Annotated in this window: 51 protein-coding genes (1 of these 51 running past the window's edge); 22 read left to right on the top strand and 29 right to left on the bottom strand. The window is 41.2% G+C overall.

The window, feature by feature from the left end:
* On the bottom strand, window positions 1–1,625 hold a 1,625-nt coding region (locus WC743_RS02950), incomplete at its 3' end, for a TonB-dependent receptor domain-containing protein (RefSeq protein ID WP_373010278.1).
* 66 nt (window positions 1,626–1,691) lie between these two features.
* The gene (locus tag WC743_RS02955) at window positions 1,692–2,018 is read right to left on the bottom strand and encodes a hypothetical protein (RefSeq protein ID WP_373010279.1); all 327 of its coding nucleotides are present in this window, start codon (window positions 2,016–2,018) and stop codon (window positions 1,692–1,694) included.
* A gap of 137 nt (window positions 2,019–2,155) precedes the next feature.
* On the opposite strand from WC743_RS02955, the gene WC743_RS02960 reads away from it, so the two are divergent.
* The 3 genes from WC743_RS02960 to WC743_RS02970 all read left to right on the top strand — a co-directional run bounded on the left by WC743_RS02960 (window position 2,156) and on the right by WC743_RS02970 (window position 4,173).
* Window positions 2,156–2,509 carry a hypothetical protein gene (locus tag WC743_RS02960; RefSeq protein WP_373010280.1) on the top strand — a complete coding sequence of 118 codons (354 nt, stop codon included), beginning with the start codon at window positions 2,156–2,158 and terminating at the stop codon, window positions 2,507–2,509.
* 111 nt (window positions 2,510–2,620) lie between these two features.
* Complete coding sequence (locus WC743_RS02965; protein ID WP_373010281.1) at window positions 2,621–3,334, top strand: peptidylprolyl isomerase; 714 nt, start codon at window positions 2,621–2,623, stop codon at window positions 3,332–3,334.
* Window positions 3,335–3,405: 71 nt separating this feature from the next.
* Window positions 3,406–4,173 (top strand): exodeoxyribonuclease III, encoded by a 768-nt coding sequence (locus WC743_RS02970; protein WP_373010282.1) that lies wholly within the window; start codon window positions 3,406–3,408, stop codon window positions 4,171–4,173.
* Between the two features lie 180 nt (window positions 4,174–4,353).
* Here WC743_RS02970 and efp read toward each other — a convergent pair whose 3' ends face one another.
* The 6 genes from efp to WC743_RS03000 form a co-directional block, all read right to left on the bottom strand.
* The gene (efp, locus tag WC743_RS02975) at window positions 4,354–4,917 is read right to left on the bottom strand and encodes an elongation factor P (protein ID WP_373010283.1); all 564 of its coding nucleotides are present in this window, start codon (window positions 4,915–4,917) and stop codon (window positions 4,354–4,356) included.
* Window positions 4,918–5,030: 113 nt separating this feature from the next.
* The gene (locus WC743_RS02980; RefSeq protein WP_373010284.1) at window positions 5,031–5,651 is read right to left on the bottom strand and encodes an ATP-binding cassette domain-containing protein; all 621 of its coding nucleotides are present in this window, start codon (window positions 5,649–5,651) and stop codon (window positions 5,031–5,033) included.
* Window positions 5,652–5,762: 111 nt separating this feature from the next.
* Window positions 5,763–6,548 carry an acyl-ACP--UDP-N-acetylglucosamine O-acyltransferase gene (gene lpxA, locus WC743_RS02985; RefSeq protein ID WP_373010285.1) on the bottom strand — a complete coding sequence of 262 codons (786 nt, stop codon included), beginning with the start codon at window positions 6,546–6,548 and terminating at the stop codon, window positions 5,763–5,765.
* Window positions 6,549–6,550: 2 nt separating this feature from the next.
* On the bottom strand, window positions 6,551–7,948 hold the full coding sequence (locus WC743_RS02990; protein WP_373010286.1) for a bifunctional UDP-3-O-[3-hydroxymyristoyl] N-acetylglucosamine deacetylase/3-hydroxyacyl-ACP dehydratase: 1,398 nt from the start codon (window positions 7,946–7,948) through the stop codon (window positions 6,551–6,553).
* Between the two features lie 90 nt (window positions 7,949–8,038).
* A complete protein-coding gene (gene lpxD / locus WC743_RS02995; protein WP_373010287.1) occupies window positions 8,039–9,082 on the bottom strand; it encodes a UDP-3-O-(3-hydroxymyristoyl)glucosamine N-acyltransferase in 1,044 nt (347 codons plus the stop codon).
* Between the two features lie 81 nt (window positions 9,083–9,163).
* The gene (locus WC743_RS03000; RefSeq protein WP_373010288.1) at window positions 9,164–10,390 is read right to left on the bottom strand and encodes an HD domain-containing protein; all 1,227 of its coding nucleotides are present in this window, start codon (window positions 10,388–10,390) and stop codon (window positions 9,164–9,166) included.
* Window positions 10,391–10,529: 139 nt separating this feature from the next.
* Between WC743_RS03000 and WC743_RS03005 the strand changes: the two genes are divergently transcribed.
* Genes WC743_RS03005 through WC743_RS03025 form a run of 5 tightly spaced genes read left to right on the top strand, consistent with a single transcriptional unit; the run spans window position 10,530 to window position 14,331 of the window.
* Window positions 10,530–12,083 carry a PglZ domain-containing protein gene (locus WC743_RS03005; RefSeq protein ID WP_373010289.1) on the top strand — a complete coding sequence of 518 codons (1,554 nt, stop codon included), beginning with the start codon at window positions 10,530–10,532 and terminating at the stop codon, window positions 12,081–12,083.
* Window positions 12,084–12,109: 26 nt separating this feature from the next.
* Window positions 12,110–12,271: a hypothetical protein gene (locus tag WC743_RS03010; RefSeq protein ID WP_373010290.1), complete on the top strand. Its 162-nt coding sequence runs from the start codon at window positions 12,110–12,112 to the stop codon at window positions 12,269–12,271.
* Entirely contained in the window at window positions 12,258–12,632 is a 375-nt protein-coding gene (locus WC743_RS03015) for a type II toxin-antitoxin system VapC family toxin (RefSeq protein ID WP_373010291.1), read from the top strand. Before WC743_RS03010 ends, WC743_RS03015 begins: the two co-directional genes overlap by 14 nt.
* Before the next feature lie 6 nt (window positions 12,633–12,638).
* A complete protein-coding gene (tsaE, locus tag WC743_RS03020) occupies window positions 12,639–13,055 on the top strand; it encodes a tRNA (adenosine(37)-N6)-threonylcarbamoyltransferase complex ATPase subunit type 1 TsaE (RefSeq protein ID WP_373010293.1) in 417 nt (138 codons plus the stop codon).
* A 49-nt stretch (window positions 13,056–13,104) separates the two neighbouring features.
* A complete protein-coding gene (locus tag WC743_RS03025; RefSeq protein WP_373010294.1) occupies window positions 13,105–14,331 on the top strand; it encodes an alanine dehydrogenase in 1,227 nt (408 codons plus the stop codon).
* A gap of 3 nt (window positions 14,332–14,334) precedes the next feature.
* Here the strand turns inward: WC743_RS03025 and WC743_RS03030 are convergent, their stop codons facing one another.
* On the bottom strand, window positions 14,335–14,949 hold the full coding sequence (locus tag WC743_RS03030; RefSeq protein ID WP_373010295.1) for a phosphoglycerate mutase family protein: 615 nt from the start codon (window positions 14,947–14,949) through the stop codon (window positions 14,335–14,337).
* A gap of 49 nt (window positions 14,950–14,998) precedes the next feature.
* Between WC743_RS03030 and WC743_RS03035 the strand changes: the two genes are divergently transcribed.
* From WC743_RS03035 to WC743_RS03045, 3 genes are all read left to right on the top strand, one after another.
* Window positions 14,999–16,012 carry a YihY/virulence factor BrkB family protein gene (locus WC743_RS03035; RefSeq protein ID WP_373010296.1) on the top strand — a complete coding sequence of 338 codons (1,014 nt, stop codon included), beginning with the start codon at window positions 14,999–15,001 and terminating at the stop codon, window positions 16,010–16,012.
* A 146-nt stretch (window positions 16,013–16,158) separates the two neighbouring features.
* On the top strand, window positions 16,159–17,373 hold the full coding sequence (locus WC743_RS03040; protein WP_373010297.1) for an aspartyl protease family protein: 1,215 nt from the start codon (window positions 16,159–16,161) through the stop codon (window positions 17,371–17,373).
* A 111-nt stretch (window positions 17,374–17,484) separates the two neighbouring features.
* Entirely contained in the window at window positions 17,485–20,082 is a 2,598-nt protein-coding gene (locus WC743_RS03045) for a zinc-dependent metalloprotease (protein ID WP_373010299.1), read from the top strand.
* Between the two features lie 71 nt (window positions 20,083–20,153).
* Here the strand turns inward: WC743_RS03045 and WC743_RS03050 are convergent, their stop codons facing one another.
* Entirely contained in the window at window positions 20,154–20,423 is a 270-nt protein-coding gene (locus WC743_RS03050) for a hypothetical protein (protein ID WP_373010300.1), read from the bottom strand.
* 222 nt (window positions 20,424–20,645) lie between these two features.
* Between WC743_RS03050 and WC743_RS03055 the strand changes: the two genes are divergently transcribed.
* Window positions 20,646–21,341 (top strand): hypothetical protein, encoded by a 696-nt coding sequence (locus WC743_RS03055; RefSeq protein ID WP_373010301.1) that lies wholly within the window; start codon window positions 20,646–20,648, stop codon window positions 21,339–21,341.
* A 208-nt stretch (window positions 21,342–21,549) separates the two neighbouring features.
* Window positions 21,550–24,531: an outer membrane beta-barrel protein gene (locus tag WC743_RS03060; RefSeq protein WP_373010302.1), complete on the top strand. Its 2,982-nt coding sequence runs from the start codon at window positions 21,550–21,552 to the stop codon at window positions 24,529–24,531.
* Between the two features lie 60 nt (window positions 24,532–24,591).
* Here WC743_RS03060 and WC743_RS03065 read toward each other — a convergent pair whose 3' ends face one another.
* The 3 genes from WC743_RS03065 to WC743_RS03075 form a co-directional block, all read right to left on the bottom strand.
* Window positions 24,592–24,966: a response regulator gene (locus WC743_RS03065; RefSeq protein WP_373010303.1), complete on the bottom strand. Its 375-nt coding sequence runs from the start codon at window positions 24,964–24,966 to the stop codon at window positions 24,592–24,594.
* Between the two features lie 105 nt (window positions 24,967–25,071).
* Window positions 25,072–26,151 (bottom strand): acyltransferase family protein, encoded by a 1,080-nt coding sequence (locus WC743_RS03070; protein WP_373010304.1) that lies wholly within the window; start codon window positions 26,149–26,151, stop codon window positions 25,072–25,074.
* Window positions 26,148–27,686, bottom strand: coding sequence for a YifB family Mg chelatase-like AAA ATPase (locus tag WC743_RS03075; RefSeq protein ID WP_373010305.1), 1,539 nt, complete (start codon window positions 27,684–27,686; stop codon window positions 26,148–26,150). The genes WC743_RS03070 and WC743_RS03075 overlap by 4 nt, the downstream gene beginning before the upstream one ends.
* 547 nt (window positions 27,687–28,233) lie before the next feature.
* Here WC743_RS03075 and WC743_RS03080 point away from each other — a divergent pair.
* Together WC743_RS03080 and WC743_RS03085 are read left to right on the top strand one after the other, a co-directional pair.
* The gene (locus WC743_RS03080) at window positions 28,234–28,719 is read left to right on the top strand and encodes an RNA polymerase sigma factor (RefSeq protein ID WP_373010306.1); all 486 of its coding nucleotides are present in this window, start codon (window positions 28,234–28,236) and stop codon (window positions 28,717–28,719) included.
* Window positions 28,706–29,326, top strand: coding sequence for a hypothetical protein (locus WC743_RS03085; RefSeq protein ID WP_373010307.1), 621 nt, complete (start codon window positions 28,706–28,708; stop codon window positions 29,324–29,326). Before WC743_RS03080 ends, WC743_RS03085 begins: the two co-directional genes overlap by 14 nt.
* Window positions 29,327–29,944: 618 nt before the next feature.
* Here WC743_RS03085 and WC743_RS03090 read toward each other — a convergent pair.
* From WC743_RS03090 to WC743_RS03110, 5 genes are all read right to left on the bottom strand, one after another.
* A complete protein-coding gene (locus tag WC743_RS03090; protein ID WP_373010308.1) occupies window positions 29,945–30,325 on the bottom strand; it encodes a hypothetical protein in 381 nt (126 codons plus the stop codon).
* Between the two features lie 195 nt (window positions 30,326–30,520).
* Entirely contained in the window at window positions 30,521–32,692 is a 2,172-nt protein-coding gene (locus WC743_RS03095; protein WP_373010309.1) for a DPP IV N-terminal domain-containing protein, read from the bottom strand.
* Window positions 32,693–32,836: 144 nt separating this feature from the next.
* The gene (locus WC743_RS03100) at window positions 32,837–33,637 is read right to left on the bottom strand and encodes a TonB family protein (RefSeq protein ID WP_373010310.1); all 801 of its coding nucleotides are present in this window, start codon (window positions 33,635–33,637) and stop codon (window positions 32,837–32,839) included.
* Between the two features lie 107 nt (window positions 33,638–33,744).
* Window positions 33,745–35,073 carry a signal recognition particle protein gene (ffh, locus tag WC743_RS03105; protein WP_373010311.1) on the bottom strand — a complete coding sequence of 443 codons (1,329 nt, stop codon included), beginning with the start codon at window positions 35,071–35,073 and terminating at the stop codon, window positions 33,745–33,747.
* A 70-nt stretch (window positions 35,074–35,143) separates the two neighbouring features.
* On the bottom strand, window positions 35,144–36,313 hold the full coding sequence (locus tag WC743_RS03110; protein WP_373010312.1) for a hypothetical protein: 1,170 nt from the start codon (window positions 36,311–36,313) through the stop codon (window positions 35,144–35,146).
* A 143-nt stretch (window positions 36,314–36,456) separates the two neighbouring features.
* Between WC743_RS03110 and WC743_RS03115 the strand changes: the two genes are divergently transcribed.
* The gene (locus WC743_RS03115) at window positions 36,457–38,910 is read left to right on the top strand and encodes a DUF5916 domain-containing protein (protein WP_373010313.1); all 2,454 of its coding nucleotides are present in this window, start codon (window positions 36,457–36,459) and stop codon (window positions 38,908–38,910) included.
* A 15-nt stretch (window positions 38,911–38,925) separates the two neighbouring features.
* Here WC743_RS03115 and WC743_RS03120 read toward each other — a convergent pair whose 3' ends face one another.
* Both WC743_RS03120 and WC743_RS03125 read right to left on the bottom strand, forming a co-directional pair.
* Entirely contained in the window at window positions 38,926–39,618 is a 693-nt protein-coding gene (locus tag WC743_RS03120) for a response regulator transcription factor (protein ID WP_373010314.1), read from the bottom strand.
* A complete protein-coding gene (locus WC743_RS03125; protein WP_373010315.1) occupies window positions 39,615–41,123 on the bottom strand; it encodes a sensor histidine kinase in 1,509 nt (502 codons plus the stop codon). The genes WC743_RS03120 and WC743_RS03125 overlap by 4 nt, the downstream gene beginning before the upstream one ends.
* A gap of 126 nt (window positions 41,124–41,249) precedes the next feature.
* On the opposite strand from WC743_RS03125, the gene WC743_RS03130 reads away from it, so the two are divergent.
* Window positions 41,250–42,455, top strand: a complete 1,206-nt coding sequence (locus WC743_RS03130) for a redoxin domain-containing protein (protein WP_373010316.1) — start codon at window positions 41,250–41,252, stop codon at window positions 42,453–42,455.
* Between the two features lie 76 nt (window positions 42,456–42,531).
* Window positions 42,532–42,858: a nucleotide pyrophosphohydrolase gene (locus WC743_RS03135; RefSeq protein WP_373010317.1), complete on the top strand. Its 327-nt coding sequence runs from the start codon at window positions 42,532–42,534 to the stop codon at window positions 42,856–42,858.
* 107 nt (window positions 42,859–42,965) lie between these two features.
* Here the strand turns inward: WC743_RS03135 and WC743_RS03140 are convergent, their stop codons facing one another.
* From WC743_RS03140 to WC743_RS03155, 4 genes are all read right to left on the bottom strand, one after another.
* Entirely contained in the window at window positions 42,966–43,721 is a 756-nt protein-coding gene (locus WC743_RS03140; protein WP_373010318.1) for a 2-phosphosulfolactate phosphatase, read from the bottom strand.
* A gap of 60 nt (window positions 43,722–43,781) precedes the next feature.
* Window positions 43,782–44,861, bottom strand: coding sequence for a glycine cleavage system aminomethyltransferase GcvT (gcvT, locus tag WC743_RS03145; protein ID WP_373010319.1), 1,080 nt, complete (start codon window positions 44,859–44,861; stop codon window positions 43,782–43,784).
* A 37-nt stretch (window positions 44,862–44,898) separates the two neighbouring features.
* Window positions 44,899–46,095, bottom strand: coding sequence for a glycosyltransferase family 4 protein (locus tag WC743_RS03150; RefSeq protein WP_373010320.1), 1,197 nt, complete (start codon window positions 46,093–46,095; stop codon window positions 44,899–44,901).
* 61 nt (window positions 46,096–46,156) lie between these two features.
* Window positions 46,157–46,753, bottom strand: coding sequence for a ribonuclease HII (locus WC743_RS03155; RefSeq protein WP_373010321.1), 597 nt, complete (start codon window positions 46,751–46,753; stop codon window positions 46,157–46,159).
* Window positions 46,754–46,940: 187 nt separating this feature from the next.
* Between WC743_RS03155 and WC743_RS03160 the strand changes: the two genes are divergently transcribed.
* On the top strand, window positions 46,941–47,357 hold the full coding sequence (locus WC743_RS03160; RefSeq protein ID WP_373010322.1) for a DUF4920 domain-containing protein: 417 nt from the start codon (window positions 46,941–46,943) through the stop codon (window positions 47,355–47,357).
* Window positions 47,358–47,484: 127 nt separating this feature from the next.
* Here the strand turns inward: WC743_RS03160 and WC743_RS03165 are convergent, their stop codons facing one another.
* The 5 genes from WC743_RS03165 to panC all read right to left on the bottom strand — a co-directional run bounded on the left by WC743_RS03165 (window position 47,485) and on the right by panC (window position 53,571).
* Window positions 47,485–48,180 carry a hypothetical protein gene (locus tag WC743_RS03165; protein ID WP_373010323.1) on the bottom strand — a complete coding sequence of 232 codons (696 nt, stop codon included), beginning with the start codon at window positions 48,178–48,180 and terminating at the stop codon, window positions 47,485–47,487.
* Window positions 48,181–48,273: 93 nt separating this feature from the next.
* Window positions 48,274–51,090, bottom strand: coding sequence for a carbamoyl-phosphate synthase large subunit (gene carB / locus WC743_RS03170; RefSeq protein ID WP_373010324.1), 2,817 nt, complete (start codon window positions 51,088–51,090; stop codon window positions 48,274–48,276).
* A 213-nt stretch (window positions 51,091–51,303) separates the two neighbouring features.
* Window positions 51,304–52,260, bottom strand: coding sequence for a TonB family protein (locus tag WC743_RS03175; protein WP_373010812.1), 957 nt, complete (start codon window positions 52,258–52,260; stop codon window positions 51,304–51,306).
* Between the two features lie 17 nt (window positions 52,261–52,277).
* A complete protein-coding gene (gene panD / locus WC743_RS03180) occupies window positions 52,278–52,628 on the bottom strand; it encodes an aspartate 1-decarboxylase (protein WP_373010325.1) in 351 nt (116 codons plus the stop codon).
* A gap of 112 nt (window positions 52,629–52,740) precedes the next feature.
* A complete protein-coding gene (panC, locus tag WC743_RS03185) occupies window positions 52,741–53,571 on the bottom strand; it encodes a pantoate--beta-alanine ligase (protein ID WP_373010326.1) in 831 nt (276 codons plus the stop codon).
* Window positions 53,572–53,723: 152 nt separating this feature from the next.
* On the opposite strand from panC, the gene WC743_RS03190 reads away from it, so the two are divergent.
* The 3 genes from WC743_RS03190 to glmS form a co-directional block, all read left to right on the top strand.
* Window positions 53,724–54,548 carry a glycogen/starch synthase gene (locus tag WC743_RS03190; RefSeq protein ID WP_373010327.1) on the top strand — a complete coding sequence of 275 codons (825 nt, stop codon included), beginning with the start codon at window positions 53,724–53,726 and terminating at the stop codon, window positions 54,546–54,548.
* A 17-nt stretch (window positions 54,549–54,565) separates the two neighbouring features.
* On the top strand, window positions 54,566–55,951 hold the full coding sequence (locus WC743_RS03195; protein WP_373010328.1) for a DUF4270 family protein: 1,386 nt from the start codon (window positions 54,566–54,568) through the stop codon (window positions 55,949–55,951).
* 91 nt (window positions 55,952–56,042) lie between these two features.
* Window positions 56,043–57,671: the 5' portion of a glutamine--fructose-6-phosphate transaminase (isomerizing) gene (gene glmS / locus WC743_RS03200; RefSeq protein ID WP_373010329.1), read on the top strand. It continues 207 nt past the right edge of the window; the window shows 1,629 of its 1,836 coding nt (coding positions 1–1,629); its start codon is at window positions 56,043–56,045; its stop codon lies beyond the right edge, outside the window.

Genomic DNA, 57,671 nt, shown 5'->3' on the forward strand with positions numbered 1-57,671 from the left:
GGGGTTAGGTTTGCGTTACCAATCTCATAACGGCTTGTTCCTTCATGTACACCGTTTGAACCTAATTCGGCCGGGTTTGGCGCACGGAATGCCGAACCTGCATTTGCTTTAAAGCTTAATTCATCATTAAATATGTGGGTATAACCTAAAGCAGCGCTCACGTTTGAGAATTGGTTATCAAAACCGGAAAATATAACATCTCCCTCATCATTATTCTGTGCCTTGCCTTTGTTTTTCACATAATCAAATCTTGCACCAACACTAAATGTGTTTTGATCCCATGTTTTCTTAGCATATACAAAAGCGCCTGTGCTATATTCATCATACGCAGGGATCAGCAATTCTTCACCCAGGTTAACACTATGGCCCAGGCTGCTGCTTATACCAAATACCGGCCTCCAGCCATTGTTTTCGGGCAGGTAATATTTAGCATCTAACGAGTAGGTGTTCAGGTCGAAGAATAAGTTTGGGGTAGTACTATCCTCCAATTCGCGGCGTTGGTTTTTCTGGTAACCCAAATCAAGCTTTAAAGAGCTTGCACCAAAAATAAAGTTATTGTTCAATGCTAGTTTATAGTGGCGGATATCCTGTCGCGGGAAATCGACTGTTCTGTCTTTTGAATCGGTATACAGCGGGTCGCCGGGTTCGGCATCGTAAAAACCAATGTTGTTTTTAAAATACGAGAAGTTTAAATGCGAGTAACCCCAGCTTTTGTTTACACCCAATAAACCGCTAAAGTTGGTTTGGTTAAAACCGCTGTTGATATAATGGCCGGCAGGTGTATTAAAAGAATATGCATTCTGATAAGTGCCGCGGCCCCTCCATACAAAACCACTTTCATTTCCGCTTAACATAACGGATGAATTCGTTAAACCGCTGTTGGTAGAATAATTGGTTAAAACCTCCCCTTTTATATTACCCTCTGTTGGTGTTGGCGGGTCAATTACATTTATAACACCACCTAACGCATCAGATCCGTATTGTAAAGATGCTGCACCGCGCAACACTTCCACACGCTCGGCCTGGAACTGGTCCATCTCAATGCCGTGCTCATCGCCCCATTGCTGGCCTTGTTGTTTAACGCCATCATTTAAAGTTACTACACGGTTGTAGCTTAAACCGCGAATAACCGGTTTTGAAATAGCCTGGCTGGTAGTTATCTGGCTTACACCCGGTACCTGCCTGGCCAATGCATCAATTAAATTGGTTGATGAACCCTGTAGCTGGTCTTTAGTTACTACTGATGCCGATGTACTATTGCTGCGGCTGCCTGCTGTAATTGGCGTACCGGTAATTACCACCTCATGTGTTTCAACTATGCTGGGTTGTAATGCAAATACAATAGGCGCTGTTGATGAAAAATCAACCGTTTGGGTTAATGTTTTATAGCTTAAATATTGCACCTGTACCACATAGCGCCCACGTGCCGGGATAGATTTAAATGTGAATTCGCCATTGTTGTTAGTGGCGACAGATATATGCAGATCGGGGATGCTGATCACAGCGCCCGGAAGGGATTGTTGTGTTTTGGCATCAATAACTTTTCCTTTAAAATCAATGGTATTCGCGAAGGCAGAAGTTAGTACAAATAAAAACAGAAGGGAACTAATTAATCTTAGTTTCATAATAAATAAATTAAAAAATCAATAAAGTGCCACATAAAGCGGCGTTTGCTGGATAATAAGTTATTATTATGCTATAGGAGGTGCGCGCCCCGGCGAAAGGATCAGCGCAATGCTGACGAAATCGTACTCAAATGTTTTGAATACAAAATTAGTGCTCACAAGGGTATCATAGCTGGTGTGGTTAGCCATTTCCATGTTAACATGGTGCATGCTATCGCACAGGGCGCATTTTTCTGATACAGTTGGTTGAGATGAACTTTTGGAAGAATGGCACGCAGATTTGTGCGCATTTTTATTAATATAATGCTGGTGTGCATATACCATATACTGGCCTGTTATAAAACATAACAGCAATACCCAGGAGCAGATGATATGATAGGTGCTTTTTTTCAAAACCAGCTTATGCTTTTAGCAATGTTTAACAAAAGTAATTAATAATATACCAAATGGATGCTTAATACGTAACAATATTGTTAAGAGCTTTTCATCAAAAACCACAAAGCAAACTTACATCTGTTATATTTGCCAATATGAAACCTGCCGAAATTAATTTGAAATGGGCCGCCCTGCAAGAGCGCATAGCCACAGAGTTTGATAATGAGAAGCCGGATATTAAGGTGATACTATTTTTAATAGGTGTGCAGGAACTTGGCCAGGGCCCAAAAAAGTTTAGCAAGCGTCAAAAAGAAGAGCTGATGCATATTGCTAACTGTAAGCTGTTTAGCCAAATGGGTTTCTATGAACTGGAAGGCCTGGATCAGGATGGCTGGCCGCACTGGAAATTAGTAAATGTAGTACCAAATTATACCATATTGGAGCAGGAAATGCTGCTTAAATCGCTTATTATTAATTATTTTGAAACCGAAATGGAGTGGGGCTTATGAGGGTTATAGGTTGGAGTTGTTATAAGGGTTGTAAAGGTTAAAGTCTTTTCAATCTATTAATTAACCTCTTCAACATTTACAACTCTTACAACCCTTATAACTTTAACCAAGATGAAGAAACTTTTTACCATTTGTTTTTTGCTGATCACCGTTATCTCTTTTGCTAAGCCGCCAAAGAACCAGTATGTGCGTATCAAAACCGGTTATGGCGATTGCATTATCCGGCTGTATAACGAAACGCCACTGCACCGCGACAATTTTATAAAGCTGACTAAAAAAGGGTTTTATAACGGCACGCTGTTTCATAGGGTGATACAAAACTTTATGATACAAGGCGGCGACCCGGACTCAAAAGACACCACCAAAAACAAACCCGGTGTTGAACTTGGTAATGGCGACGTGGGATACACCGTCCCTGCCGAGTTTCGCGATAGTATTTTCCACAAGCGAGGCGTATTGGCTGCCGCCCGCGATGATAACCCCACCAAAGCATCAAGCGGCTGCCAGTTCTATATTGTAGAAGGTAAGCGTTTTACCCCCGGAAAATTAGATACGCTGGAGAATACCCGCTTAAAAGGGCGCAAAATACCCAAACCACAACGTGATATTTATACCACGGTTGGAGGTGTTCCGCACCTGGACCAAAACTACACAGTATATGGTGAAGTGGTTACCGGCATTGACATGGTTGACCGCATTGCTGCCGTAAATAAGGATTCGCGCGACCGGCCTACAACCAATGTGCCGATGACCGTTGAATTATTAAAGAAAAAGGAGTGCAAGCAATTGGATAAATTGCTGGGGATAGAGGGAATCAAGAAATAAGAAACCTAAAGTTGAATAATTGAAACGGACGCAGCCTTTTGGCGCCGTTAATAAGAGCGCGAAAATTTAATATGAAGATCATTACCTATAACGTTAACGGGATCCGTTCGGCAATAAATAAGAACTGGCTGGCATGGTTGCAGGCTACAGACGCTGATGTGGTTTGCCTGCAGGAAATTAAGGCCACGCCTGATGTATTAACCGACTTAGGTTTGGTTGATGCCATGGGATACCAGCATTTTTGGTTCCCGGCAGAAAAGAAAGGATATAGCGGGACCGCTATTTTTAGCAAACGCCTGCCTAACCATGTTGAATATGGTTGTGGGATCCCTGATTTTGACCGCGAAGGCCGGTGCATCCGGGTTGATTTTGATGAGGTATCGGTAATGAGCGTTTATTTCCCATCCGGCTCAAGTGGCGATGACAGGCAGATATTTAAATATCGCTTTTTAGATGAGTTTGGCAAGTACCTGGTTTTACTTAAAGCATCCTACCCAAAACTGGTTATTTGCGGCGATTATAATATTTGCCATAGGGCGATAGATATCCATAACCCAAAATCAAATGCCAATTCTTCCGGCTTTTTACCCGAAGAGCGGGAGTGGATGGAAAACTTTATTGAATCGGGCTTTGTAGATACTTTCAGGCATGTGAACAAGGAGCCGCACAATTATACATGGTGGAGTTTCCGCGCTAATTCCCGCGCCAAAAACCTGGGCTGGCGCATTGATTATAACATGGCCAGTAAAGAGTTGGAAGATAATATAAAACGATGCGCGATCTTATCAGAAGCAAGACATTCTGACCATTGCCCGGTATTGCTGGAGTTGGAGTTTTAACCCCCTAACCCCCTGAAGGGGGAACCGGAGCGATAATAATGTTGAAGTCTCTAAATCACCGACATGCAAATTCACTAATAGATCCTTCGCTACGGTTAGGATAACAAGCTTATAAAACAAGAAAGCCGCGATTTGCGGCTTTCGTTATATTTCTGCTCCCCTTTCAGGGGGTTGGGGGGGTTACCCTTTCACTCTTTCAACATAAGATCCGGTTGCGGTATCAACCTTTACTTTATCGCCAATGTTGATGAACAATGGAACCTTTATTTCTGCCCCGGTTTCAACGGTTGCATTTTTTAGGGCACCGGTTGATGTATCGCCTTTTACAGCTGGTTCGGTATAAGTAATTTCTAATTCGGCAGAACCGGGGATAGAACCCATAATGGGCTCTTCGCTTTCAAAGGCAACAATTACATTCATGCCCTCTTTTAAGAACTTAACAGCAGTACCAAACAGTTTTTTAGGAACATTATGCTGATCATATGTGGTGTTATCCATTACCACCAACGCATCGCCATCTTCGTATAAATACTGATAATCATTGGTTTCAACACGGGCAATATCTACCTCCTCGTCTGTACGGAAACGGTATTCAACTAATTTGCCTGATTTTACATTACGCATGCGGGCCTGATAGAATGCACGCAGGTTACCTGGTGTACGGTGTAAAAACTCTTCTACCTGTACCAGTTCGCCGTTAAAGCGAAGGATATTTCCATTTTTTACGTCAGATGCTTTTGCCATAATTAATTTATAATCGAGGCGCAAAATTAGTTATCTGAGGGCAAAGAAACAAGTTGGTGTTTGGTTCACGGGGCGTGGTTAATCATTCATAGTAATGCGCTGCTACAATACGATCAACCTTTATAATCTGATATACTTAACCTCTCTTCACAAAAGCTGTACTCATGTGCCTGATTAGAGCAAATAATTGTTAGGCGGTTTGCGCTGAATTTTTCTACAAGGTTCAAGTACCAGTCTATGCCCTGTGTATCTAAATTTGAGGTGGGTTCGTCCAGCATTAGCATTGGCGTATCGGCACAAAAAGCAAGGGCAAGCTTTAACCGCTGTTTCATACCTGATGAAAAATACCTGATCATTTTATTATTGCTGCCCTTAAGGCCCAGGATTTCACCCAGCGCGGCTTTGTCTATTTCAGGCTTAAATGTTTTAAACCTGAAATGAAAATCAACCATTTCACTTAAGGTGAATTCCTCTATCAACTCCAAATAAGGGGCGGCAAAGCTTAAGTAATTAAATACATTTTCGGGCTCAATAGTATTGCCATCCTTAGTATAACCAAGTGTGCCTGCTGATGGTACCAGGCTACCGTTCAAAACCTGTAAAAGAGTTGATTTACCGGCACCGTTTGGCCCCAGTATGGCATAGCTGCCTTTACTGTTAAAAGTATAGTTTATCCCCTTGAATATCCATTCACGGTTAAAACGGCGGCCAATGTTTTCGAGGGTTATCTGCATAGGTTGTTGTCCGAATCAGAATTTACAGAATTAGTAAATTTTCAGGATTAAAGGGAAAATTGGGCCCATATTCTGTTAATTCTTAAATCCCGTTAATTCTGATTCAGAATACTAAATACTTCCAAACCCCTTCATGATACCACGTTGCGAGTTCTGTACAAAGTTAATTATCTCATCACGCTCAACAGTTGGGTTAAATTCGGCCTCAATAATATCCAGGGCCTTGGTCATGTTGTATTTTTTCAGAAAAATGATGCGGTATATTTCCTGTATCTCGTTAATTGTAGTTGCAGAATATCCCCTGCGGCGCAAGCCAACAGAGTTAATACCGATATAAGACAATGGCTCGCGGCCCGCTTTAGTGAACGGCGGCACGTCCTTACGTACCAATGACCCGCCTGATATCATACAGTGCGCGCCAATTTCAACAAACTGGTGCACGGCAGATGTACCGCCTATGAAAGCGTAATCATATACATTAATGTGCCCGGCAAGCTGTACGCTATTGGCAATAATTACATTGTCTCCAATAACACAATCATGCGCTACGTGTACATAAGCCATTAGTAAACAATTGCTGCCAATGGTAGTAGTGTTTTTATCTAAGGCTGTGCCGCGGTTAAGCGTAACACACTCACGTATTACGGTGTTGTCGCCAACGGTAACCGTACTTGGCTCGCCTTTGTATTTCAGATCCTGTGGCGGGGCAGATACAACTGCGCCGGGAAAAATGCGGCAGTTTTTGCCAATACGCGCACCATCCATTATCACAGAGTTTGAACCTACCCAGGTACCCTCGCCAATCTCAACATCTTTGTGTATGGTAACAAAGGGCTCAATAACCACATTATCGGCTATCCGGGCCTGCGGATGGATGTATGCTAACGGCTGTATCATATTTATTTGTATTTAACTATTTGTGCCATTAACTCGGCCTCAACAACTATTTTTTCGCCAACCATCCCAATGCCTTTCATCTGTGCAATGCCACGACGAATAGGTGCGAGAAGGTCGCAACGGAATATTAACGTGTCACCCGGCAAAACCTTGTCTTTAAAACGTGCATTTTCAATTTTCAGGAATAATGTTAACCAGTTTTCAGGATCAGGAACGGTGTTCAATACCAGTATACCACCGGTTTGTGCCATCGCTTCAATTTGTAAAACACCCGGCATTACAGGTGCGCCCGGGAAATGGCCTACAAAGAAAGGCTCATTCATGGTTACCGCTTTTAAGCCTACAACGTGCGTTTTAGTCAGCTCCAATATCTTATCAATAAGCAGCATTGGCGGGCGGTGAGGCAATATGTTCATGATTTGAACGGTATCATACACCGGTTTCATGTTAGGATCATACACCTTAACATGTTTGCGGCTGCGCTCTTTTTTGATGAGTGTTTTTATTTTTTTAGCAAAAGCTACGTTTGCCGCATGCCCCGGCCTTGCAGCCATAATATGGCCCTTTAGCGGAACGCCAACCAAAGCAAGATCACCAATCATATCCAGTAACTTATGGCGGGCAGGCTCGTTTTGATGCCTTAATTCAATGTTGTTTAAAATACCCTGCGGCGCAACACTTATATCTTTACGGTTAAACAGCTTGGCCAGATGGGCAAGTTCTTCTTTGTCAACCTTCTTATCAACTACCACAATGGCATTATTCAGGTCGCCGCCCTTTATCAGATCATGCTTAAGTAAGGCTTCCAGTTCATGTAAAAAGCAAAAGGTGCGGCTTGATGCGATTTCCTTTTTAAACTCGCTGATGCTGGATATAGTGGCGTGCTGGCTTCCTAATACCTGTGAGTTATAGTCAACCATACAGGTAAAGCGGTAATCATCATCCAACGGCATTGCTACCATATCCACTTTACGATCAGGTTCAGAGTAATGAATGTTGTATGGGATATGATAATATTCTCTGTCGGCTTCCTGTTCAATAAGGCCGGTTTCTAAAATGGCATCAATAAATTGTATAGAGCTCCCATCCATAATAGGCGTTTCGGGGCCATCCATATCAATTAGTACATTGTCTATTTCAAGGCCAACCAGGGCTGCAAGCACATGCTCAACGGTACTAACGCTGGCGCCGTTTTGAGTAAGCGTGGTCCCCCTTGAGGTATCGGTTACGTTATCACAATCGGCATCAATAATAGGCTGTCCGGGCAAATCTATACGGCGAAATTTGTAACCGTGTTTTTCTGCCGCGGGGTTAAAGGTCATAGTAACACTTTCACCAGTGTGCAAGCCTGTTCCCGATACTGAAACGGGCGCTTTAATAGTTCTTTGTTTTACATTCATTTTATGATATTCGTTGGTTCATCGGTTCAGTTGTTAATTGGTGAATAGTTCATTATGGTATAAACCTAATGAACACATAAACAAGTAAATTTAATGAACGTCTTTTCTAAGTTCGGTAATTATATTTTCTAATTCTTTTACTCTTTTCTCCAGATCAGGCAGCTTTCTGATGTTTACCTGTGCCCTTAAATAATCCTGATAAGCCTGGTAAGGCGATCCGCCCCACTTTTTATCGGCCTCCTTTATAGAACTGTTAACGCCTGATTGTGCACCAAGCTGCGTGCCGTCGGCAATGTTTAAATGCCCGGCTATACCAACCTGGCCGCCCATCATTACCCGTGCACCAATTTTTGAACTGCCTGATATGCCCGACTGCGCGGCGATAACGGTATTTTCACCAATCTCTACATTGTGTGCAACCTGTACCAGATTATCAATCTTAGCACCTGCATGTATAACTGTTGACCCCATGGTTGCCCGGTCAATAGTAGCATTCGAGCCAATTTCTACGTCATCCTTAATTATAACGTTGCCTATTTGTGCAATTTTATTGTAACTGCCATCAGGATTTGGAGCAAACCCAAAACCATCACTGCCAATAACAGCGCCCGAGTGGATAATTACATTATTACCGATAACACAATCAAAGTAAATTGTAACACCGGGAAACAAGGTAACATTATTGCCCAGCTTTACATTATCGGCAATATAGCAATTGGGATATATTTTGCAGTTATCGCCTGTTTTTACATCCTGGCTTATGTAGGCGAAAGCGCCAACGTAAGCATCGTTGCCAATTTTTGCAGATGGATGTATAAATGACGGCTGCTCTATGCCTGCTTTATGCAGCTTTATGGTATTATATTTTTCGAGCAGAAGGGAGAATGCGCTATAGGCGTTCTCAACCCGTATAATAGTGGCGCTCACCGGTTGGGCAAGCTGTTGATCATTATTAATGATAACAATAGATGCATTGGTAGTGTACAGGTATTGTTCATATTTAGGATTAGCTAAAAAAGACAACGAACCGTTGCCTGCGTCCTCTATTTTGGCCAGCTGATCAACCGCTGCAAGCGGGTCTCCTTCAACTGTACCCTTAAGCATTAAGGCTATATCCTTTGCGGTAAATTGCATCGTACAAATTTAAATGTTAAAACCATAGCAACAAATCATTAAATTAATGTGTGCTCATGTTAAATATTATCTCTTTAAACCCTATAACAGATCTTTACTATAGCAAAGTATATATTTACGTACTGTTTTTGAAAGCGCCTCCAGGTTTGAATTATCGCTGGCCAGCGTAATATCTTTTATGCTGCCATCCTTCATTAAAATATGAATGTTGCCATCGCCTTTGTTATAGGCGTTATTACGTATGCTATCGGTAAATACAAAATATTCTGCCTCGTGCTGGCTAATGTTATAATGCTTAACCGCATTGGCGGTTAGTTGTTTAACAAATTGTTCATCGGGCTTATCCGCAGTAATATCTACATGAAAAAGCTTACGGTTTATTAAGTTATGGCAAAGGGTCTTCAACACAAAGTCATCGCTATCGGCCCATATTTTAACAGCGGCCATTACATCGGTATCATCCAGCAAAGCAAAAGTATCCAGGTGCTTGCTGTTGCTCATGAATTCGTCTTTACCAATAACGTTTTCTAAAAAGTAACTTAAAGCCGGGGTAACCAAAAATCGTTTCCCTTCTAAAGCCAGCTCACGGCTGCGTTTAAATATCTTACACAAAAGCTGCTCGGCGGCAATAACGGTTTTGTGCAGGTACACCTGCCAGTACATTAACCGGCGCGAGATGAGAAATTTTTCAATAGAATAAATACCCTTTTCTTCAACCGCTATGCCATTGTCTTTAACGTTAAGCATTTTAATGATCCGGTCTGAACTGATAACCCCTTCAGATACCCCTGTGAAAAAGCTGTCGCGGTTTAGGTAGTCCATCCTATCCATATCCAGCTGGCTGGATACTAACTGGTGCAAAAAGTTCTTATGATAAGTGCCTTTAAATATGCTGATGGCTAACGTAAGCTTTCCATTAAATACCTCATTAAGCTTATTCATCAGCAGGATAGATATATCCTCGTGATCAATTTCCTCTACAATGGTTTGCTCCAGCGCATGTGAGAAAGGCCCGTGGCCAATATCATGTAACAGAATGGCAATAGTCAGCCCTTCTTTTTCTTCGGGAGTAATATGAATGCCTTTATTGCACAACGTTTCATACGCTGTACTCATTAAGTGCATGGCCCCTAAAGCATGATGAAAACGGGTATGCAGCGCGCCGGGATATACCAGATGCGTCATTCCCAGCTGCTTAATATAACGCAGGCGCTGAAAATACGGATGCTCGATCAGGTCAAAAACCAGGTCAGAGGGTATGCTGATAAACCCGTATACCGGGTCATTTATTATTTTCTTTTTGTTCAAAGTAGCTGTAAAGTATGCAAAGGTGTTGAATTATGACAAAACAAGCACGCTCTATTTGTTAATATATGTTAAACCTTTGTATATTTTTGTAACAAAACATACTGCTTAAAGGTTATAAGGTGGTAAAATTAAATATATTATGCAGGATACCACAATATTATGGGCCGATGACGAGATTGATCTGCTTAAACCACATATACTGTTTTTAAGCGAAAAAGGCTACAAGGTTACTACTGTAACCAACGGTAACGATGCTGTTGAGGAGTTTAAAAAGGGTTATTTTGACCTTGTTTTTTTAGACGAGAACATGCCGGGTTTAACGGGATTGGAAACGCTGTCGCAAATTAAAAATATAAATAACGATGTACCAATAGTGCTCATTACTAAAAATGAGGAAGAGTACTTAATGGAAGATGCCATTGGTTCAAAAATTGATGACTATCTGATAAAGCCGGTACACCCTAAGCAAATATTGCTTACCATTAAAAAGCTAACAGAGAATAAGCGCCTGGTAACTGAAAAGACCACCATGGCCTACCAGCAGGATTTTCGTACCCTGGGCATGAGCCTGAACGATAATTTAAGCTATCAGGAATGGGTTGATGTTTACAAAAAACTGATATACTGGGAGCTGGAGCTGGAAACCCTGGAAGATGCGGGCATGCATGAAATTTTGACCCTGCAAAAAGCCGAGGCCAATGTGCAGTTTTGCAAGTTTGTTGAGCGGAATTACCTGGGCTGGATAAAAGACCCGGAGAACGGGCCAACAAGTTCGCCGCAATTGTTTAAAAAGAAGGTGTTCCCTAAGCTTGATGGCAAAGGCCCCGTATTTTTTATACTGATTGATAACTTAAGGTATGACCAATTCAAGATAATTAACCCTATCATATCTGAGTATTTCAGGCTGGAGGAAGAGGATACTTATTACAGCATTCTGCCTACTGCTACCCAATACGCGCGTAATTCTATCTTCTCTGGTTTAATGCCTTTGGATATGGAGAAACGTTACCCGCAAATGTGGCAAAACGACGAGGATGAAGGCGGAAAGAACTTATATGAATCTGACTTTATTACTGACCAGTTAAAAAGGGTTTTACGTAAGGATATTAAACACTCCTATCATAAAATTTTAAATATTGATGAGGGCCGCGCATTGAATGAGTCGGTTAATAACCTGATGAATAATGAGCTGAATGTGGTGGTATATAATTTTGTTGATATGCTGAGCCATGCCCGTACCGATATGCAAATGATACGTGAGCTTGCAAGTGATGATGCCGCCTATCGTTCATTAACGTTATCATGGTTTGAGCACTCTCCATTATTTGATCTGCTTAAATTCCTGGCTTCAAAACAGGTAAGGGTAATTATTACTACAGACCATGGTACTATACGGGTTAAAAACCCAAGCAAGATCATTGGCGACAGGAACACCAATACCAACCTGCGTTATAAACAGGGTAAAAACCTAAACTATAATGCCAAAGAGGTTTTTCACATTCGTAACCCGCATGATGCTATGCTGCCCAAGCTGCATGTAAGCTCAAGCTTTGTTTTTGCCAAAGGCGATAGTTACTTTGTATACCCTAACAATTACAACCATTTTGTGAATTTTTATAATGAAACCTTTCAGCATGGCGGTATCTCGTTAGAGGAAATGATCATCCCGATTGTAACTTACGGGCCTAAATAATTTTTATTTATTTAGTATATTTGAATATGGTTGTAGTATTGAAAACCGACAAGGATGTTGTTAAAATAAAGAAAGCATTGGCTAACCGTCAGTTTAAAAAGTTCGACGCAAAGAAATTTTGTGGGGTTTTAAAAACGGACGACGACGCTTTAAAAATTCAACAACGATTACGGGATGAGTGGAACTGATATTTTTATAGATACTAACATCTGCATTTATTTATTGAATGGAGATGTTAGGTTATCAAATCTATTACAAGATCAAAACATTTATATATCGTTTATCACCGAGATTGAATTATTTGCACATCATGGACATGATAATGCCTCGGTTAAAATACTAAATGCTTTCATAGATTCCGTTACTGTAATCAATATTACTAACGATATCAAACAAACCACAATCAATTTAAGAAGAGAACATAAGTTAAAACTTCCTGATAGCATCATTGCTGCATCTGCCTTGACTAAAAACTTACCCTTTGTAACAGCAGATAAAGGGTTTAAGAAAATAGCAGAACTTGATTTAGTTTTATACGAATTGTCTTAATAAATAATGGACTTACACACTTCATCCATCGCAGATCTTCCGGCGGCAGCATCAAGTATTTTAGAATTTGCGGGCACAAACCGGATCTTGCTTTTTTACGGCGATATGGGGGCCGGTAAAACCACGCTTATCAAAACCTTATGCCGGCAGCTTGGTGTTATTGATGGCGTAACCAGCCCTACATTTTCTATTGTTAATGAATATGCCGGTACAGCCGGGCCGGTTTATCACTTTGATTTTTACCGGCTTAATAATCAGACCGAAGCACTGGATATGGGTTATGAGGAATATTTTTACAGTGGTAATTACTGTTTTATTGAATGGCCCGAGAAAATAGCTGGTTTAATTCCTGATCAGTATACCGGTATCCGGATAACGGTTATTGATGAGGGCTCACGACAAATAACGGTGGAAAACATTTAAAAACTAATCCTTTTTTCTTAACTTCATCACCCGGAAAAAAAGACATAACATGAGTGCAGGGAAGTATAGCGGGTTTTCTGATGTTGCCAAACAAGCAATGATGCAACCCCAGGAATCAATGCTGGAAGTAAAGAACAAAAAGAACAAACTTTATATTGGCATACCCAAGGAAGTTTCTTTTCAGGAAAACCGGATCCCGTTAACTCCTTTATCTGTAGCACTGCTTATAAACAATGGCCACGAGGTAATGCTGGAAAGTAATGCCGGGCAGGCCGCCAATTTTTCTGACACCAACTATAGTGAGCAGGGCGCGCAAATTGTTTATGATACCAAACGCGTTTACGAAGCCGACATCATCATTAAAATAGCGCCGCCTACTATGGAGGAAATAGCGATGATGAAACCCGGCCAGCTGTTAATATCTGCCCTGCAGTTATCAACCTTAAAAGCCGAATGCCTGCATGCTTTGCTTAATAAAAAAATCACGGCGCTTTGCTTTGAGCACCTGGAAGATGAGGGTGGTTCATTAACAGTAGTTAGGGCCATGAGCGAAATTGTAGGCGCTACATCCGTACTGATAGCCGCGGAATATTTAAGTAATATTTTTGAAGGCAAGGGCCTGATGCTTGGTGGTATAACCGGCGTGCCCCCTACAGAAATTGTAATATTAGGCGCGGGCACAGTTGGTGAATACGCGGCCCGCACCGCTATATCATTAGGTGCCGAGGTTAAAGTTTTTGATCCGTCTATATATAAACTGCGCCGGTTGCAAAACAACATTGGCACCCGTGTATTTACATCTGTAGTGCAGCCAATTGTACTGGAAAAAGCCATTACCACCTGCGATGTAGCCATTGGGGCCATGCGCGCCGATGATGGCCGCAGCCCTTGTATTGTATCTGAAGCTACAGTTAGCCGCATGAAACCCAACTCGGTAATTATTGATGTGAGTATTGACCAGGGTGGCTGCTTTGAAACATCTGAGGTTACTAACCACACCCACCCGGTTTTTAGGAAATATGATGTAATACATTATTGCGTGCCCAATATCGCATCGCGGGTGGCACGTACTGCAACTTATGCACTCACCAATATTTTTTCGCCTATTTTATTGGACATAGGTGAACAGGGAAGCCTAAAGAATGTAATATGGCAAAAAGCAGGGATCAGGAAGTCGGTATATATTTACCAGGGCCACCTAACCAATAAACACATGGGCGAACGCTTTAATATACCATGTAAAGATCTTGATCTGCTGGTAGTATCAAACCATTAATTCTTAGTAATTGGTAATAGGCCTTGCGTATTGCTGAAAGTTTTGTTTATCCGGGCGGTACTTTTCGGGCAAGTCGCTGGTGTGGTGTAAGGTGCCATAGTAAGATACTTCGAGGTCAACCTTGCCGGAGTCTTTTATAGTTACCTTAAATATCATGTCAAAATCCTCCTCGCTTAGCTCATCAAGCGGCATATCGGCACCTAAGGCGGCTAATAAAGGCATTACAGTATTTGAATGGCCAACAATTAATACTTTACTTCCTTTAAAATTATTAAGCAGGGTTTTTGCAAATGGTTTAACACTGTCAGTATAAACACGCGGGAGTATCCGGGCTTGCATTGCCAATGGTTTAGCGGTTTGTGCGCTGCGTTTGGTTGCGGTTACATATATGGCTTTAATGTTTTCGCGCTTCAGAACCTTCGCCAGATCGGCGGCCCTTTGCTTGCCATCTTCAGATAAGTTTGGGTCACGGTTCACCAGGTCAGGGGCTGATGCTTCTTTTTCGGCATGCCTAACCACCCAAATTATTGTTTTTTGAGCCAAGGCACTAAAATTGCTAAGTAATAAAACAATAACCAGCAGCTTAAAAAGGGGTGTGACACGCGTTACATTTTTCATACTATGGTGTTTACAAATATGGTGTTAACAAATATATTGGAATTTTAATATGAAATTTTTTAGCAAAGAGTATTTAAAACAACTTTGGAAAGTTTTAGTTGCCACTTTTGGGGGCTTTTCTAACGATAATGGATTAAAGCTGAGCGCGTCATTGGCTTATTATACCGTTTTCTCATTGGCCCCTTTGCTATTATTAATACTATCCCTTGCCGGTATTTTTTTGAAGGATGATAGTTATAGAAAAGATTTTTATGACCAGATACAGCATTATATAGGCAAGCAGGGAACGCTGCAAATACAAAGCACTATAAATTCGCAGGACATTACAGGAAAAAGTGGTCTTGGTTTGGGCATAAGCATTATTACCCTGTTGCTTGGTGCCAGCAGTATTTTTATTGAGATACAAGATTCGCTTAACATTATATGGCGCGTTAAAGCCAAACCCAAAAAGGGCTGGGTTAAGATGTTAAAGAACAGGTTCCTTTCCTTTTCATTGATCGTAAGCCTTGGCTTTTTATTGCTGGCATCTTTACTGGTAAATATCATTATCAGTGCTATTAGCGATAGGATAGTAGCGTTTCTGCCCAAATTATTAGGAAAAGACCTTGCCGGCGTTATTGGGAAGACATTTTTATTCGGCGTTAATTTGGGAATAACACTTGTTGTTATTTCAGTACTGTTTGGCATTATATTTAAAGTATTGCCCGATGTAAAAATAAAATGGAAGGATGTACGTTCTGGCGCCATATTTACCGCCATTTTATTCATCATTGGTCAGTATATTATCAGTTTGTACATTCAATATACAGCCCAGGGATCCGTATATGGCACAGCGGGCTCGATTATTGTAATTTTAGTGTGGATATATTATACGGCGGCAATACTATATATAGGTGCCGAGTTTACACAGGTTTACGCAGAAGCTATTGGCAGCCGTATTGAGCCCGCTGATTATGCCGTATCTGTACAACAAACCGAAGTGGAAAGAACAGTTTCCACACTCCCGGCCCAAAACCCCAATTTACAAGGCCACTTAAAAATTAACCCCAAGAACGAGAAATAGCAAGGCCTGCCGTTTCATATTATTTAATACGCATAATATGTGTAAATGACATATTATTTAATAATGTTAAATGCTTTTTTTATTGCAGAAAAATATTAAATTTAACTACCAATTATAAACATTTGTTAGTTATACAGCGATATTTTATGCAAAAGTGTATATGGCTTACCGCCATACTATGCTATATTGTTTTGTCATCATCCGCGCAGCACTTTGTAATTAACAGCGCCCGTAAGAATGTAAATATCCCGTTTAAACTGGTTAGGAACATGGTGGTTATTAAACTACATATTAATGACAAGGGGCCGTATAATTTTATATTAGATACCGGAGTAGGCATTATGATAATTACCGAGCCCAAGCTGGTAGATTCAATTGTTATTCCGAATAAGCGCACCATCAAATTAAGCGGCCTTGCCGAAGGTGAAGATTATGAAGCTTTAGTTACCGCGCCGTTAGATATACAAATTCCGGGCGTAAATAGCGAAGGCGTTGGTGCCGCTATTTTGAAGCAGGATTATTTCAACCTTTCGGGATATGTTGGGATGCCCATACACGGGCTGTTAGGTTACGATTTTTTTAGTGAATTGGCCGTAAAAATAAATTTTGAAGACAGCACCATAACTGTTTGTAAACCCCATGATTTATCCAAGCTGCGTAAAATGCATAAAGTGCCTATTAGCATAGAAGAGAAGAAGCCCTATCTGGAAACGACCATAACATATCCGGGGGGTAAAAAAATAAAAAATAAACTGGTGATAGATATTGGTGCCGGTCACCCATTATCGCTTGAAAACCTGATAACCAAGAACGGATTGCCTTCTAAATTCATTGCGGCTAATTTGGGAGTAGCACTAAACGGCCCAATAACAGGATTTATTAGCCGGATGCAAGAGGTAGATATTGGCAAGTACAAAATTAAGAATGTCATCACCTCTTTCCCTGATATTGATTACGCTAAAAGGCAATTCTCTATTCAGCGTGATGGTAATATGGGCATTGGCATTTTAAAACGGTTTCATGTAATATTTGATTATAGCAATAGCACCATGTATTTAAAATCAAACAGGTTCTTTAAAAACCCTTATGAATTTGATATGAGCGGCATGGAATACTTTGCCGGAGGTGAAAACTATCAGCATCTTATTATCAGCAGGGTATCTCCGGGTTCTCCGGCTGCCGATATTGGTTTGGAAAAAGATGATGAAATTGTATCCATCAACCTAAAGCCGGTTTCGCAAATGGGAATTGAGGAGGTAGATGGTATTTTAAAATCAAAAGATGAACGCGCCCTGTTGCTGGAAATATATCATGATAAAAAATATGATAAGGTTATTCTGACATTAAAGCGCCGTATATAACACATTCTGTGTTTATGTAATTTGTAACAAACCTATTGCGTTTTCTATAATAGGTTATTATTGCATATTTTTATCCTTTACTAATTTAATTTTAACTATTAATTACATCCAATGAATACATCCTTACGGGTAAGTACTTACTTGCGCGTTGCAGTTGTTACACTTGCGGCTTTAGCAAGCTCATGCGCCACCAAAAAACAAGCAACCCAAACCGTTACCTTAAAAACAACTAACACGCCGGGTGGCTCAATCGCTGTTGCGACAGTTGGCCCCGTTAAAAAAGAAGGCATAAAAAAATTCAGCGACCTGGTAGGAAAAGTAAAAGGCGATAACGGCCTTTTTAATACCTATAAAGTTGATGGCAAATATTATTTTGAAATTCCCGACAGCTTGCTTGAGCGCGAAATGCTGGTGGTAACCCGTTTTGTAAAAACGCCTGCAGGTTTAAAATCTTTTGGCCAGCAATACGGTGGCGAAGAAGTTAACGAACAGGTATGGAAATGGCAGCGTCATGATAAGCAAATATTCATTCGCGTGCCAAGTTATTCTGTAAGGGCCGATAGTACAAGTGAGATGTATCAGTCTGTAAAAAATTCAAATTTGGATGCAGTATTGGCCTCATTTGATATCAAAGCATACAATAAAGATACAACAGGTGTTTTAGTTGATGTTACCGACATGTATAATGGCGATGTTGCTGCTATTAGCTTGCCTGATAATATTAAAAAATTATATAAAGTAACAGCTTTAGATAATACCCGGTCATACATTGATACAATTAAAAGCTTCCCTATCAATATTGAAACCCGTACATTAAAAACATTCCGCTCGGTAGAGTCGCCAACAGATAATACGAACGGTGCCTTAACTTTTGAGTTGAATACCTCCATGTTATTATTGCCAAAAACACCAATGAAAGCGCGCTTAATGGACGCGCGCGTTGGCTTTTTTGGCCAGGGACAAACAGACTATGGTACCGATGCCCAAAAAGCTGAAGTTACCGCCTACATTCACCGGTGGAAACTGGAGCCTAAAGATGAAGCTGCCTACACCCGTGGCGAATTGGTTGAACCTAAAAAGCAAATTGTTTATTACATAGATCCGGCCACGCCTAAAAAATGGGCGCCATACCTTATTGCGGGTATTAATGACTGGAACAAGGCATTTGAGGCTGCTGGATTTAAAAATGCTATTGTAGGTAAAGCTGCGCCAACAGCAACTGAAGACCCTGAATTTAGTACGGAAGATGCACGTTACAGTGTGGTAAGATATTTTGCATCTGATGTGCAAAACGCCTATGGCCCACATATATCCGACCCACGTACAGGCGAGATACTAGAAAGCCATGTAGGCTGGTATCATAACGTAATGAGCCTGCTGCACAACTGGTTTTTTATACAAACCGCTGCCGTTAACCCTAACGTGCGCACGGCAAAGTTTAGTGACAAGCAAATGGGCGAACTGATCCGCTTTGTATCATCACATGAAATTGGCCATACACTTGGCCTGCCGCACAATTTTGGTTCAAGCTACGCTTACCCGGTTGATTCATTACGCTCTAAAACATTTACCGATAAGCATGGTACAGCACCATCTATTATGGATTATGCACGTTTTAACTACATTGCCCAGCCGGGCGATGGGGTAACGCACCTGTATCCGCAAATTGGCGAGTATGACCTGTGGGCAGTTAAATGGGGCTATAGCTACTTCCCGGGCAATAAATCGCCTAAGCAGGAAAAAGAAGCTTTAGATGCCTGGACCAAGCAAAAAGCAGGTAACCCTCTTTATTACTATGGCCGCCAGGGTACATCTATTGACCCACGCTTGCAGAACGAGGATTTGGGGGATAACGCCATGAAAGCAAGTACTTATGGCATTGCCAACCTGAAAAGGATACTACCCAACATTGAAACGTGGAGCTTTCAGAAGGGTGAAAGTTTTGGCGACGTACAAACCCTGTATAACGAAGTTATTGGCCAGTACAATCGCTACATTGGCCATGTTACCATGAATATTGGCGGCATGAACGAGAACTTTAAAACATATGACCAAACCGGCCCGGTTTATAGTTTTGTAAACAAAAGCCTACAGCATGATGCGGTTGATTTTTTAAATAAACAAGTTTTTACAACCCCATATTGGCTCATCAATTATAATGAGCTAAGCAAATTTGATAACGGGATAGTAATTAACCGTATTAAAGCGGTACAGGTTAATGCTTTAACAAATGTTATTAACGCATCAAGAATGGCCCGCATGTTTGATAACGAATCAAAGAATGGCGCGAAGGCTTACACTGTAGCAGAATTGTTTACTGACCTGCGTGGAGGGGTATTTGGCACCGGCAAGCCAGACCAGTTTAAACGCAACCTGCAACGTGGTTATATTGATAACCTAAAAGCCATGCTAAATGAGGATGCAAGCAGGAGTTTCCCGGGTGCAACCTTAATACAGTTAGCTAATATGGGTTTTACTCCTATCAATATTGCTTTATCTGACATTCGCCCTATGGTACGTGCCGAGCTGAGCAAAATTAGTACGGCCCTGCCAAAAGGCGGTGATGCTTTAACTGCAGCACATTATGCCGATTTGCGTTTGCGTATAAAGGAGGCATTAAACCCAACAAGGCCTGTTGTGAATGTTGGCGCCGGTACACCAGGGCGCTTAACTGATGATGACAATCAGGACCGCGAAATAAATTACTAATGCAGCTATTATAAACACATAAAGCCTCCTGATAAGAGGCTTTATGTGTTTATAATATAACGATGTGTCTTTTACTTTAACTGGCTGATATTTTCAAAAAAAGCGGTTTGCAGATCAAGCAAGGTTTTTACGTTAACCTTTTCGCCATACATATCAAAACACAAGAATTTTGATTTCTCCGGATCACTCTTGAAGCGTTCAAAAAAGTTAAAAGTTTCAAAAAAGTAGTGCCTTGTGGTTACATTACTTTTACCATTTGTTTGTGACGCATTAAGCCGGAAACCAATCGCATCAGTCCAGCGATGTACTTTAGCGTATAGAGAGGTGCCGATGTTATCCATAGGTTAATGTTTAATATAGTATAACGAAAAATATTAACAAAAGGTTTTGCATTCTACTATAAAGAATTTCCAGACAGAAGCAAACAATTAGCATTGGAGGGACCTCTCTCCCTTTTTTTAATTATAATAATAATGTACTTTCCATTTGAATTAATAATTGTAACTAATTAGGTGCGTCAACGTAAAAGCATTTACTTACTTATATAACCAATATATAACCACATGATTAAACTTAGACATTCATTGCCGTTTTTACTGCTATGCACTTTAGCCGTTTCTTCGTGTTCCAAAACGGGCTCCCCTGGTCCGCAAGGGATACAGGGAGAAAAAGGAGATAAAGGTGATGCCGGCGCTACCGGCGCTACTGGTGCTACCGGTAGCCAGGGTCCGCAGGGCGCTACCGGTGCAACCGGCGCCACGGGTGCAACCGGGGCCACTGGTGCAACTGGCCCGGCAGGAGCTACCGGCGCCACGGGGGCCACAGGTGCTGCGGGAGCAGACGGTGCTACTGGCGCAACGGGTGCAACCGGCGCTGCAGGAGCAGACGGTGCATCTGCCAACGTCCAAACATTTTTATTTACCAATAAAAGCGTTGTGTTAACTGGTTTTAATACATTTAATGTGCCTGCTATAACACAGGACATTGTTAACCAGGGAGTGGTTTTGGTGTATGTTCGCTCAACCGGCAGCACAACTGGTTTTTATGCGTTACCCTATGTTGAGAACGACCGTAGTATAAGCTTGTCATCATACGGGGTGGGTTACATCAACATAAAAACGAATTTTAACGGAGCCGGGTTAGATTTTAAGGTAGTAGTAATTACCGGTACATCATTCACAAACCTGTCAACAACGCATCCGGGATTAAACCTTAAAAATTACAGCGAGGTTGCCTCGGCCCTGCACCTGTCTAATTAGCATTTGCAGCAAACATCTACAAGCATTTTATAAAAAGTGCGCCCCGTAAAGCAGGGCGCACTTTTTATATGTAACAATCGCAGTGCTTTATCTATTATAATATGTAACAATAATATGATTATTAAATATTTAAAATTTATAAAGTGAACATTTGCATAATATATACGTGTACTACGATATTACTAAAGCGAATACCCTTAAAATAACCATGAAATATCTATTTTTACTCTTAACGATTGTATCTTTTAACGTACTTACAACAAATGCGCAAACACGTGTTGTACAGGGTTCTGTATTGGATTCAACAAAGCTATCTCTGCCCGGCAGTAATATTAAACTTACATCCGAAAAAGGGGATAGTACTGTAGCCATAGCCGATGTAAACGGCAAGTTTACTTTCCCGGCAGTTAAAGGCACCAAAATAAACCTGGCAATTACTTCTATAGGTTTCCAGGCAATAATTAAACATTTTACTTTAGATAACGGGACCGCCCCTGTTGTGCTTGCCCCATTCATCCTTAAATCAGATACAAGGCAGCTGGCACAGGTTACTATTGTTGGAGTAAACCCGGTAGTGTTTAAAGAAGATACCGTTCAATACAGTGTTGCTGCTTATAAAGTGCGCGAAAATGCACCTATTGAAGATGTATTGAAAAAAATTCCCGGCGTTGATGTAGCTAAGGATGGTACCGTATCATCACAAGGCAAGCAAATAACCAAGGTTAGGGTTAATGGTAAAGACTTTTTTGGCGGCGATGTACAAAGCGCGACAAAGAACCTGCCCGCAGACGTAATTGAAAGCGTACAGATTGTTGACGATTATGGCGACCAGGCCAACTTAACAGGTGTAAAAACCGGCGAACCTAATAAAATATTAAACTTTACTATCCGTAAGGATAAGAACTACGGTTACTTTGGCCAGGCCACAGGCGGCGATGGTTCTGATGCTTTACCCAAAAACCCGGGAGTTACTAATGATAACCGCTATGTGGGTTTGCTAAACTTTTTCAAGTTTAAAGGAGACCAGCAAGTTTCTGTTTTAGGAAGCATTAACAATACCAATGTTAATACCTTCAGCTTTGGCTCGGCAACGGGTGGTGCTGCCGGCGGCGGTGGTTTTGGCGGCGGTGGCGGCGGCGGCGGCGGTGGCCGTGGTAACGCGTTGCGTGGCGGCTCTACAGGTTCTACTACCAATGCAAACGGTATTACCAATGCACATTCTATAGGTTTAAACTTTAGAGATCAATGGGGTAAAACCCTATCAGTATATGGTAGCTACAGCTTTAGCGATAACACTACCTTCACTAATTCTACAACCCTGCAAACCAACAACTTTACAACGCCAAGTACAAGTAACCAAATTAGCCAGGAAACAAATAACCCGGTAAACCATCGTTTTAATTTTAACGTAGAGTGGAAACCGGATACCCTAAACTATTTAAAGGTTACACCTACGTTTACCTATAATGGTACAGACGTAAGCAGCTTTGATAATGTTGCATCAACAAGAGGCAGTGTTACAAACCTGGCGTATACATCAAATTCAATAAGTAACTCAACCGCCCCTAATTACGGCGTAACCGGTTTTTATAACCATAAATTTAAAGGGACAAGAAGAAACATACAGTTTGGTTTTAATGCAAGCACCAACAAAAATAACCAATATGATAACCCCATTTATGATTATACCGTTGGTGTACCAACAGCGCCTATTAACCAGGTAATATTTACAGATAGCCGTACAAATGCCTATGGCCTAAACGTATCTTACCTTGAGCCAATTGGTAAGGTTTCTTTCCTTGAATTAAGATATGATCTGAGCCATTCTTACACATCAAGTAACAAGGAAACAGATACCTTATATACAGCAAACCCGGACAGGTATCACCAATATGACCTTTTAAGCAATAACTATAATTATACATTTACTACCAACCGGTTTGCGTTAAACTATAAAATTATTGAAAAGAAATACAACGTTACGGTAGGTGTTGGCGCACAGCCGGCACAGCTTAATGGCACAAACGTAAAGAACAACGTTTCAACAAGTATATCAACCTTTAATATTATACCTACTGCATCATTTAATTATAATTTCTCCAGAAGCCAGGCCTTCCGCTTAAATTATAACGGAAGCAGTAATCAGCCGGCCTTTAATCAATTACAGCCGGTTATTGACTTTTCAAACGCGTTATATCCTGTACAGGGTAACCCAGATCTAAAACCTGAGTTTACCAACAATTTGTCTTTACAATACAATGCGTTTAGTTTCCAAACGGGTAACATATTTTTAATACGCGGACAGTTCACACAAACCGATAACAAGATAGTTCAAAATACTATTACTTATCCAACCAGGTTTTCTCAGGCTGCTTTAGCTGCCGACCCATCGTTAGTTAATTTGCAAAATACCAACTTAACCAAGTATTTAAACTCAAGTGGTTATTATACTGTTACCGGTAACATCCTTTACTCTAAGCCCTGGTCTGAACGTAAATACACAGTTATTTTTGGCAGTAATGTTGGTTACACAAACAATATTGGTTTTTCACAGAGTATTGATAGCAATAATGTTGCTTCGACTGTTGATAAAAATATTGCTAAAACATTCACATTTGCTCCTCAATTACGTTTCAGAATGAATGTTACCGATATCATTGATGCGGAGTTAAACACAAGTTACGCCATTAACAAAACGGTTAATTCATTAAACACTGCTCTTTTAAATCAGAATACAAATATCCGTGCCCTTAATTTAGGTGTAAACGGTAAAAACTATATCTGGAAAGATTGGACATTGAGTTACGATTACACTAAAACATTTAACTACGGTTATGCAAGCACCATCCCTATTAAAAACCCTAACATTTTTAATGCTTATATCGAACGCAGGTTCTTAAAAGACCATAGGGGTACATTACGCCTTGCGGCATATGACTTATTTAATGAAAATACAGGGTTTTCAACAACTACCAATGGCAGCATTGTTACACAAACAAATGTTAACAGACTTGGTCGTTATGCATTGTTAACCTTTACGCTGCGCCTGCAAAAATTCTCAGGTAAATCTCCAACAGCTGAACCTGGCAGAGGATTTAGAAGCGGCCCGGGTGGCGGTGGTGATCGCGGACCTGGTGGTGGCGGCGATCGCGGACCGGGTGGCGGCGGTTTCGGCGGCGGCCCAATGTAATTGCACTAAAAAAGAAAAGCCCCTCTTAACAAAGAGGGGCTTTTTTATGAATGAATATTTTTAATTGTTTATAAATACAGTATTGATAACACGCTCCAGTTCTTCCAAATCAAATGGCTTGGCCAGGTAAGTTTCTGCCCCGGCGTGGTCTGCCAGTAATTGGATATCGCTATTGGCAGAAAAATATACAACAGGTATATTCTTTAGCTCTCCATCCTTCTTTAACGTTTGTGTGGCAATGATGCCGCCGGCATCCGGGATCCAGTTATCCATCAGTATAATATCAGGACATACCCCTGAGACTTTTTCAAGAATATTGTTGCAATCTGTAAAAGTATGTACCTCCCACCCTTGCTCTTCTAAAATATAACGGCAGATGGATAAGATATCTTCATCATCATCAAAAATAATGATTCTTTTTACTTTGTTATTCATTGATTGTAGAAGAGTGAAACTAGAAATAAGTTTTAAGAAAAGCAAATATTTTAATTAGCATTTAATTAACATTTTTGGGCAAGCAGCATGAAGAGCAGTTTACAGTTAGCCCCTTTGAGAATTTAACCGGTAGCCTTCAATTATATGATGCATTGCATTTTTAAACCTCTTACCAAAAGGCTTTTCTATGTATTCGGTTATTAAATAGGCCAATATAATAACTAAAGGCACTGCAATAAATATTGCTGCAAACCAGTAAGGCAAATGGAAATGATTTTCCATATAGCCTATCAATCCCCTAAATACAAAGTTGTGTATCAAATATAAAGCAAATGATATACGCCCTAAGAACAGGGCCGGTTTAGATATTATAAACTTTAATTTATTGTTAATAAAGAATACAAACATCATAAAGTAGAATACCAGCATGCAGGCGTATTGCATAAAGGTGATATGAGCAGGGTTGGAACCGGTAAATTTGAATATTATAGTTTGCGTTAAAAGGCAAAAGATCACAACCAGATAACCGGTTGGTTTTTCAATGGTATCAGTAACAATTTTATAGAATATTATGCCGCCCAGGAATAAAGCAAAATGGTTCATTAATGGAAAGTAGCCGGTGTAATTGGGCAGAATGCCCTGGTTGATAAGTATATAATTTATAATTATAAGACCATTTATAATACAACCAATTAGTACAATATGCCTTAACAATTTAAGGTGGTACAAGGCAAGAATAAGCAGGTAAAAGAGCATCTCAATGATCATGGTCCAATAAGGTACATCAATATCCTTTATGTTAAAATAATACTGAAACATTGTTAAGTTAACCAGGTAGTCGGCAAAGCTAACTTCGCGGGCGTGGTTCATATTAAAGTGTACCATTTTAAGTAATACTATTACCCCGAAAGTAAATGTGACACTGGCCCAGTAAGTAGGATAAAGCCTTGCCACCCGGTTAATTACAAATTCGCTGCCCGAAGCAACTTTGTTAATACTCATAAATATTACAAAACCGCTTATCAGAAAAAACAAGTCCACGCCTGTTACGCCTAAAGTAAAAAATTCCGGCGCATTTTTACCCTCGGTATAATGGAATAGCATTACAAACACAGCGGCAAAGCCCCTTAACGCATCAAGTTCAAGGTATCGTTTGCGTGGGGTTTTATCGGCTTTGGTTATCATCCTGCCCAGCCTTCCCTGTCAAGGCTTCTAAAGTGAATGGCTTCTGCCAGATGTTCCAGTTGTATCTCATCGCTTCCTGCAAGATCGGCAATGGTGCGCGATACTTTCAGGATGCGGTCATATGCGCGTGCGGAGAGGCCCAGCTTTTCCATTGCCTTTTTCAGCAGGTTTTGCCCGGCCGCGCTTATCTTGCAAATTTCCCTTACCATCTGCGGACTCATTTGCGCATTGGCATGCAAATCGGGCTTATTGCCAAATCGCTCCGCTTGTTTATCACGCGCTTTTATTACGCGTTCGCGGATAAACTCGCTTTTCTCGGCCAATCGCTCTGATGATAACTCTGTAAAGTTAACCGGGGTTACCTCCACATGTAGGTCAATCCTGTCTAACAAAGGCCCGGATATTTTGCTCAGGTATTTTTGTACTGTTCCCGGCGGGCATATACAATCTTTCTCGGGGTGGTTATAATATCCGCAAGGGCAAGGGTTCATGCTGGCTACCAGCATAAAGCTGCTGGGATAATCAACCGTAAACTTGGCGCGCGATATGGTTACCCGGCGTTCTTCCAACGGCTGGCGCATTACTTCTAATGCGCTTCGTTTAAATTCAGGCAGTTCATCTAAAAACAAAACACCATTATGGGCCAGCGAAATTTCGCCCGGCTGTGGGTTGCTGCCGCCACCAACCAGGGCTACATCTGATATAGTATGATGCGGTGAGCGGAACGGCCTTGTGGTTACCAAAGCATCTGCAGTTGATAATTTACCGGCTACAGAATGGATCTTGGTGGTCTCTAACGATTCATATAGGCTTAACGGGGGCAAAATAGATGGCAGCCTGCGTGCCAGCATGGTTTTACCCGCTCCCGGTGGCCCTATCAGTATTACGTTATGGCCACCAGCGGCGGCAATCTCTAAAGCACGTTTAATATTTTCCTGCCCGCGTACTTCGCTAAAGTCGCTGTCATAAGCGGTAAGGCTGTTATAGAACTCATCGCGTGTGTCAACAACTTCCTGTACCAGTTGGGCTGTGCCGTTAAAAAAATCGGCCACCTGCTTAATATTATCTACCCCGTAAACTTCCAGATCATTTACAATAGCAGCTTCGCGGGCATTTTGCTTGGGCAGGATAAAACCTTTATATTTTTCTTTACGTGCCTGTATGGCTATTGGCAATGCGCCTTTAATGGGCTGCAGGCCTCCGTCAAGCGACAGTTCGCCCATGATGAGGTACTTGTCCAGGTTTTCGGTTTCTATTTGGCCAGAGGCTGCTAAAACGCCGGTAGCAATGGTAAGATCATAGGCCGAGCCTTCCTTCTTAATATCGGCAGGGGCCATGTTTACTACCACCTGCTGGCGGGGCATGCGGTAACCGCAATTTTTAAGTGCCGATTCAATTCGGAAGTAGCTTTCTTTAATGGCGACATCGGGCAGGCCTACCACAAAGTACTTGGTACCCGGGGCAATATTCACTTCAACTGTTATGGTAATAGCCTCAATACCATAAACCGCACTTCCAAAGGTTTTAACTAACACATGTAAGGTTTTATACAGCGAAAGATATAGATTTTATTTGAGGATGGGTTTGTAAAAGCGTTTTGGTTGACATTAATGTCATTGCGGGGTTGTGGTGCGGTGATAACACCGACCACAGGCTGAAGTGTTTTGGTTAACATTATTACCGCGCCTTTGCTACCGCAAGCGTCCCGCTTGTGGCTTTAGGACAGTAACATTTAGACAAAACAGATATTTTTTAAATCAAGCGTATCAATTTTTCAGGGCGGTTACTAAGCATTGGTCCATAAGCGGGACGCTTGCGGTAGCGGGGGGCTATCTTTTATGATATCATTGCGCTTACCATATCTGCATTTAATTAAAGCCCACTCAAAGGCTTAAACTATCAGAGCAACAGGCTTTAAAAATCACTTAAAGTTGCTCATCTTGGCTATTTCTGATCTTAACTATCAATGCTTATTAAAGTAATATAATAACAATATTAAGCCGGGATGTAACAATTCTTAAAAACAGATACTAACTGGTTAAAGGCAATATCAATAGCGTGATAAATAAGGAAGCAGTATTTATGCAAGTGATAGAAGAGCACAAGGGGATGCTCTTTCGGGTTTGCCGCATTTATCAGGATGATAACGCCGACCGTGATGACCTGATGCAGGAGATAATCCTGCAATTATGGTTGGTTTTTGAATCATTTAAAGGCAACAGTAAAATTGGCACATGGATCTATCGCGTGGCCCTAAATACCGCGATAACTTACTTTAAAAAGCAAAAACGCCGCAATGATACCGAGCTTTTAACCGAGATGGCGTATAACCTGCCCGACCATTCTTTACATGCCGAGAAAGAGGAGCAGCTTGCCCTGTTTTATGCGGCATTAAAACATCTCAATAAAATTGAAAAGGCTTTGATATTCCTTTATATGGAAAGCCAACCCTATAACGAGATAGCCCTAAATCTGGGCATATCTGAGGTTAATGTAAGGGTGAGGTTAACCCGTATCAAAAACAAATTAAAAGAGATCATTAAAAATATAAGTTATGAACATAGATGATTTAAAAGACACCTGGAAAAATGATGATACTTCATTTAAGTACTCACCATTAGATGCCGCTTTACAAAGAAAAACGTCGTCGGCGATATCAAAAGTGCGTAACAACATGAAAACCGAGTTCATTACCACGCTATTTTCGTATGTAATTTTGTTTTGGTTTTTATTTAGCAAGCCAAAAGCTATGTTGTTTTTAAACGTTACGTGCATTACATTATGCGCGCTGGTAATTCTTAACTGCTTTTATTTTTTTAAATTTTATATGTTTTACCGGGGTGCAAACAAGTATGACCAAAGCGTTAAGGAAGGCATAGGTAAAATAGTATACGAACTTGAATTAAACACCGAGTTATACAAAACCTATAATGTGTGTATTACACCTTTAACCATCATTGTTGCTTTGGGAATAATATGGGATGGGCAAGCAACCGGATATATTTATAAATTACTCACAAACAGCATCTCTGCTATAAATATGTCAATGATTATACTGGTGATGCTCATCTCTTTTATAGCAAGTTATTTTTTTATAGGCCTGCATGTTAAACGTAGCTACCAAAAACACCTGGATGAACTAAAATCGGTTTTAAAACAAATTACTGGCAACTGAATATTCTCAATACAAAAAAGCGCTCTTGGTAGGGGGCGCCTCTGCATTGATTTTTGGGATGTTAAAATAGGTAGATGATATTAATATTACTGCTTAAAATACAATTGCATAAAGGTTACAATACTGCTGCTTTCGTATGATTGCATTACCTTTGCTACCACAAGCATCCCGCTTGTGGCTTTAGGACAGTAACATTATAGCTACCGGGATAAATCAAATATTGTTCTGGTAGAAGACAGTTTATCAAAGGAAATTTCAAAATTATTTTTTGGGAATAAGATTATTTTAAAGAAAAAAGTTATCCCGTCAGATATAAAAGTATTTTATCCCGGCAATAAAGAAGCAGATACATCAATTCGATACCTTAAAATTAAGAGCCTGATAATAAATAACCATAAAGCAGGTTTGAAATTGAAATTGCCTAACGTTAACGAGATCCTCATTTTTGCTTTAAAAAGAATAAGGGCAATTGGGAGATACAATACTTTAATACCATTGTTCATTAGCTATAAAAGCTACTGTTATTCTGAACGGTGATGATATTATCGCTCTTAAACAAAAACAAAAAAGGAGATAACCACCGGTTATCTCCTTTTTTCTAATATTATTATATATCCGCTATATTATAAAGCACAGGCTGCAGGCAAACACCACGTTCACCAATAGCAGAAACGAAAACATATTCATATTGCGCTTGCTTACTGTTGCCAGTTGCATATTAATGTTTTTTAGCCAGCGGTTATTTAACAGTATAAAATGGCTCAGCAGTAAAAAGAATACGGCCCCGCACATAATAGCCAGGTAAGAGAACGCGTTAAGCGATACCCACTGCGCTTTTATCATTAATTTGGTAAACAACATTGCATTTGCCAGTAATACCACCAGCAGAAAGCTCACATTGAACATTGATTTAAACTGAGGTAAGCTCTTACCCTGACCGAAATTTTTGAAGCTCCACCTGTACACCTGTACATAAATGGATTGATAGGTCTTTAACATAGCAATGTGTTTTAGTAAAACAATCAGTTATTTATATTAATTACGTAAATCTGGTTGTTTAGTTTCATTAAACCAAATTTAATTTTGATTAATTGAAAAATAGCAACATTATAGTTTAGACTGATGGGTCGGGATAAGGTTTAACGCCCCCTTTATAAACAAAAACGCCCCCGGTTACCGGGGGCGTTTTCCAAATTATGATCTTGTATTATTCTTCTTAAAATCCTCTTCGGGGAACGGTTTGTTAAGCAGGTATTTGTAGATGAATTTATTTGCTTCCATTTGCTGATGGGCGGCTTTTGCCGGGTCGCGGAAACCGTGGCGCTGGCCGGGATAAAGCATAAACTCAAAGTTTTTGCCCAGGTCCTGCAGTTTTGATATCAGCTGGATGCTGTTTTGAGCATGTACATTATCATCCATAGTGCCGTGTACAATACGCAGCTGGCCTTTCAGTTTATCAGCATAAGTTAACACCGAACTGCTTTTGTAACCTTCCGGGTTGTTTTTTGGCGTACCCATGTAACGCTCGGTGTAGTGGGAGTCATATAAGCTCCAATCCATTACACCAAAGTTGGCAATACCATGGGTAAAGTAATCTGCACCATAGGTTAAGGCATAAGCGGTGATATAACCACCATAGCTGCCACCTGTTATCATCACTTTATTAGGATCAACATTGTATTGGGCCTCCAGATGTTTTACCATAGTTATATAGTCGGCCATTTCCCATTTACCCAGATCTTTGTAAATGTAGTTTTGTCCGGCCTTACCAAAATGGCCCGATGCACGGTGGTCCATTGCCACCTGTATTACACCTTCTTTTGCCCACCATTGGCTTTGGCCGCTAAAGCGCCAGGTATCCATAACGGTACCCGCATTTGGCCCCCCATAAATGCTGATGATCACCGGATATTTTTTGCTGGCATCGTAGTTTAATGGCAGCATAATGGTCATTGGCAAATCAAAGCCATCGGTAGTTTTAACACGCACCAATTGTGTTGTAGCCAGCTCGTAATCGCCATATTCGGCGCCTTTGCTGTCTGCAATTTCTTTTATCAGCTTGCCCTTATTATCATATACACCCATTTTTGTTGGGGTTGATACATTTGAATAGCTATCGGTAAAATAAGTTCCTTCCGGAGATAGGCTGATAGTATGATTGTATTCGCCGGTAGTTAGGCGGGTTAAGCCTTTGCCATTAAAGTTTGCTTTATAAAAATCAACCCGGGCCGAATTTTCTTTACGAGCGGTAAAGTAAACCAGTTTGTTTTTCTCATCAATATATTTTAACCCGGTTACGGTATAATTTCCATTGGTGATCTGCGATTTTTGTTTGCCATCCATCCCATACCAGTAAAGGTGCATCCATCCGTTTTTATCGCTGCTAACAATATAGCCCTGGTTGTTTTTAAGGAAGTTTATATCATCAAACCAATCCAGCCATGTTTTTTGAGTTTCGTTATAGAGTTCTTTTTTAACACCGGTTGTTGGGTTAACCGCGTAAATTTTAAGGTTGTTCTGGTCGCGGTTCATCCACTGCATCCATAAAGCACTGCCATCAGGCGACCAAAAAGGGGTGCCCAGATAGGTGTCTGCCTTCTCATCAAAATCGGCCCAGCTAATTTTATTATCGGCAAGCGAATAGAATCCCATCTTCACTTCCGGGTTAGGGTCACCTGCTTCGGGGTAGCGGGTTAGCTCGGTAAAGCCATGCTGCCCTTCTGAATTGTATATCGGGAACATAGGCACCTTGGTATCATTAAAGTGCATCCATGCCAGGTGCTTACTATCCGGCGACCACCAGAAAGCCCTGTATTGGCTTGGACGACCCAAAATTTCTTCATAATAAACCCATGAAGCGTAACCGTTGTAAATAACATCGGTACCATCAGTAGTTAGTTGTGATTGTTTGCCACTGGCAATATCTATCAGGTATAAATTGCCGCCAAATGTGAAAGCCACTTTTTTACCATCAGGCGATAATGTTGGATTTTGCTCAACGTCGGCGGTTTTAGTTAAACGGGTTTCGGTACCGTCAACCATTTTCAGGTAAATATCTTTATCCTTTACAGATACTGTTGTGCCTTTAGCCGGAGGTGGCGTGTAAGGTGTTTCGGCACCGGTTAATACATCAACAGATGTACTGCCACCGCCACCGCCTCCACGGCGACCGCCGCCAAATGTGCCTTTTATATAGTGGGTATCATCGGCCCAGCCTGTTATGTTTGGTAAAGGGGCAACAATTTTATTAGGTTCGTTCTTAAGCATTTGCCCAATGGTGAGCTGCTTTTTTTGCGCTTGCGCGGATACAGCAGAAATGGCCAGAGCCACAAATAGCGCCCGGCGAACAGGTACAGTTAAGATCATGTCAGTTAAAGCTAATTAAAAAGCTAAGTTTATAAAAATTGGGCGGAATAACGCAGATGTACTATCTTTTTTACGAAAGGGAAGGATAAAGGAATTTAATGGACTTATGCGGCCTCTTTAGAGATTTGAAAGTTGTGCTTATTACTATTGAACTATTGTTACGCCACCTCTTAATATTGATGACGCGGGAATAAGGCGGGTTGGGTATCTTCTATTGGTTACAAACTTTACCGGCACCTGATATTTAACATTCACGGGCTTTCCATTAAGGATGCCAGGCAACCAATCGCCTTCAATTGATGCCGCGGCTTTGATGGCCGCCTTATCCAACTCCGGATCTAATGAATTTGCTATGCGGTAATTGGCTAACTTACCGTCGTCTTTTATTGTAAATGACACAATTACGTAACCCTGCTTGGTTGCATAGTGCGCATCATCGGGATATTGCGTCGCCCTGGCTATAGCTCGTAAAAGCCACGTGTTTCCGTTTAGATATACTGGTGGCCTTTCTAAAACTGTTTTTGTGGTATCGGTGCCATTAATGACATCATATGTTGTGCTATCGCTTGATTGTTGATTAAAAAACAATAGTTTTTTAATAGTGTAATCATAGCTAACCTGTAATTTGCGTTGCGCATCATAGGCGCTCCATATGCCAATTTTTTCATTGGTTTTGTAAGAGCCTTCTAAAATCACCCCTTTATTTGTATAATATCTCCAAAAGCCATCCTTTTGGTCCTTATGATAAAATCCTTCCTGTAAAAGATCGTTTTTTAATATCGTATAGGTTTTATATGATCCTTCAAGCGTTTCATTGTCGGCCTTAAGCACGTTGTAAATTTCCCGGGTGTTTCGGCTTAAATCGTCACTTACCACCTGTTTTGTTTTTTGGGCAAATAATTTAAACGAAACCAGCAAAACCAGGCACAGCATTTTTATTCTCACGATATAAATATATTAATGTTTAACAAATAGGGCATAAAAAAGCCTCAACAAATGTTAAGGCTTTTAAAATATTCCGTTCTCCTTTGTAGCAGAGTAGAGTGTTTCGTTTACATCTTTGGCATCCGGCGCATCATGCTGGCCATGGCGGCCGGGTTGCTCATTTGTTTCATCACCTTGCGCATATCATCAAACTGCTTTATAAGGCGGTTTACTTCCTGCAGATCCGTGCCTGAACCTTTGGCTATACGGGTACGGCGGCTTTGGTTGATCAGGTCGGGGTTTTCCTTTTCCTTTGGTGTCATTGACTGGATAATGGCCTCGATAGATTTAAAAGCATCATCGCTTACTTCAACATCCTTCATCATTTTACCTACGCCCGGTATCATGCCCATCAGATCTTTCATGTTACCCATTTTTTTGATCTGCTGTATCTGGCTGTAAAAATCGTTAAAGTCGAATTTGTTCTTGCGGATCTTCTTTTGCAGCTCGGCAGCTTCTTTCTCGTCGAACTGCTGCTGCGCACGCTCCACCAAAGAAACCACGTCGCCCATGCCCAAAATACGCGATGCCATACGATCAGGGTGGAAAACGTCAAGCGCTTCCATCTTTTCGCCCGTACCAATGAATTTTATCGGCTTATTAACAACAGATTTAATTGACAACGCCGCACCACCACGGGTATCACCATCCAATTTGGTTAAAACAACACCGGTAAAATCAAGGCGGTCATTAAACACCTTGGCGGTGTTCACAGCATCCTGGCCGGTCATGGAATCAACCACGAATAATATTTCATGCGGATTAACAGCAGCTTTAACCTGCTCAATCTCCACCATCATGGCCTCGTCAATAGCTAAACGGCCGGCGGTATCAATAATAACCACGTTATGGCCATTCTGCTTAGCTAAAGCAATACCCTCGCGGGCTATGGCAACCGGGTCTTTTGATTCCAGGTTGGCATAAACCGGTACACCTATCTGCTGCCCTAATACCTGCAGCTGATCTATCGCTGCCGGGCGGTAAATATCATCGGCAACCAGTAATGGTTTTTTGCCTTTTTGTGTTTTTAAATAATGGGCCAGCTTACCGGTAAAGGTTGTTTTACCCGCGCCATTCAAACCTGCAATTAATATTACGGTTGGTGAGGCTTTAAGGTCAAGTTCGGCAGTGGTGCCACCCATAAGGGCGGTCAGCTCATCGTTCATGAGCTTGGTAAGCAGCTGCCCCGGCGAAATAGAGGTAAGCACGTTTTCGCCCATTGCCTTTTGCCTTACATCATCTGTAAAAGTTTTGGCTGTTTTATAGTTAACGTCGGCATCCAGGAGCGCTTTGCGTATCTCCTTCATGGTTTCGGCCACGTTTATTTCAGTAATTGATCCCTGACCCTTCAGTACTTTAAAAGCCCTGTCGAGTTTATCCGAAAGATTTTCAAACATTATTTATTCTTAATTTTTGAGGAGACAAAGTTAAGATTTTGAAGCATAACCAGTTCCTAATAAATGAAAATCAGGAAGCTTTGATCAAATTCCACACTTTACTGTTAAAATCGGCCTTGTTTATGCCTGTTAGTTTGGCCAGGGCCTTAAAATAATTCTCGTCGCCTTTTTCCTTTTTACCGCAGCTTAGCAATTCCATCACGGCAGCAAATCCTTTTTCTTTTTCGAGTTGCTGCGCTATCAAAGCATTTATGGCATATGAAACTTTAAGGATCTTGCCGCCATCGTCACTATAGTTTTTGGCATCTATATATAGCTGTAACCAATCGGCATTGGGGTTTTCTTTGGCATATGCTTTAAACAGGGTGAGTATCTCAGTCCAGCTTTTGCCCCAGCTGCCGCCCAGTAAATAAGCGCAGCCTTCATCAACAGGGCGGTTAATAACATCATTACTTAGCACAGTACGCAGCCTGTCATGAAACAGATCATGCGGATCAAACCTATGCCTGCTGGCGTTCCATCCGTTTACAATTAAACTTATGCCATTTTCGTTTGCCGTAAGGTTATTACTGATAATTCCGGCATAATCTGCCTTATATTCCACCCCCAGCATTTGTTGTACCTCTAAAAAATTATCGCAGTAGTAAAGCACAATTGGCTTATTTGCTTTTAGTTTTTTATCGTAGAGGAAAACCATTTTTTGAAATTCTTTTGTATCAGCGGCATTTAGTGTGTCTTTGTAGCAATAGGTAATATAGCCTGCTTTTTTTATTTTCCAGGATGTTGCATTTTGTTTTAATGCCGAATAAAAATAAAACCGGCCATCAATGTGTTTTGCCAATAGCTTAAAACTGGCCCTTATTGCGGGTGTATTATCGGCAATACCTATGTACGATAGTTGTATGATAAAGTTATTGTTATCCCGTTTGGTAATATTTGTGAGGTATGGTTTGTAAAAGCCGCCGTCCTTTAGTTTTGCGTTTTGCTCTACACCTTTCATTTCATCTAATAAGGCCGCGGTTTCTAAAAGGTCGTCCTTTAAAACAAAAGTGTTCTCCTTAGTAAGTTTTTCTTTTTGGCCCAGGAAGCCATTCAATGAACTGATGAGTTGGCTGGTTACTGAATCTTTTGGCAGATTGACGTTATTTTGAATGACCACCGACCCATTTTGCCCATAAGAAAAGGCGATGCTAAAAGTTAATAATAATGTGGTTGCGGCTCCAAAAAGGTTCGGTTTCATTATGATAAATATAGGCCATCAAGTTAAATAATTTAAGCGCAACGTGCTAATTATCATTATTTAACACTCATTAACCAATATTTAACAAAATAGTATGTAACGTTTTGCCAACTTAACGCATCTTATTGAATTATAGCCCCCAAATGAAGGTAGTACTAATTGCCATATTGCTTGCTGCAATAACATTAAATGCCTTTTCTCAAAAAGAAAAGAAAACGTTAGTTGCTTCAAAAACTACTACCCCGCCAAAAATGGATGGTGCGTTAGATGACGCCGTTTGGCAAAACGCAGCAATAGCAACCGATTTTGTAGAACTGCAGCCCAATGCCGGCCGTCACGAAAAGCCCGAAGAACGTACCGAAGTAAAGATCATATATGACAATAATGCCATATACGTTGGTGCCCGCATGTATGAAACCTCGGCAGACAAGGTGGCCAAGGAGATTGCCACAAGGGATAACGTGGGCAATGCGGATTTTATTGGGATAATATTTGATACCTATAAGGATGGCATAAACGGAACCGGGTTTTTTGTAACATCAGCCAATAGCCAGTTTGATGCCAAGTACGCCCCCAACCCAAACGGTAATACCGAAGACCCTAACTGGAACGCGGTTTGGACAAGCAAGGTGAAGATAGATGAGCATGGCTGGACAGCCGAAATAAAAATACCCTATTCCGCACTTCGTTTTGCTAAAAAAGATGTACAAACCTGGGGTATGAACCTGATACGTAAACGCCAGAATTTTCAGCAGCAATTGTTTTGGAACGAGCTTGACCCTAAGCAAAGCGGCCTTATGAACCAGGAAGGAATACTAACCGGGCTGGAAAAGATAGTGCCACCCGTACGATTGGCGTTTTACCCATACTTTTCTACTTATGTTAACCATTACCCATACAATACCCCGGGTGTAAAAAACACTACTAATTCTGTTAATGGCGGTATGGATGTTAAATACGGGATTAACGAAAGCTTTACGCTTGATTTGACCCTCATCCCCGATTTTGGGCAGGTACAGTCTGATAACAAGATCCTGAACTTAACCCCCTTTGAGGTAAAGTATAATGAGAACCGGCCCTTTTTTACGGAGGGTACCGAACTGTTTAACAAAGGCAACCTGTTTTATTCGCGCAGGGTGGGCGGCACACCAATTAATTATAACAACGCCTATAATAACTTAAAACCCGGAGAGGAAGTAACAAGCAACCCTACCGAGGCCAAACTGCTTAATGCTACCAAGCTATCGGGCAGAATGTCGAACGGTTTAGGAATAGGTGTGTTTAACGCGATAACTAATACGGCCTACGCTACAATTGAAGACCCGCAAGGTAACCGCAGACAGGTGCAAACCAGCCCGCTTACTAATTTTAATATTATTGTGCTTGATCAGAATTTGAAAAATAATTCATCAGTTACACTGATCAATACCAACGTTAACCGCTTTGGTAAAGATTATTCGGCAGATGTAGGCGGGTTTGTTTATAATCTCAATAATAAAAAAAACAACTACAATTTACTTGGCTATGCCATGATGAGCAATAAATACGGTGCCGGCACACAAACAGCAACCGGTTACAGTTATGAAATTGGCGGGGGTAAATCATCGGGTAATTTTACCTGGAACGTTTATCAGGATATGGTAGACAGTAAGTATGACCCTAACGACCTGGGTATTTTATTCAACAACAACTTTTTAGATCATAACCTTAACCTGGCGTATACTAACTATAAGCCAAAAAAGGTGTTTACCCAATGGGGTGTATGGACAAATACCTATTATTCCCGCAGGGTGAACCCGGCGACATATCAATATTTTAATCAGAATTTTGGTGGCTTCGGCAACTTTAAGAATTTTTGGTATGCAAATATAAATGGTCATTATCGCCGCCAGGGCAGCGATTTTTATGAGCCGCGTGTTGCAGGCCGTGTTTACCAGGCGCCAGAGAATTTTGTATTGAACTGGAATTTAAGCACCAATCGCGCCAAAATGTTTTCGGGCGGGTTTTGGTATTCAGATCAATGGGTTGCTAATGGCTTTGGCGGCCATGGTAATGACCTGGAGCTTTATTGCAACCTTCGCCTCAGTAATAAATTTTCCTTTGGTGAAGATATTACTTTTAGTCCGCGTATAAATTACACGGGCTACTCCACTAAGGATAACACAACAGGTAACCCCATTTTTGCTTTACGCGATGTGCATACGGTTGAGAATATATTCAGTCTAAAATATACTTTCAGCAGTATTATGGGTTTAAACCTGCGCTTAAGGCATTACTGGAGCAAGGTTAATAACAAGCGGTTTTTAGACCTGGCACCAAATGGTTCACTGATAACGCTTACCTCTACCGATTTTAACAAAGCTGATCAGAATGCCAACATTTTGAATATGGATATGATATATGTTTGGCAGTTTACACCGGGCAGCGAGATAAGTGTGGCCTGGAAAATATCGTCATCAACAAATAATAATTTAGCCAATCAGGGCTATTTACGTAACCTAGACGATACCTTCAACCAGCCGCAGAATAACAATTTCTCGCTTAAGGTGCTATATTATATCGATTACCAGAGTTTGCGAAAGAAGCAAAAGAGCTAACAGGCTTGTGCTATATTAATATATCAATTTATACCCTTGCCCGCGGATATTAAGGATGCTTACAGATGGGTCATCTTTTAGATATTTGCGCAGCTTAGCCATAAAAACGTCCAGGCTTCGGCCCGAGAAATAATCATTGTTATTCCATAGTTCCATTAGCAGATCATTGCGGCTTAAAACATGGTTCTTATTTAAGATCAGCAGGTGCAATATTTCACTTTCGCGGGTAGTAAGCAAACGTGTGTTAGTATAATTTGTTAAAGTGCCTTTTGGATATTGAAAACGATAGTTGCCCAGTTCGGTTGTTTTTAACTCCGCACCGGCATTATTAATCAGCAGCCTGTTTTTACTAAGCAACGCCTTAACACGAACAATCAATTCCTCCAGACTGAATGGTTTTTTAAGATAATCGTTACCGCCGCTTTCAAAACCTTGTACCACATCTTGCGGTAAAGATTTTGATGTTAGAAAAATAATCGGGGTCTCCATATCAACATTCCGTATTTGCCGCGCCAGCTCAAAGCCGCTGCCATCAGGCAGCATTACATCCAGTACAATAATATCAGGCTGATTATTAAAATATTGCTCTTTGGCAATGGCTATGGTGCCTGCCTGCAATACATTAAAACCGCGCAATTGCAGGCTCTCCTGTACTATTTCGGCCAGTACGGCTTCATCTTCAACTAATAAAACTTTAATATCGCTCATATGGGCCATGCTAAAGTTAAAGTGCTGCCGGTGCCGTATTCGCTTTCAATTTTATACCAGCCCTTGTGTTTTTCAATTATGCTTTTTACATAATTAAGCCCCAGGCCATGTCCCTTAATTGGGTGACTATCCCCGGTTGGTACACGATAGAATTTTTCAAACACCATCGGAAGGTCTTTTTGCGCTATACCAATGCCGTTATCCATTATTGATATAATAAAAAAGTCGTTTTTAATAACACAGGTCACCGCTATAAGCACATCGTTTTTTGCGTATTTAACAGCATTATCAATAACATTATTTATTGCATGCTGAAAATAGGCTTTATCAGCACAAAGCATGACCACACCTGTTGTGTTGCTGTAATTCCACCTTACACTTTTTGATTGTATGCCGGTTAAGTTTTTTAAAATTGTTTCAACCACAATATCAACATTGAATGATTCGGGCCTGATATCAAATTGCTGGTTTTCATAAACAGAAATATTCAATACTTTATCTACCAATGCCGATAGCTTATCTAACTCGTTTTTTGAATGCAGCAGGTAACGGCGCGTTTTCTGCCTGTCATCAAGCACATCAAAATTTGTCATAGCCTCTATAGCGGCAGATGCAGTTGCAATAGGCGTTTTAAACTCATGGGTTATATTGCTTATAAAATCATTTTTGATAGCTGATAGCCGCTTTTCATTAAACAATTGCCGCAGTAAATAGATCAGGCTAAAAGCCACAACGCCAATTAGCAATAACGAGCCAGCAAACATTAGCCCCATTCTTGATACAATGTATGAAAATGGATTGGTGAACATAGCCCTTACATATTGCTGTTGCCCCTGTTGCTTATAGGTTGGGTATGCTTTGGTGATGATAGGATATTTTGCGGTTAATTGAGGGTTAAACCGGCTGCGGTTTAAGGTGCTGTCTGTTGCGCGCAAATAAAACTTAAAAGGAACTTTAATATTCCGCTGTGCCAGGTAATGATTTAATACCGGCCTTAACCGGGTGGTATCAAAATCATACTTAGCCATGTTATCTATCATAAAACCACCCAGGTTTTGGGTTCGGTAATAAACTATATGGTTTTCAAGATCCTCACTTCTCATTGTATAGGCAAATCTTTCGGCAATTTGTCGCTTAAACACCGTATCTGTTGGCCGTAATTCTTTATTGATCCCTTTTTTAGAAAAAGAAGAGGAACTAAATTTATCTGACAGCTTATGCGCGTTTGCAATTGTATAAACGTATTTCTTTTGCCCGTCACTAAATTTGCTGGTAATTTTAAACTCCGCAGTATCCATTAGCCTGTTGGCAATAAGGTTCTGTATGGTATCGCAACGTAGGCTGAATTCTTTTTTTAACGCGTCTTCAAAGGCCATGTTCACTTCTTTTTCAAAAGCCGACTGGTTTACTGCATAATAACTTTTAACCCAGTAAAACTGCAGCAGCAGCACCATAACAATGGCAGCAGTGCACAGTATTATAATGGCGCGGGTGGTTTTAAGCATATCCAAATGTAATTGTTAGAATTTGAATGACCTGCCCCGTTAACATAATATAACCTAAGTTAACCCGGCTGATAACCCATTTTTAGTTGGCTTATTACCAGTTTTGCTGCACTTAATCTTACAAGCATGAAAAAAATTATCTTGTTTATTTTAGCAATAAGCAGCCTGGCGGTATCCGCACAAAAAACAGCATTAAAACAGGGGGATATGTTCCCGGATGTTGTTATGAAGCCAATTATTAATGCGCCGGTAGCAACGTTTAACCTTAACCAGGCCAATGGTGCTAAATTTTATATTCTGAACTTTTGGGGCACGTGGTGCAGCCCTTGTATCCCCGAGATGGATGCACTGGCAAAACTGCAAAACAGCAACCCCGGCACTATCCGTATTATTGCTATATCTGATGATTCGCCGGAACGATTAAAGAAATACCTGGCTAAAAAACCTTCAAAGTTATGGCTGGTAAGTGACAGTACATTCTTTTTGTATAAGGCCATTGGTTTCACATCTGTTGGGCAAAGCGCAATAATTAATAGTAAGCACCAAATAGTAGCGCTTGTTAAAACCGATTCCATCAATCAGCAAATGATAAATAACCTGCTAAAAGGTAAAAAGGTGCGGTCAAGCGCCGAAATTATGGAAGAGGCCGTAGCTGCTGGTAAAGATATTTTTGGGGTTGACAGCACCATGACCGAAAGCTTTACTATCCGCGGGTATATGAAAGGGCAACAAAGCATGGGGCGAAGGTATATAAACCCGCCTTACAACGGCCGTAGGGTAAGCTATATCAACTCTTGCATTACTATCATGTATAAAGATGCATTTGATATTACCTCATCTAAACAGGTGATCTATGAAATTGCTGAAAAAGAAGCTTGTGATTTTGAGAATAAACCCACTCTTTACTGTTTTGACCTGTTAGTAAAACCCGAACAAAAAGACAGCCTGCAAAGCATTATGCAGAAAAAGCTGCTTGCATCCCTGCCTATTAAAGCCCGTACAGAACAAAGGATAATTCCGGTTTATATACTTAGGGCAAACAACCCATCAGCCACTAAATTACCGGTTTCATTAAGTGATAAATTGACCTATGGTTTTAGCGGCAGGGGGTTTGACGGTACAGGTACTACCCTTGCCGATTTTGCCCGGGTGTATTTAAGCAATGAAATGGAACTGCCTGTTGTTGACGAAACGGGGTTAACCAAACGGTTTGATATTAAAACCAATGTAGAAGAAAGGACACGCGATGGCATCTTAAAATCAATAGCTAGCCTTGGCTTGACATTAGAAAAAGCGGAAAGGAAAATGAAGGTGCTGGTGTTTTACAAATAGCAAAGCATTCTATAGTCCTCCAACAAAAAGCTTAAACATTCCTTTTGTAGTTCGGCATAATTGGTGACATTAGTATATGACTATTAATGAAGCCCAGCAACTGGTTGATAATTGGATAAAAACTACAGGTGTACGCTATTTTAATGAATTAACCAACACCGCTATTTTAATGGAGGAAGTTGGCGAAGTGGCACGTATAATGGCACGCCAGTATGGTGAACAATCCTTCAAAAAATCGGATACAGAAGTTAACCTGGCCGATGAAATGGCCGATGTGCTTTTTGTATTGATATGCCTGGCCAACCAAACCGGAATAAACCTTACCGATGCCCTCGAAAAAAACATGGAAAAGAAAAGCATCCGCGATGCCGACAGGCATAAGAATAATGAGAAGTTAAAGTAGGAGAAGGTAACAAAGCCCGTAGAAGTCGCAATATTTTGCGACTTCGCTTAATTGTTCGAGAACTCAAAATTAGAGACGCAAAATATTGCGCCTCTACAGAAATTGGGTTAAAGCTTTACAAGCTTTTCGCCATCCAGAATAGGGATAGCGGTGGTTATATCAACCTGCAGGCAAAAGTCAATGTCTTTTTCTATGCCCAGTTTTTTCATGCGCTCGCCGTGCGATGTTTTGCTGAGGTATTGCCTTATATCGCTCTTGCCAATCTGGAACAGATCGTTGGCGGCAATAGCAGGGTCATCCAGGATAAAGCCACTCTCCTTTAATTGCTCAACAACAGCGCCTGCAAACAAGGTATCCTCCAGGTTAAAATTGTTTTTCCATCCGGCGCACACCAGCAGGATATTCTCGTTTTGCGTTTTTAACCAATTGCAAAGCGATGTGAGGTTCAGGAAAGAGCCGATCACTATTTTTTTAGCGCTGCGCGATAAATGTAAGGCGTGCGTACCATTGGTGGTGGTTAACACAATGGTTTTGCCCGATACTTTTTCTTTGGTGTAAGAGAATGGCGAATTACCAAAATCAAAGCCGGTAACAACCTCACCGTTGCGTTCGGCTGCCAGTAAGTGGTCAAACCCCTTTTCGCGGTAAGCGGCACATTCCTCCACTTCCGATACCGGGATAATGGCTTCCGCTCCATTTTCTATGCCGTAGCAAATAGAAGATGTGGCCCTGAAAATATCTATCACCACCACAATATAATCTTCTACATTATAAAGCGGTATTAATGCGGGGGTAAGGCAAACGTCTAACCCCCTAACCCCCTGAAGGGGAAATTTTGGAAGATCTGATTCGCTATTTGGCATCTGTAAATATTTACTTGGATAGGGTAATCCTGTTCCCCCTTTAGGGGGTTAGGGGGTATATTATTTATAGAAAGGAGGTTTAACAACCTTAGCTTTTACTTTGGCATCGCGGATGCTGATATATATTTCGCTGCCTTCTTTGGCAAACTCATTTTTAACATAGCCCAGGCCAATTGCTTTTTGTAACGATGGCGATTGTGTGCCCGATGTTACCTTACCTATGGTGTTGCCATCTGCATCAACAATTAAATAATCATGGCGGGGGATACCGCGGTCTATCATTTCAAAACCGATAAGCTTGCGTTCAACACCGGCTTGTTTTTGTTGCTGCAAAGCCTCTGAATTGGTAAATTCTTTATTGAATTTGGTTACCCAGCCCAGGCCGGCTTCTAATGGCGAAGTGGTATCATCAATATCGTTACCATACAGGCAGAAACCCATTTCCAGGCGCAAAGTATCACGGGCCGCTAAACCAATAGGTTTTATTCCGAAAGGTTCGCCGGCTTTAAAAACTTCATTCCAAATAAATTCGGCATGCTCATTATCAAAATAAATTTCAAAACCACCGGCACCGGTATAGCCTGTTGCAGATACTATTACATTATCAATACCGGCAAACTTGCCTTTTTTGAAAGTATAATACTCCATTGATGCCAGGTCAATATCAGTAAGGCTTTGTAAAGCATCGGCTGCTTTAGGGCCTTGTATAGCCAATAATGAAGTGCGGTCTGATATGTTTTTCATATCCACACCAAAAGTGTTGTATTTTGATATCCAGTTCCAGTCTTTTTCAATGTTTGATGCGTTAACTACCAGCATGTAGGTTTTATCATCAATACGATAAACCAGCAGGTCATCTACAATGCCGCCATCTTCATTGGGCAGGCAAGAGTATTGAACTTTTCCGTCATATAATTTTGCGGCATCGTTACTTGTTACGCGTTGGATGAGGTCAAGCGCTTTATCGCCTTTCAAAATAAATTCGCCCATGTGGCTTACATCAAACACGCCAACGGCTTTACGAACGGTTTCGTGCTCGGCATTGATCCCTGTATATTGAACCGGCATGTTATACCCTGCAAAGGGTACCATTTTAGCGCCTATATTAGTATGTATTTCGGTTAGGGCAGTATTCTTCATAGTTGTTTAATATCGGGGGCAAAAATAGCAAAATAGCTTATATAATTGACTGATAAAAACCCACAAGGCCAGTGGTGATCGTATTTAAATCATGCTCATCTTCTATCAGTTTGCGGGCGTTTCGGCCAATTTCACGGCTATAATGCTCATCTGCAATACATTTTAGCAGGGCCTTATAAAATTCATCGGTATTATTAGCAATGATGATATTGGCCCCATTTGTAAAATTGATCCCCTCGGCACCTAATGAGGTAGATATGATGCATTTTTGCATAGCCATCCCTTCTACTATTTTAACCCGCATGCCACCGCCCGAAAGTAAAGGGACTATCATGATAGATTTACTGTTTACAAACTCCAGCGCGTTATCTACCTCACCCTGTATAAAAACCTTACCGGGCACCTCATAATCATCATAAGTCTCGGGGATGTTATGGCCGGCAACATAAAATTTCACCTTAAGCCTGCCATCAATCAGGTCTTTATGAAAATTATCAATAAACCATTCAATCCCCTCACGGTTAGGCAGCCAATCCAGCGATCCTAAAAAGAACAGGCTCGGAAACTCTGTTTTAAGCGCGTCTGGCTGGTATTTGGAAAGGTCTACACCGATGGGCAAAACGCTGATAGGTATTTTTATGCCATAGGATAGCATCGTATTTTTATCCTGGCCGGTAAATACCACAATGCCATCAAACTTATCTAACAACTCAAGCTCATAGGTTTTAATACGCCGTGCAAGCAGGCTCAGGTACCAGCGTTTAATGGGGTCGCTTTTTTGCTGGGACAGTTTTTGCCAAACCTGGTGCTCAATATTGTGTGCCCTGAAAATGAGCCTGGCACTGGTTATTTTACGGATAGCCGATAGATAAGGCGCTACAAACAGGCCCTCGAACTGGATGATATCGTAATTGTTCTCTTTAATATCCTTTACCAGCAGCCGCTCAAACCCCGCGTTATAATACTTATCAATATTGTAAGGGTTTTTGGTGAACAGGTTGCTAAAGGCCTCTACCATGGTTAGGCGGGTATCAATATCATACTCAATGTACCTGATCTTGTCCAGCAGCTCGTCGCGCTCGCGTAGTTTACCGCTGTGTTTTTTTACGTTGATGGATATTAAAGACACATCATGCCCGAGGCTTACCAGCCCTTTAACCGTATTGCCAACAACAATAGGGTAACCGCCATTCTGCGGAAATGGTATACGATGTGTTAATATTAAGATCCTCAAAACGAGCAAATAATTGGTTGCCCAAAGGTATTAAACGTTGGAAGCTTTGGCAATGTGTAGCTTAAAAAATACTTAGCTGCGGGTCTGTTATCCGGAAAGTTTTACGATGATATGGCGTATGCCCCAGTTCTAATACCGCTTTACGGTGGCTAATTGTTGGGTAGCCTTTATTAGTATGCCAGTTATATTCGGGATGTTCTGAGGCAATTTGCTTCATATAATCATCGCGGTAGGTTTTGGCCAGGATTGACGCCGCCGCTATGCTGAAATATTTGCCATCGCCCTCAACAATGCAGGCATGCGGCGTACTGCCATATTTGTTGAACCGGTTGCCATCAATAATTAAAAATTGCGGCGCCATGTGCAGCTTGGCAATAGCCCTGTGCATAGCCAGGAAAGAAGCATTTAAAATATTGATCTCGTCAATCTCCAGATTATCACACCAAGCCACCGCATAGGCTATGGCTTTTTGCTCTATCTCAATACGGAGCGCATAGCGGACATCTTCGCTGAGTTGTTTGGAGTCGTTTAGTAAGTGGTGGTCAAAATCATCGGGTAAGATAACAGCGGCGGCAAATACCGGCCCCGCAAGACAACCTCTGCCTGCTTCATCACATCCGGCCTCAATAAATTCGTGCTGGTACCTGGCTAATAACATCCGCTCTTTCTCTCCAAAATCAATGGTTATACAAATATCTTAAAATATACCGGTGACGGGCAATGCATGTTGAAAAATAAAACAAGACCGGTTCATTCAAACCAACAACAAACACGTGTGTTATAACGCTATGCGGATCATAAAAAGTGCTGCGTTTTTAATTTGTTTTTTTTGCGGGATGTGTGGCATGGCGCAAAAAAAAGCGGCTTTGCCTCACGGAATGGTATTTGGGAATAAACCAAAAGGCATTGCGCCGGTACCTGCCGAAAAAATAGAAACTTTTATGGGCCGTAAAATACGGCAAACAACCGCTATAAGAGGAAAAGTGATAAATGTAACCAAAGAAAAAGGAGGGTGGTTTTTGATGGATGCGGGGAAGGGTAAAACCATTGAAGCGCATTTTACCAATTATAACGTAACCCTGCCTAAAGCAATGGCCGGGCGTACGGTAATTATTGAAGGTGTGGCCCAGCGACAGTTAATAGCCGATGATTTGCAGCACTTTGCAGGCGATACTGTAACAGGCTCTAAACAGCACAAAATAAAGGTTAACCCAAAGCAACGGATAACTTTTGAGGTGAAAGGATTAGTTGTAGAGAAGTAGGGCTTGCCATATGGGTGGCGAATTCTTGTACCATAACATGCCGCTTAAAACAAAAAATAGCGACAGGTGTAAAACCCATCGCTATCTCAAACGCTTTTCGTTTAATGTTTTAGCTTCTTATGCCTGGCTATGCAAACCTTGCTTCTTTGGTTAAAACCGATGGCTCTACGTCAAGATAATCTGCAAAAAGCTCTTTTATTTTTTGATTAACCTCGGCACGGTTAACGGTTGATGCATCCCGGCGGCATTTTAAATAATGTTCGCGGGCTATTTTTTCGCTGAGGTCGCCAAGTGTTTTTACTTTTAGCTCCTTGCCAAATTTCCCGGCAAGCACCAAGCCAAGAATGGCAATGCCGCCGCAAATATACCCGGCTATTTCGCTGTAAAAAGTAATACCTACAGCCGCAAGCAAAAGCAAACTAAAGGCCCACACTATCCATTGTTTTGGTTGCAGCAGGCTCATATGGAAACCCATTTCGGCTTCAATATCAGCCACAACCTCAATCCTGTTATCCCTCGGGAAAATTTCCGAAAGCTTGGTTTGGGGTTTAAGCAGGTATTTATCAACCGGGTTTTTTGAGTTGATCGCATTGCGCAACTTGTAAAAAGCCTGCTGCGTTGTGCAGCTATCTGAATGTTGTTGTTTAACCTTATTAACCACCAAATCACATAATGATCCAAATGTTTTAACCTCTTTAAGGTCGGAATCAGTAAAGTTGATTTGAAAAGTTTTTTCAATCTTTAATAAGACATCACCTATATCTTCCGCGTCAAAATCATTTAGTTTGATGCCCGCGGTGTTATTCTTTAGATTAAGTTTCAATACAATAGAACTAAATTAAACCATTGTTGCCGTCAAAAAAAAATCAAACGGCAACCCCACACTCCCAATTCAAAACTGGTGCCAGTATTTGAATTATTTACTTAAGTACATTGATTTTTCTTTATACAGGTGCCTAAAATAGGGGTCCTGCAGATCAGGAATAAACCTGATAGCCTCTCCTGTTGATTTCATTTCAGGGCCAAGCTCCTTATTCACTTCCGGGAACTTATCAAACGAAAATACAGGTTCTTTTATTGCATATCCTTTTAGCTTACGCTCAATGGTAAAGTCTTTTAATTTGTTAACACCCAGCATTACTTTGGCTGCAATGTTTATGTAAGGTACATCGTAAGCTTTAGCTATAAATGGCACCGTACGTGATGCGCGGGGGTTAGCCTCTATCACATATACCTTATCGTCTTTCACCGCGAATTGTATGTTCAATAAGCCACTAACGTTTAACGCGCGGGCAATTTTTTCGGTGTATTCTTCCATCTGGCTAATTACGTTGTCAGACAGGTCAAACGGTGGCAGTACCGCAAATGAATCGCCGGAATGGATACCTGCGGGCTCAATATGCTCCATCATACCAATAATGTGTACATCTTCACCATCGTGAATAGAATCTGACTCGGTTTCTGAGGCGCGGTCAAGGAAGTGGTCAATTAATACCCGGTTACCGGGTAAATTTTTCAACAGATTTACCACCGCTTTTTCCAGGTCCTCATCGTTTATAACAATGCTCATGCCCTGGCCACCCAATACATAACTCGGGCGAACCAATACCGGGTAACCTACCTCATGTGCAACTTCCAGGGCTTCTTCAGCACTTTCAGCAACACCATATTTAGGATAAGGGATCTCCAGTTCTTTCAGCAGGTCAGAGAAACGGCCGCGGTCTTCGGCAATATCCATATTGTTGAAAGATGTACCTATAATTTTAATGCCATGCTCATGCAGCTTCTCGGCCATTTTAAGGGCTGTTTGCCCGCCTAATTGCACAATTACACCATAAGGTTTTTCAAGGTCGATGATCTCGCGTACATGCTCCCAAAAAACGGGCTCAAAGTACAGCTTATCGGCCATGTTAAAATCTGTTGATACTGTTTCGGGGTTACAGTTGATCATGATAGCCTCAAAACCGCTTTCTTTGGCAGCAAGCAAGCCATGTACACAGCTGTAATCAAACTCAATACCCTGGCCAATACGGTTAGGGCCCGATCCTAATACAATTATCTTTTTCTTTTCAGACGGGATGGATTCGTTCTCGCCCTCGTAAGTGGAGTAGTAGTAAGGTGTTTTGGCCGAAAACTCTGCCGCGCAGGTATCAACCATTTTGTAAACACGTTTAATGCCCAGGCTCCTGCGGCGCTGGTAAACATCTTCTTCGGTTACGTTACCTAAAACGTAGGCTATCTGGGTATCAGAAAAACCACGTTGCTTTAAGGTGAAGAAGAAATCTTCAGGGATATTATTTAGCGAGTAGCGGCGCAGTTCAGTTTCTACGTTCACTACATCCTGGATCTGGTTCAGGAACCAGCGGTCAATTTTTGTAACTTTCCTTATTGATTCAATTGGTACACCCAGACTCATGGCATCATAGATGTGGAACAACCTGTCCCAGCTTGGATGTTCAAGGCTGTGCATTATCTCATCAAGATTGCGGCTTTGGCGGCCATCGGCACCTAAACCGGCGCGGCCTATCTCCAGGCTCTGGCAGGCTTTCTGCAAAGCCTCTATAAAGCTGCGGCCAATACCCATTACCTCACCTACCGATTTCATGGTAAGGCCCAGTTCGCGGTTGGCGCCTTTAAACTTATCAAAGTTCCAGCGGGGGATTTTAACGATCACGTAATCCAAAGTCGGCTCAAAATAAGCTGATGTTGTTTTGGTGATCTGATTTTCTATTTCATCAAGGTTGTAACCTATGGCCAGTTTGGCAGCTATTTTAGCGATTGGGTAACCGGTTGCTTTTGATGCCAGGGCTGATGAACGCGAAACCCGTGGGTTTATCTCAATAGCGATAATGCTTTCATCGGCAGGGTTTACAGAGAACTGTACGTTACAGCCGCCCGCAAAATTACCAATGGCGCGCATCATTTTAATGGCCTGGTTGCGCATATCCTGGTAACAGCGGTCGCTTAGTGTCATGGCCGGGGCCACGGTTATCGAGTCGCCTGTATGGATGCCCATTGGATCAAAGTTCTCAATAGAGCAAATGATGATCACATTGTCATTATTGTCTCTCAGTAACTCCAGCTCATATTCTTTCCAGCCTAAAACAGCCTGCTCAACCAATACCTCATGGGTTGGCGATGCCTGCAGCCCGCGGCTTAACGCGGCATCAAATTCTTCTTTTTTGTGAACAAAGCCAGCGCCTTTACCGCCCAGCGTATAGCTTGGCCGTATAACCAGCGGGAAACCAATATCCTGCGCGGCTTCTTTACCTTCTAAAAACGAGTTTGCAATTTTTGAGTTAGCCACCCCTACGCCTATATCAACCATTAACTGGCGAAAAGCTTCGCGGTTTTCTGTTTTTTCAATTGCGGCAATATCTACACCAACAATTTTAACACCGTATTTTTCCCATAAACCCTGCTCGTCGGCCTCAATACAAAGGTTTAACGCGGTTTGGCCGCCCATGGTAGGCAGTACGGCATCTATTTTTTGTTCGATAAGTATTTTCTCAATGCTTTCGCAGGTAAGAGGTAGCAGGTAAACGTGGTCACCAATTACTTTATCCGTCATGATTGTAGCAGGGTTGCTATTAATGATGGATACGGTAATGCCTTCTTCTTTTAGAGAAAGGGCTGCTTGCGATCCCGCATAATCAAATTCACATGCCTGGCCTATAATAATAGGGCCTGAACCAATAATTAATACGGATTTGATGGAAGTATCTTTGGGCATAGGGCTTTTAAATCAAAAGTGTTAAGTAAAAAGTCAAAATCAACGGAATTTTATGCCTTTTCCTATGCGCTGAATGCGAAAAAATCCCGACATCAGCGTCGGGGTGCAAAGATAGTAATTTACAGAGATTTGAAATTAAAATTTAAAATTTAATATAAGGCCGCACAATATACAGTTATAGCATGCAATTAATAATGCAGAAATTCACCTCTATTATCTTAATGCAAAGTTAACAGGTACACTATATGTAACCTTTGTGGGCTTACCCATTATTGTGCCCGGTAGCCATTTAGGTGATTTTTTTAGCACCCGCAAAGCTTCATTATCAAGCCCCGGGCTTACCGATCTAAGTACTTTAATATCACTTAAGCTGCCATCCTTTTCTATAACAAAGGTGAGTATTACCCGCCCCTCAGTATTTTTTTGGCGCTCGTCTTCCGGATAACTTATGTTGTTGCTTAGGTAGCCGCCAAATGCTTTTACCCCGCCTTTAAATTGGGGAGATGTAAACCGGCTGCCGCGATATTTGGTTATCTCGCCATTGCCTGTTATAGACTCGCCGCTTATTAGTTCACCATTCTTATAAATCTCCGTAGAAGTAATGTTCCTGTTCTTGAAATCAATTGTCCAGGTGCCTTCTCTTTTACCTCTAACAACTTTACCCGCATCGCTGATGTAATTAAATTTTTCATCAAAACCCTTATAATAACCTTCGCCATCTTCTACCTGTACAGTACCAAGCGAGTCATAGTTTGCAATTATTAAAAAGTTATCCTTAATATTATCTACCGCGGTGCTATCAGTATATTTTAAAGCCCGGTATAGTTTGCCATTTGAATAATATTCAAAAAAATCGCCCAATTTTACGTTGTCTTTATAAAAACCAAAGCTCTGCTTTTTACCCGATTCGTAATATGTGGCGCATTGCCCTTCGTAGAGAGGTGGATCTATGGTTCGTGATTTACCTATAAGTTTTGGCTTTCCGTTTTTATAAAATTCAAAAACATTGTACAATACCGAGGCCGAATCCGGAGGCTTTATAATCCTTATATAGTCGGCACTATCGGGCTGATTAATGTACTTGCCGTCTGTTTTTAAATAATAGACGGCTTGCTGGGCAAATAACGAATTAGTAAGGAATAATAACAAAGAAGTAAAAAACAGTTTCATCAAGATGTTGAATGAACTTATTTGATGAGCTTGTTGTTTGAATCAGGGAATATCAATATTGGTTCGTAAGCGCGGGCCTCTTCAACCTCCATGTAAGCGTATGACATGATGATAACAATATCGCCAACCTGGGCAAGCCGCGCTGTAGCGCCGTTAAGGCATACTGTTCCGCTTCCCCGTTCGCCTTTTATTACATAGGTTTCAAAACGGGCGCCGTTGTTATTGTTAACAATCTGCACCTTTTCGTTAGGTATAATGTTAGCCGCTTCAATTAAATCTTCATCAATGGTAATACTGCCAACATAATTCAATTCGGCTTGTGTTACCTTAACGCGATGAAGCTTTGATTTTAATACCTCAATAATCATGGTGCAAAGGTAAGGATATTTGGTTGATGGTTCATAGCTGATAGTTGATGGTTATTGTTGGCTCATTGTAATAAGTATAAGACACTATTATGATGTAACAACCTGTTTAAAACTACACCATCAACATATTGTCTATCAATCTTGTTTTGCCAATGCGCGCTGCTGTAAGGGCAACAATGGTTTGAGAGCTTTCATTGGCCGGTAAAAGCGTTTTGCCATCAGCCAACTCAAAATATTCCGGCTCAACGCCCGGTTCGGCCTGCAGCATATTCATGGCCTCCAGCTCCAGGTTGTAAACGTTTTTAATGTCGAAATTAGCTTTGACCCAGTTCAGGGTTTTTGATAAAATCAGGGCATGCTGCCTGTCATCCGCAGATAAATGAATGTTTCTGGAACTCATGGCTAAACCTTCGGGCTCGCGCTCAATAGGGCACATTACCATTTTAACCGGCAGCTTAAATATTTCAACCATTTTGCTTACCACCAAAAACTGCTGATAATCTTTTTGCCCCATGTAAAGAGCGGTTGGCTTAACAATATCAAGCAGTTTATAAACCACCTGGGTTACTCCCTGGTAATGCCCCGGCCTAAATTCGCCCTCAAGCAAAAACTCCAGCTGGCCAATATTTAAATGCCATTGCTCATTGTCATCATAAATCTCCGTCACACCCGGATTGAACAAAATATCGCAATCAACAGCGCTTAATTTGGCTATATCGGACTCAATAGGCCGCGGATAATTTTCGAGATCTTTAGGGTCATTAAACTGGGTAGGGTTTACAAATATGCTGCAAACCACTATATCGTTGCCCTGTTTGGCTTGTTTAATTAACGATAGGTGGCCGTTGTGCAACGCGCCCAAAGTAGGCACAAAGCCAATTTTTTTATTGCCAATGGCTAATAAATACTCCTGAATTTGCTTGCGGGTAGTGAATATCTTCAATGTAAATAGGGTTGTAAAAACTTGGCAAAGGTGTGTATTTGATTGAAAATTACCAAATGGGCTTGCATAAATGGTTGCCAGTTCATATAATAATGCTTATATTTGCGGACTCAAATTTTTGACTTCTTTACATTTTAAAATTCTGATTAGTGATGGGTAAATCTAAGCTTTTGTTCATAACTCATGAAATGTCTCCTTTCCTTGAACTCACAAAAATTGCCGAAATAACACGCCAGCTTCCGCAAGCAATGCAGGAAAAAGGTTTTGAAATACGCATTTTAATGCCACGTTTCGGGAATATTAATGAGCGCAGGAATCGTTTGCATGAAGTTATCCGTTTATCAGGGATGAATATTATTATCAATGATAATGATAATCCACTGATCATAAAAGTTGCTTCAATACCAGCAGCGCGTATGCAGGTTTACTTTTTAGATAATGAAGAGTATTTTCAGCGTAAGCATGTGTTTAATGACAAAGACGGTAAATTTTATGCCGATAATGATGAGCGCATGATCTTCTTTTGCAAGGGTGCATTAGAAACTGTTAAAAAATTAGGATGGGCTCCGGACGTTATCCATTGCCATGGCTGGATGAGCGCATTGGTTCCGGCTTATTTAAAAACTACATACAAGGATGATCCTACCTTTAAAAATTCAAAAGTAGTTTACTCTATTTATGATAATGATTTTAAAGAGAAAATGGATCCTGACTTTGCACGTAAAGCCGTAATGGGTGATATGACCGAAACCCATACTGAGCTTTATAAAGAAGGTACTAATTCTGCAATGTATGCAGGTGCTATCCATTACAGTGATGGCATTGTACTTGGCGGCGCTAATATTGATGCGGATGTGTTAAATAATGTTAAAAACAGCAATAAATCGGTATTAGAATACGTTTCCACTTCAGATTTCGAAAATTATTACAATTTTTACGACGAAATTACCAATGACGAATTGGTGCATGTTGCATAAAGCTTTTAAAACTATATATGAAATTTTCCAAATTAGGCTTATTAACCCTGTTAATAAGTCTTTTTATTTTGAATAGCTGTAAAAACCAGGATTCCATTGGTTTAGGTGTTGATGCCGGTAGCCAGCTTAATGGTACTTTAATGGTTGATACCAATATAAACGTTACCACGCTGCCTGAAGATACTGTAGCCGCCTACGCATTATTCAGAACCCCGCTATCTTATTTTAAAGACCCCGAATTAGGTATTACCGAGGCAAATATTGCAGCCGCTATAAATTTGCCAGGCAGTACCACATATACTTTGCCAACAGGTACTTTAACAATTGATTCATCTGTTTTAGTGTTGCCTTATGCCGATGGTTTTTACGGCGATTCACTTACATCAAGGTTTAAATTAGATGTACACCAGCTAAGCGAGCAGATTAAAAGCGGGACACCCTATTATAACAATAAAGTGTGGGCGTATGATGCTGCATTATTAGGTACTAAAACCTTTACTGCCCGTTCACATGATACCATAAGAATATTTAATATTTTAAAAGGCCGTTCAGATACGCTTATAAAAGCCGCGCCACAATTGCGTGTACCTATTAGCCCGGCTTTTGTTAATCAATATTTGTTGGGAGATGGCGCTACTGCATATCGGGCATCAACTACAGCATTTCAAGCCGCGGTTAAGGGATTGTATCTTACTTTAGATAAAAGCCAAACAACCGGCCCGGGTGGAAACATCATGTTTACATTAGATTCTGCCCGTATCACGGTATATTACAGAGCTAATAATGCCGGGGTAATTGACACATCTTCAGCTACAATGCCGGTTCAGATCGGCGCACATGCAGTCCAGATCAAGCATACATACAGCACTAAAGTACAGGCAGCTATTAATAATACATCTACCGATGGCTTGTTTTATTTAAAGGGCGAAGTGGGCTTAAGGGCTAAAGTAAGCTTCCCTAATATTAAAAATACTTTTGCCGGTGTAGGCAATGTGGTAATTAACCGGGCCGAACTTGTTGTTAAAGCTGCCCCCGGCACAACTATACCCTACAGGGCCGCACCAAGGCTAACCATGTATCAATGGGATATTGCAAAACAACGTACAAGGATACAGGATGCATCAGCCTCTGACCCGCGGGGGGCAAATGCGGGCTCTACCTTCGGTGGCTTTTATAATTCAGCAACAGGCGAATACCACTTTACGGTAACCGGTTATATCCAGGACCTTATCAGCGGGAAAACGGTAGATTACGGAACATTTATTTCTCCGGTTAACCCGGCACTGGGTAGTACAATAGATATTAGCCCTACCGCTCAGTTTGCCGAACGTGTTATATCTTTCGGTAAAAACTCTCCGGATCGCATTAAGCTTAACATCATCTACACTAAAATTAATAAGTAGAATAACCCGGTATCCATGTTTGTTGTTACAATAAACATGGATATTGAGGTATTACTGCTATTTTTGGCCCCATACATCTAAATTTGAATTTATGTGCGGTATAGTAGGATATATAGGTTACAGGGATGCTTATCCAATAGTTATAAAAGGATTACACCGTTTAGAGTATCGCGGATATGACAGCGCCGGCGTAGCTTTAGCCGATAACGGGTTAAAGGTTTACAAAAAAGCGGGCAAAGTTAGCGACCTTGAAAACTTTGTTAAAGGCGTAAAACTAACAGGCACTGCCGGCATGGGCCATACCCGCTGGGCTACCCATGGCGCCCCAAGCGACAGAAACTCTCACCCACATTCATCAGGCGACCGTAAACTCACAATAATACATAACGGGATTATTGAAAATTATGGTGTGCTTAAAGAAGCATTGATAGCCAAAGGCCATACTTTTAAAAGCGATACCGATACGGAGGTTTTAATACACCTGATTGAAGATATCCAAAAAGTTACCGGGCTTGATCTGCGCGAAGCGGTAAGGCTTGCCCTTAACAGGGTGGTTGGCGCTTATGCTATAGTTATTATGAGTGCCGATGAGCCGGATGAACTGATAGCGGCACGTAAAGGCAGCCCTATGGTTATTGGGGTTGGTAAAGGCGAATACTTTATAGCATCTGATGCGACACCAATTGTTGAGTATACCAAGAACGTTATCTATTTAAATGATAACGAAATTGCTTATGTAAGGCGAGACAACCTGCTGATCAAAAATATTGACAATACTGTACAAACCCCCTATATACAAGAGCTTGAATTAAAGCTGGAAATGCTTGAAAAGGGCGGCTACGATCACTTTATGCTGAAGGAGATATACGAGCAGCCCCGTTCTATACGCGATTGTTTACGCGGGCGCATTTATCCCACACAGGGTTTGGTGCAACTGGGCGGTATAAAAGAGTATGTTGAAAAGCTCAAAAATATCGACCGTATTATTATTGTTGCATGCGGTACCTCATGGCATGCAGGCCTTGTAGGTGAGTATTTAATTGAAGAATATGCACGCGTGCCTGTTGAAGTGGAGTACGCTTCTGAATTTAGGTACCGCAACCCTATCATCACATCAAAAGATCTGGTAATTGCTATTTCACAATCTGGTGAAACGGCCGATACTATGGCAGCTATTGAGCTGGCTAAAGAAAAGGGCGCTACTATATTTGGTATATGTAATGTTGTTGGCGCATCAATACCGCGTTTAACACACGCCGGCGTTTATACGCATTCTGGGCCCGAGATTGGGGTTGCTTCAACCAAAGCATTTACCGGGCAGGTTACTGTATTAACGCTGATAGCTTTTTACATAGCCCAGCAAAGGGGTACTATTACGCAAAGCAAATTTGTTGAATACCTAACCGAACTGAATGAGATCCCTGATTTGGTTGAGCAGGCTTTAAAATCAAACGACCAGGTTAAGATAATAGCCGAGCGGTTTAAAGATTCAACCAACTGTTTGTTCCTGGGGCGCGGAAGCTCGTTTCCGGTTGCGCTTGAAGGTGCTTTAAAGCTGAAGGAAATATCATACATACACGCGGAGGGTTATCCTGCTGCCGAAATGAAACATGGCCCCATAGCGTTAATTGATGCAGAAATGCCGGTAATATTTATCGCCACAAAAAATTCATCATATGAAAAAGTGGTGAGTAATATACAAGAGGTAAAAGCCAGGGGT

The organism is Mucilaginibacter sp. (assembly GCF_041660805.1).
Lineage (GTDB): Bacteria > Bacteroidota > Bacteroidia > Sphingobacteriales > Sphingobacteriaceae > Mucilaginibacter.

Bases quoted from the DNA above. Each gene is read 5' to 3' on its own strand.
- WC743_RS03125 (WP_373010315.1), bottom strand. From the start codon at position 41,123: ATGCTTAAAACCACCCGCGCCATTATAATACTGTGCACTGCTGCCATT.
- WC743_RS02960 (WP_373010280.1), top strand. From the start codon at position 2,156: ATGAAACCTGCCGAAATTAATTTGAAATGGGCCGCCCTGCAAGAGCGC.
- WC743_RS03015 (WP_373010291.1), top strand. From the start codon at position 12,258: ATGAGTGGAACTGATATTTTTATAGATACTAACATCTGCATTTATTTA.
- WC743_RS03045 (WP_373010299.1), top strand. From the start codon at position 17,485: ATGAATACATCCTTACGGGTAAGTACTTACTTGCGCGTTGCAGTTGTT.
- WC743_RS03110 (WP_373010312.1), bottom strand. From the start codon at position 36,313: ATGAAACCGAACCTTTTTGGAGCCGCAACCACATTATTATTAACTTTT.
- WC743_RS03080 (WP_373010306.1), top strand. From the start codon at position 28,234: ATGCAAGTGATAGAAGAGCACAAGGGGATGCTCTTTCGGGTTTGCCGC.
- WC743_RS03155 (WP_373010321.1), bottom strand. From the start codon at position 46,753: ATGTTATTAGCCAGGTACCAGCACGAATTTATTGAGGCCGGATGTGAT.
- WC743_RS03175 (WP_373010812.1), bottom strand. From the start codon at position 52,260: ATGAAACTGTTTTTTACTTCTTTGTTATTATTCCTTACTAATTCGTTA.
- WC743_RS03160 (WP_373010322.1), top strand. From the start codon at position 46,941: ATGGCGCAAAAAAAAGCGGCTTTGCCTCACGGAATGGTATTTGGGAAT.
- WC743_RS03025 (WP_373010294.1), top strand. From the start codon at position 13,105: ATGAGTGCAGGGAAGTATAGCGGGTTTTCTGATGTTGCCAAACAAGCA.
- panD (WP_373010325.1), bottom strand. From the start codon at position 52,628: ATGATTATTGAGGTATTAAAATCAAAGCTTCATCGCGTTAAGGTAACA.
- WC743_RS03070 (WP_373010304.1), bottom strand. From the start codon at position 26,151: ATGATAACCAAAGCCGATAAAACCCCACGCAAACGATACCTTGAACTT.
- WC743_RS03195 (WP_373010328.1), top strand. From the start codon at position 54,566: ATGAAATTTTCCAAATTAGGCTTATTAACCCTGTTAATAAGTCTTTTT.
- WC743_RS03190 (WP_373010327.1), top strand. From the start codon at position 53,724: ATGGGTAAATCTAAGCTTTTGTTCATAACTCATGAAATGTCTCCTTTC.
- WC743_RS03050 (WP_373010300.1), bottom strand. From the start codon at position 20,423: ATGGATAACATCGGCACCTCTCTATACGCTAAAGTACATCGCTGGACT.
- gcvT (WP_373010319.1), bottom strand. From the start codon at position 44,861: ATGAAGAATACTGCCCTAACCGAAATACATACTAATATAGGCGCTAAA.
- efp (WP_373010283.1), bottom strand. From the start codon at position 4,917: ATGGCAAAAGCATCTGACGTAAAAAATGGAAATATCCTTCGCTTTAAC.
- WC743_RS02980 (WP_373010284.1), bottom strand. From the start codon at position 5,651: ATGCAGATAACCCTCGAAAACATTGGCCGCCGTTTTAACCGTGAATGG.
- carB (WP_373010324.1), bottom strand. From the start codon at position 51,090: ATGCCCAAAGATACTTCCATCAAATCCGTATTAATTATTGGTTCAGGC.
- WC743_RS03065 (WP_373010303.1), bottom strand. From the start codon at position 24,966: ATGAATAACAAAGTAAAAAGAATCATTATTTTTGATGATGATGAAGAT.
- WC743_RS03090 (WP_373010308.1), bottom strand. From the start codon at position 30,325: ATGTTAAAGACCTATCAATCCATTTATGTACAGGTGTACAGGTGGAGC.
- WC743_RS03060 (WP_373010302.1), top strand. From the start codon at position 21,550: ATGAAATATCTATTTTTACTCTTAACGATTGTATCTTTTAACGTACTT.
- WC743_RS03040 (WP_373010297.1), top strand. From the start codon at position 16,159: ATGCAAAAGTGTATATGGCTTACCGCCATACTATGCTATATTGTTTTG.
- WC743_RS03130 (WP_373010316.1), top strand. From the start codon at position 41,250: ATGAAAAAAATTATCTTGTTTATTTTAGCAATAAGCAGCCTGGCGGTA.
- WC743_RS02970 (WP_373010282.1), top strand. From the start codon at position 3,406: ATGAAGATCATTACCTATAACGTTAACGGGATCCGTTCGGCAATAAAT.
- WC743_RS03030 (WP_373010295.1), bottom strand. From the start codon at position 14,949: ATGAAAAATGTAACGCGTGTCACACCCCTTTTTAAGCTGCTGGTTATT.
- tsaE (WP_373010293.1), top strand. From the start codon at position 12,639: ATGGACTTACACACTTCATCCATCGCAGATCTTCCGGCGGCAGCATCA.
- WC743_RS02990 (WP_373010286.1), bottom strand. From the start codon at position 7,948: ATGAATGTAAAACAAAGAACTATTAAAGCGCCCGTTTCAGTATCGGGA.
- lpxA (WP_373010285.1), bottom strand. From the start codon at position 6,548: ATGATACAGCCGTTAGCATACATCCATCCGCAGGCCCGGATAGCCGAT.
- WC743_RS03085 (WP_373010307.1), top strand. From the start codon at position 28,706: ATGAACATAGATGATTTAAAAGACACCTGGAAAAATGATGATACTTCA.
- ffh (WP_373010311.1), bottom strand. From the start codon at position 35,073: ATGTTTGAAAATCTTTCGGATAAACTCGACAGGGCTTTTAAAGTACTG.
- WC743_RS02965 (WP_373010281.1), top strand. From the start codon at position 2,621: ATGAAGAAACTTTTTACCATTTGTTTTTTGCTGATCACCGTTATCTCT.
- WC743_RS03095 (WP_373010309.1), bottom strand. From the start codon at position 32,692: ATGATCTTAACTGTACCTGTTCGCCGGGCGCTATTTGTGGCTCTGGCC.
- WC743_RS03115 (WP_373010313.1), top strand. From the start codon at position 36,457: ATGAAGGTAGTACTAATTGCCATATTGCTTGCTGCAATAACATTAAAT.
- lpxD (WP_373010287.1), bottom strand. From the start codon at position 9,082: ATGCAATTTACCGCAAAGGATATAGCCTTAATGCTTAAGGGTACAGTT.
- WC743_RS03035 (WP_373010296.1), top strand. From the start codon at position 14,999: ATGAAATTTTTTAGCAAAGAGTATTTAAAACAACTTTGGAAAGTTTTA.
- WC743_RS03055 (WP_373010301.1), top strand. From the start codon at position 20,646: ATGATTAAACTTAGACATTCATTGCCGTTTTTACTGCTATGCACTTTA.
- WC743_RS03120 (WP_373010314.1), bottom strand. From the start codon at position 39,618: ATGAGCGATATTAAAGTTTTATTAGTTGAAGATGAAGCCGTACTGGCC.
- WC743_RS03005 (WP_373010289.1), top strand. From the start codon at position 10,530: ATGCAGGATACCACAATATTATGGGCCGATGACGAGATTGATCTGCTT.
- WC743_RS03140 (WP_373010318.1), bottom strand. From the start codon at position 43,721: ATGCCAAATAGCGAATCAGATCTTCCAAAATTTCCCCTTCAGGGGGTT.
- WC743_RS03010 (WP_373010290.1), top strand. From the start codon at position 12,110: ATGGTTGTAGTATTGAAAACCGACAAGGATGTTGTTAAAATAAAGAAA.
- WC743_RS03135 (WP_373010317.1), top strand. From the start codon at position 42,532: ATGACTATTAATGAAGCCCAGCAACTGGTTGATAATTGGATAAAAACT.